39 protein-coding genes and 1 pseudogene are annotated in these 42,477 nt (G+C 65.8%); 22 read left to right on the top strand and 18 right to left on the bottom strand.

Features of this window, described 5'->3' with window-relative positions; translation table 11 throughout:
* Positions 1–433: 433 nt before the first annotated feature.
* Entirely contained in the window at positions 434–757 is a 324-nt protein-coding gene (locus tag ABB25_RS12015) for a hypothetical protein (protein WP_057667144.1), read from the top strand.
* Between the two features lie 82 nt (positions 758–839).
* Here ABB25_RS12015 and ABB25_RS12010 read toward each other — a convergent pair whose 3' ends face one another.
* The 7 genes from ABB25_RS12010 to ABB25_RS11980 all read right to left on the bottom strand — a co-directional run bounded on the left by ABB25_RS12010 (position 840) and on the right by ABB25_RS11980 (position 11,089).
* On the bottom strand, positions 840–2,402 hold the full coding sequence (locus tag ABB25_RS12010; protein WP_057667142.1) for an FAD-binding oxidoreductase: 1,563 nt from the start codon (positions 2,400–2,402) through the stop codon (positions 840–842).
* A gap of 38 nt (positions 2,403–2,440) precedes the next feature.
* A complete protein-coding gene (locus tag ABB25_RS12005; RefSeq protein WP_057667140.1) occupies positions 2,441–4,021 on the bottom strand; it encodes an alpha/beta hydrolase in 1,581 nt (526 codons plus the stop codon).
* Positions 4,022–4,035: 14 nt separating this feature from the next.
* Positions 4,036–5,028, bottom strand: coding sequence for an NADP-dependent oxidoreductase (locus tag ABB25_RS12000; RefSeq protein WP_275452796.1), 993 nt, complete (start codon positions 5,026–5,028; stop codon positions 4,036–4,038).
* A gap of 23 nt (positions 5,029–5,051) precedes the next feature.
* Positions 5,052–6,215, bottom strand: coding sequence for an acyl-CoA dehydrogenase family protein (locus ABB25_RS11995; RefSeq protein ID WP_057667135.1), 1,164 nt, complete (start codon positions 6,213–6,215; stop codon positions 5,052–5,054).
* Positions 6,216–6,262: 47 nt separating this feature from the next.
* Positions 6,263–7,669 carry a flavin monoamine oxidase family protein gene (locus ABB25_RS11990; RefSeq protein WP_083488312.1) on the bottom strand — a complete coding sequence of 469 codons (1,407 nt, stop codon included), beginning with the start codon at positions 7,667–7,669 and terminating at the stop codon, positions 6,263–6,265.
* Between the two features lie 50 nt (positions 7,670–7,719).
* Positions 7,720–10,128 carry a TonB-dependent receptor gene (locus ABB25_RS11985; RefSeq protein ID WP_057667131.1) on the bottom strand — a complete coding sequence of 803 codons (2,409 nt, stop codon included), beginning with the start codon at positions 10,126–10,128 and terminating at the stop codon, positions 7,720–7,722.
* A gap of 106 nt (positions 10,129–10,234) precedes the next feature.
* On the bottom strand, positions 10,235–11,089 hold the full coding sequence (locus ABB25_RS11980) for a DUF1838 family protein (protein WP_083488310.1): 855 nt from the start codon (positions 11,087–11,089) through the stop codon (positions 10,235–10,237).
* A 345-nt stretch (positions 11,090–11,434) separates the two neighbouring features.
* Here ABB25_RS11980 and ABB25_RS11975 point away from each other — a divergent pair, with 345 nt between their 5' ends.
* From ABB25_RS11975 to ABB25_RS11955, 5 genes are all read left to right on the top strand, one after another.
* Positions 11,435–12,622 carry a class I SAM-dependent methyltransferase gene (locus tag ABB25_RS11975; protein WP_057667128.1) on the top strand — a complete coding sequence of 396 codons (1,188 nt, stop codon included), beginning with the start codon at positions 11,435–11,437 and terminating at the stop codon, positions 12,620–12,622.
* Entirely contained in the window at positions 12,619–12,984 is a 366-nt protein-coding gene (locus ABB25_RS11970; RefSeq protein ID WP_057667126.1) for a hypothetical protein, read from the top strand. The genes ABB25_RS11975 and ABB25_RS11970 overlap by 4 nt, the downstream gene beginning before the upstream one ends.
* Before the next feature lie 57 nt (positions 12,985–13,041).
* Positions 13,042–13,548 carry a hypothetical protein gene (locus tag ABB25_RS11965; protein ID WP_057667124.1) on the top strand — a complete coding sequence of 169 codons (507 nt, stop codon included), beginning with the start codon at positions 13,042–13,044 and terminating at the stop codon, positions 13,546–13,548.
* A gap of 91 nt (positions 13,549–13,639) precedes the next feature.
* Positions 13,640–14,782, top strand: coding sequence for a nitrilase-related carbon-nitrogen hydrolase (locus ABB25_RS11960; RefSeq protein ID WP_057667122.1), 1,143 nt, complete (start codon positions 13,640–13,642; stop codon positions 14,780–14,782).
* A gap of 205 nt (positions 14,783–14,987) precedes the next feature.
* Positions 14,988–15,206 (top strand): hypothetical protein, encoded by a 219-nt coding sequence (locus tag ABB25_RS11955; RefSeq protein ID WP_057667119.1) that lies wholly within the window; start codon positions 14,988–14,990, stop codon positions 15,204–15,206.
* 137 nt (positions 15,207–15,343) lie between these two features.
* On the opposite strand, the gene ABB25_RS11950 is transcribed toward ABB25_RS11955, so the two are convergent.
* The 10 genes from ABB25_RS11950 to ABB25_RS11905 all read right to left on the bottom strand — a co-directional run bounded on the left by ABB25_RS11950 (position 15,344) and on the right by ABB25_RS11905 (position 23,466).
* Positions 15,344–15,793 carry a hypothetical protein gene (locus ABB25_RS11950; protein ID WP_152981207.1) on the bottom strand — a complete coding sequence of 150 codons (450 nt, stop codon included), beginning with the start codon at positions 15,791–15,793 and terminating at the stop codon, positions 15,344–15,346.
* A complete protein-coding gene (locus tag ABB25_RS11945; protein WP_057667149.1) occupies positions 15,790–16,119 on the bottom strand; it encodes a PadR family transcriptional regulator in 330 nt (109 codons plus the stop codon). The genes ABB25_RS11950 and ABB25_RS11945 overlap by 4 nt, the downstream gene beginning before the upstream one ends.
* 248 nt (positions 16,120–16,367) lie before the next feature.
* Positions 16,368–17,486 carry a CaiB/BaiF CoA transferase family protein gene (locus ABB25_RS11940; protein WP_057667116.1) on the bottom strand — a complete coding sequence of 373 codons (1,119 nt, stop codon included), beginning with the start codon at positions 17,484–17,486 and terminating at the stop codon, positions 16,368–16,370.
* Entirely contained in the window at positions 17,483–18,667 is a 1,185-nt protein-coding gene (locus ABB25_RS11935) for a CaiB/BaiF CoA transferase family protein (RefSeq protein ID WP_057667114.1), read from the bottom strand. Before ABB25_RS11935 ends, ABB25_RS11940 begins: the two co-directional genes overlap by 4 nt.
* An 83-nt stretch (positions 18,668–18,750) precedes the next feature.
* A complete protein-coding gene (locus ABB25_RS11930) occupies positions 18,751–19,920 on the bottom strand; it encodes an acyl-CoA dehydrogenase family protein (RefSeq protein WP_211259325.1) in 1,170 nt (389 codons plus the stop codon).
* Positions 19,921–19,930: 10 nt separating this feature from the next.
* Entirely contained in the window at positions 19,931–20,449 is a 519-nt protein-coding gene (locus ABB25_RS11925; RefSeq protein ID WP_057667112.1) for a MaoC family dehydratase, read from the bottom strand.
* A gap of 94 nt (positions 20,450–20,543) precedes the next feature.
* Positions 20,544–21,398, bottom strand: a complete 855-nt coding sequence (locus tag ABB25_RS11920) for an HpcH/HpaI aldolase/citrate lyase family protein (protein ID WP_057667110.1) — start codon at positions 21,396–21,398, stop codon at positions 20,544–20,546.
* Complete coding sequence (locus ABB25_RS11915) at positions 21,395–22,261, bottom strand: polysaccharide deacetylase family protein (protein ID WP_057667109.1); 867 nt, start codon at positions 22,259–22,261, stop codon at positions 21,395–21,397. The genes ABB25_RS11920 and ABB25_RS11915 overlap by 4 nt, the downstream gene beginning before the upstream one ends.
* A 30-nt stretch (positions 22,262–22,291) precedes the next feature.
* Entirely contained in the window at positions 22,292–23,134 is an 843-nt protein-coding gene (locus ABB25_RS11910) for an SDR family NAD(P)-dependent oxidoreductase (protein WP_057667106.1), read from the bottom strand.
* 23 nt (positions 23,135–23,157) lie between these two features.
* Positions 23,158–23,466: an REDY-like protein HapK gene (locus ABB25_RS11905; RefSeq protein ID WP_057667104.1), complete on the bottom strand. Its 309-nt coding sequence runs from the start codon at positions 23,464–23,466 to the stop codon at positions 23,158–23,160.
* Positions 23,467–23,606: 140 nt separating this feature from the next.
* Here ABB25_RS11905 and ABB25_RS11900 point away from each other — a divergent pair, with 140 nt between their 5' ends.
* From ABB25_RS11900 to ABB25_RS11830, 15 genes are all read left to right on the top strand, one after another.
* Positions 23,607–24,851: an MFS transporter gene (locus ABB25_RS11900; protein WP_057667101.1), complete on the top strand. Its 1,245-nt coding sequence runs from the start codon at positions 23,607–23,609 to the stop codon at positions 24,849–24,851.
* Positions 24,852–24,876: 25 nt separating this feature from the next.
* Positions 24,877–25,551, top strand: a complete 675-nt coding sequence (locus ABB25_RS11895) for an isochorismatase family protein (RefSeq protein ID WP_211259324.1) — start codon at positions 24,877–24,879, stop codon at positions 25,549–25,551.
* Complete coding sequence (locus ABB25_RS11890; RefSeq protein ID WP_057667097.1) at positions 25,548–26,486, top strand: polysaccharide deacetylase family protein; 939 nt, start codon at positions 25,548–25,550, stop codon at positions 26,484–26,486. Before ABB25_RS11895 ends, ABB25_RS11890 begins: the two co-directional genes overlap by 4 nt.
* Positions 26,483–27,403 carry a polysaccharide deacetylase family protein gene (locus ABB25_RS11885; protein WP_057667096.1) on the top strand — a complete coding sequence of 307 codons (921 nt, stop codon included), beginning with the start codon at positions 26,483–26,485 and terminating at the stop codon, positions 27,401–27,403. The genes ABB25_RS11890 and ABB25_RS11885 overlap by 4 nt, the downstream gene beginning before the upstream one ends.
* A 61-nt stretch (positions 27,404–27,464) precedes the next feature.
* Positions 27,465–29,144: an electron transfer flavoprotein-ubiquinone oxidoreductase gene (locus tag ABB25_RS11880; protein WP_057667094.1), complete on the top strand. Its 1,680-nt coding sequence runs from the start codon at positions 27,465–27,467 to the stop codon at positions 29,142–29,144.
* A gap of 42 nt (positions 29,145–29,186) precedes the next feature.
* Entirely contained in the window at positions 29,187–30,074 is an 888-nt protein-coding gene (prpB, locus tag ABB25_RS11875; protein WP_057667093.1) for a methylisocitrate lyase, read from the top strand.
* Between the two features lie 100 nt (positions 30,075–30,174).
* A complete protein-coding gene (locus ABB25_RS11870) occupies positions 30,175–30,588 on the top strand; it encodes a c-type cytochrome (protein WP_057667090.1) in 414 nt (137 codons plus the stop codon).
* 700 nt (positions 30,589–31,288) lie between these two features.
* Positions 31,289–31,795: a VOC family protein gene (locus ABB25_RS11865; RefSeq protein WP_057667088.1), complete on the top strand. Its 507-nt coding sequence runs from the start codon at positions 31,289–31,291 to the stop codon at positions 31,793–31,795.
* A complete protein-coding gene (locus ABB25_RS11860; protein ID WP_057667086.1) occupies positions 31,792–32,520 on the top strand; it encodes a DUF3108 domain-containing protein in 729 nt (242 codons plus the stop codon). The genes ABB25_RS11865 and ABB25_RS11860 overlap by 4 nt, the downstream gene beginning before the upstream one ends.
* Positions 32,514–33,176, top strand: coding sequence for a hypothetical protein (locus ABB25_RS14780; protein WP_057667083.1), 663 nt, complete (start codon positions 32,514–32,516; stop codon positions 33,174–33,176). The genes ABB25_RS11860 and ABB25_RS14780 overlap by 7 nt, the downstream gene beginning before the upstream one ends.
* Positions 33,173–34,750, top strand: a complete 1,578-nt coding sequence (locus tag ABB25_RS11850) for an FAD-binding oxidoreductase (protein ID WP_057667081.1) — start codon at positions 33,173–33,175, stop codon at positions 34,748–34,750. The genes ABB25_RS14780 and ABB25_RS11850 overlap by 4 nt, the downstream gene beginning before the upstream one ends.
* A 434-nt stretch (positions 34,751–35,184) precedes the next feature.
* Positions 35,185–35,742, top strand: a complete 558-nt coding sequence (locus tag ABB25_RS11845; RefSeq protein ID WP_057667078.1) for a DUF2946 family protein — start codon at positions 35,185–35,187, stop codon at positions 35,740–35,742.
* 78 nt (positions 35,743–35,820) lie between these two features.
* On the top strand, positions 35,821–37,884 hold the full coding sequence (locus ABB25_RS11840; RefSeq protein WP_057667076.1) for a TonB-dependent copper receptor: 2,064 nt from the start codon (positions 35,821–35,823) through the stop codon (positions 37,882–37,884).
* Between the two features lie 86 nt (positions 37,885–37,970).
* Entirely contained in the window at positions 37,971–38,534 is a 564-nt protein-coding gene (locus ABB25_RS11835) for a DUF7010 family protein (RefSeq protein WP_211259323.1), read from the top strand.
* Between the two features lie 87 nt (positions 38,535–38,621).
* Positions 38,622–39,470: a hypothetical protein gene (locus ABB25_RS11830; protein ID WP_152981206.1), complete on the top strand. Its 849-nt coding sequence runs from the start codon at positions 38,622–38,624 to the stop codon at positions 39,468–39,470.
* A gap of 587 nt (positions 39,471–40,057) precedes the next feature.
* On the opposite strand, the gene yecR is transcribed toward ABB25_RS11830, so the two are convergent.
* The gene (gene yecR / locus ABB25_RS14595) at positions 40,058–40,396 is read right to left on the bottom strand and encodes a YecR family lipoprotein (RefSeq protein ID WP_160319438.1); all 339 of its coding nucleotides are present in this window, start codon (positions 40,394–40,396) and stop codon (positions 40,058–40,060) included.
* A 161-nt stretch (positions 40,397–40,557) separates the two neighbouring features.
* Here yecR and ABB25_RS11820 point away from each other — a divergent pair.
* A pseudogene (locus ABB25_RS11820) lies at positions 40,558–41,650 on the top strand (IS110 family RNA-guided transposase).
* The last annotated feature ends 827 nt before the right edge of the window (positions 41,651–42,477 follow it).

Here is a 42,477-nt window from a genome sequence, read left to right as displayed (position 1 = left end):
TGGCCCGCGGCTGGTTCGATTCCGACGGACAGCCGCTGGTGCAGCACAGCCTGCACTGCATGCAGGCGCAGCCGGACACACCGCTGCAGCACTGCCTGCGTCAGGCCAGCCTGCCCGCCCCGCTGCCAACCACCGCGGGCGACGCTACGGGCAGGTGATCCCGGTACGCAGGACAACAGGACGGCTTGTTCCGTCATCCGTTGCCAGCTGTCCGCCTTGCAGCGGAAGCCGGCAGTGCGACACGGCAAGACCCAGCTACGTCTGCCATGATCGCAAGCCAACCCATACGCCCTTTCCTTTCATGCCTGCCCAGCGACTATTGCCGGTTCCCGTTGTCATTGCCCTGCTGGTTGCAGCTCCGCTGCTTGGCTTTGCCCTGCACCACTTTTTTCCCAAAGACAGAGACGGGGACAGAGACAGGGTCTTTGCCACCTTGATCTCCAATGCCCCGTTGCTGGTGCTGCCGGCCAGCGATGATCCACGGCTGGCCGAGGCGGTGCGCGAGCTGCGCTACTCCAAGGGGATCGAGTTGCTGCGCCTGCACCGCACGGCCGATACGCCTACGCGGTCACAGATCCGGGAACACCTGCGCCAGGCAGTGGAGAAGGGCTGGTTCAGCGCTGCCGACAAACCGTTGTTCGAACACGGTCGGATCTGCCTGCAGGCGGAGCCCGATGGCTCGCTCGAGCACTGTCTGCACCGTGCCGGCGTGGCGGTGCCTGAGCGGCTGCGGGACACCGGCAACACCCCTTCCTGATGCCATCCACCTGCCGCATCAACGATAACGGCCAGGCAATGCCTGGCCGTTGTGTTCAACCCGTAAAACGACAGACCGCGCTTCAGCGGCTGAGCACGCCGGGGTTCATCAGGCCCTGCGGGTCAAGCTGGGCCTTGATCGCATCGAGCACCGCCAGCGCGGCCGGGTCACGCCCGGCGCGGTAGTCGTAGAACTTGCCCAGCTGCAGGTTGGCTGCGCCATGGGCGCGCATCACATCGGCGATCTGGCGCTTGAGGCGGTCGGCCGCCGCGCGTGCTTCCAGGTGTTCACCGGGGCAGCCGATGCGCTCGCGGTGGTCGGCATCGACGGTGCGCACATGGAACGGGTTGTGGCTGTCGGGCCAGTAGATGCACGGCTCGATCACCGCGGCCTGCTCACCAACGCTGGACATCAGGGTGCCGATGAACAGCCCGTGCTGCTCCATCGTGTCGGCCTCGCGTGCAAACAGCGCCTGCAGCGCGTTGAACATGGCCACCGCCTGCGAGTGCGGCACCAGCGCGTGCACCGGGGCCCAGCGCTCGCCCTGCGGGCCGAGCATCGAGTTCCAGGCCGCGAACGGGTTGGCCGCCATCATCTTCGGGATCGACGGCTCCACCGATTCGCCCAGGTTGCCGACCAGCTTCTTCGCCCGCGCCACGCGGTCGGCCACTTCGGCCGCGCTGTCGCCTTCCAGGGTGATGTGCAGCGAGAACTGCTGCGCATCGACGATGTCACGGCCCTTCACGGCCAGCTTCAGGCCGGAGATCAGGCCGCCCTTCTTGATCACGTTGGTCAGCGACTTGACGTCACTGGCAAGGCTGGCGCGGCGCATGCGGATGGCGGTCAGCGACGGGTCGAACGCCGCCGTCTCGCTGGCCAGACCGTGGCGGGCCAGCACGCTCAGCGCGCCGAACAGGCCCTCCGGACTGGTGAACTGCCAGGACAGGTAATCGATGTGGCTGTGCAGCGGGATCAGCTTGAGCACAATGCGGGTCTTGATGCCCAGCAGGCCGCAATCGCCCAGGAACAGACCGGTCAGGTCCGGGCCGTACCAGCGGAAGAACGGGCTGGTGTTGGCGGCCGCCGCCGACCCGGTGGTCAGGATCTGCCCGGTGGCGGTGACCACCTGCAGGCCCAGCACCGCATCGGCCGAGCAGCCATAACGGGCCGAGCCGTTGAAGATGGCGCCCTGGGACATGCCGCCGCCCACGGTCGCGTGCGAACCGGACATCGGGCCGAAGTACGGGGTACGCACGCCCTTCTCGTCCAGCGCCGCTTTGAGGTCACGCCAGGTCACGCCGGCCTCGACGATGACGTAGGCGTCCTCGACGTTGATCTCCAGCACCTTGTTCAGGCCGCTGGTATCGACCAGTACCGAGGGCGATTGGGCGGCGATGTAGCCGCCGGTGTAGCTCATGCCGCCGCCACGCGGGATCACCGCGATGCCGGCCGCGGTGAGCGCCTTGACCGCATCGGCCAGCTCGTCGGCGCTGGTCGGGCGCAACACGGCCAGCAGCGGCTGGCCGGCGGAATAGACATCGGTACCGAAATAGGCCAGCTCGGCCTCGTCGGTGATGACCGCAGCACCCAGACGGGCCTGCAGCTGGGCCACGACGGCCTGGGCGGAATCGACAGCAGCGTTCATGGGGGACATCCTTGGTTCGGGTCGTTCAGCGATACGTTTCAGGACAACAGGGCCGCGGCGCGCCCCTGGAAATCATTGGCCGGTTCGGCCGAGACGCTCAGTGGGGTGCCGAGCTGACGCAGTTGGTCGGACAGGTCTGGCGGAGTGGCGGCGGCCAGCAGCGGCGCCAGACGCGTGCCCAGGCGCACCAGCTCGACGGTATTGGCATGCACACGCGCCGGATCCGGCGCATCGACGAGGCGACGGGCGGCGGCCGATGGTGTCATCCACGGCCAGATCAGGTGACGCTCGCGCTCCCAGTGCCAGGCATCGCCCAGATGACCGCCGGCGCGGTCGATCGTGGTGACCGGCAGGCCGGCCAGCAGGCAGGCCTGCTCGTCGGCAGTGAGCAGCCAGGGCGTGTCGAGATGGGCGTGGGCCAGGCGGGCGCCGTAGCGGGCGGCCAGACCGGGCAGATAGGCCGCCGCCGCACCGTGCAGGCGCAACTGCAGCCCGGCCTGCGGCACACAGGCATCGATCAGGGCGCCGATGCCGGCCACCATCGTGGCCACATCCAGCGTGGCATTGGTCTCGCAGGAGGCGCCATGGCCGGGCAGGTCCACCAGCAGCACGGCCCCGTCCACGGATACATCTCCCGGCACGAAGGGCGCACTGCCGGGTGCATGCAGCCATACGGCCACCGGCCCTGCACCGCGGCGCCACCAGCCGGCCACATCGCCAGCCGGCGATGCCACCAGCACGCGCTGCCAGTGCGCGGCCGGCGTCACGGACGGCACCGGCGGTGCCACCGGCTCGGCAGCCAGTGTGGCCGGCAGCCAGGCATCGAGCCGTTCCAGCATGGCCGGAATGCTGCCCGGCTCCTCCACCACCGACACGTTGGCCGGCAGGTCGACCAGGCGCGGCATGTGGGCCAGCAGCGGGTCGCCATGGCGGTAGACGATCAGGCTGGGCATCCGCAGTTCGCGCACCCAGTGGTGGTCATTGTGGGCAAAGGCAGCCGCATAACCGGTGCGGTAGTGGTCGCCCACGTCCAGCACATCCATCACGGCATCGTGCGTGGCCTGCACGCTGGCCGGCGGGATCGCCATGGCGGCCTCGGCGCGACCGTCATACCAAGGGAAGAAATACTTCTGCTCGCGGATGCGGCACCACAGCCAGCGCAGGTGGGACCCGTCCCATTGCGGCACGAAGGGCGGCAGGTAGGCGGCGCCGTACAGTGCACTCTCCTCCGGGGTGAAGGCGGCATAGCCGTCCACCACCAGGGCACTGACGGTTTGCGGATGCGCCCAGGCCAACCAGGTGGCGACCAGGCCGCCGGTATGCATGCCGAACACCGCCACCCGTTCCAGCCCCAGCGCCTGCACCAGCTCCCAGGTGGCGTGGCCGAAGGCGGCCATGTCGCGCGGGCCATCGGCCGGCAGCGGATCGGAATAGCCAAAGCCCGGGGTGTCGGGCGCGATCACGGTGAAGTGCGGTGCATAGCGGGCCATCATGTCGGCCCACATGCGCGAATTCTGCGGCGACTGGTGGATCAGCAGCAGGGCCGGGCCCTGGCCGGCACGCCGGTAATGCACCTGGCGGCCGTTGATGTCGATGAAGTGGCGGGTGATGGCAGTCATCGGTGGCGTATCACTCAATCATGTGCCACGGCCACCAGGGCCTTGCCGGTGTTCTCGCCGCGCAACAGGCCGATGAAGCCGGCCGCGGCGTTTTCCAGCCCGTGGTGGATGTGTTCGCGGTAGTGCAGGCGGCCATCGGCGATCAGCCCGGCCAGTTCGCTGCGGCAGGTGTCAAAGGCATCGAGATGGTCGTAGACCACCAGACCTTCCAGGCGCGCACGGGCACCGATCACCGGGCCCAGATTGGGACCGGGCGGCCGTTCGGCGCGGTTGTACTGATCGCTCAGCCCACACAGCACCACGCGGGCGCGCAGGCCCAGCTGGCCGAGCACGGTTTCCAGCACCGCCCCGCCGACATTGTCGAAATAGCCATCGATGCGCGCCGGGCAAGCCGCACGCAGGGCCTCGGCAAAATCGGATGCGCGATAGTTCACTGCCGCATCGAAGCCGTAGGTTTCGGTGAGCAGGGTGCATTTTTCGGTGGTACTGGTCAGTCCCACCACGCGGGCACCGGCAGCCTTGCACAGCTGGCCGGCAATCGAGCCGACCGCACCGGCAGCGGTGGAGATCACGACGGTCTGGCCGGCCTTCGGCTCCAGGATGTGGCGCACGCCGGCCCAGGCCGTCAGGCCCGGCACACCCAGCACGCCCACCGCGGTGGACGGTGGCGCCAGCGTGGCATCAACGGGCTGCAGCGCGCCGGCATCGGCCATGGCGTACTGCGCCCAGCCCAGCAGGCCGGTGACCCACTGCCCGGCAGCGAAGCGGCCGGTGGCATCTTCCACGACAGTGCCCACGGCATAGCCGGGCACCACCGCACCCAGCGGCGGACAGGGCGCGACATAGCGCCCGCCCAGCTGGGCACGCAGGAACGGGTCCAACGAGAGCCAGTGCAGGCGCACCAGCACCTGCCCGGTTCCCGGCCGGGGTACCGGCAACGTCTGCAGCACAAAATCCGACGGCTGCGGCATCCCTTCCGGAATGGCCCGCAGACACACGGCCTGCATCGTTACCGGCACGCGCTCCATGATCAGAACGCGTTGATGCCGGTCAGTTCGCGGCCGACCACCAGCTGGTGCACGGTCTCGGTGCCTTCATAGGTGATGACCGATTCCAGGTTCAGCGCATGACGGATGGCCGCATGCTCGGTGGTGATGCCGGCGCCGCCCAGCAGGTCACGGCATTCACGGGCGATGTCGATGGCCATGCGGCAGTTGTTCCACTTGGCCAGCGAGACTTGGGTCGGCTCCATCTTGCCGGCTTCCTTCAGGCGGCCCAGCTGCAGCGACAGCAGCTGCGAAGCGGTGATGCGGCGGGCCATGTCGGCCATCTTGATCTGGGCGCTCTGGGTGGCAGCGACCGGACGACCGAACAGGATGCGCTCCTTGGTGTAGGCCAGCACTTCTTCCAGACAGGCCTGGGCCGCGCCGATCGGGCCCCAGGTGATGCCGTAGCGGGCCTGGGTCAGACAGCCCAGCGGGCCCTTCAGACCCTTCACGTTCGGCAGGCGGTTGGCATCGGGCACGCGCACGTTGTCGAAGAACAGGGCGCCGGTGGCCGAGGCACGCAGGCTCATCTTCTTCTTGATTTCCTGCACGGTGAAACCCGGGGTGCCCTTCTCGATGACAAAGCCCTGGATGCCGTCTTCGGTATGCGCCCAGACGATGGCGATGTCGGCCATCGGCGCATTGGTGATCCACATCTTCGAGCCGTTGATCACCCACGCATCGCCGTCCTTGGTGGCACGGGTCTTCATGCTGGCCGGGTCCGAACCGCCGTGCGATTCGGTCAGACCGAAGCAGCCGATCACCTTGCCGGCGGCCATGTCCGGCAGCCAGCGCATGCGCTGCTCTTCGCTGCCGTAGGCATAGATCGGGTACATGCACAGCGAGCTCTGCACCGACACGAAGCTGCGCAGGCCCGAGTCACCGCGCTCCAGCTCCTGGCAGATCAGGCCGTAGCTGACATAGCCCAGGTTCGAGCCACCGTACTGTTCGGGCAGGGTCGCGCCCAGCAGGCCCATTTCGGCCACTTCGGAAATCAGTTCCTTCGGGAACTGGCCCTGGTCGAAGCAGTCGCCGATGATCGGCAGCACGCGCTCGTTGGTGAAACGGGCAACCGATTCCTGGACAGCACGCTCTTCTTCGGTGAGCAGGGAGGCAACGTCGTAAAGGTCAAACGGATTCAGGCTCATGCAATTCTCACTGGCGCACGGTGTGCGATGGCGGTGGGGGTGTTGGATCAGGCGGAAAGGATGGCGGCAGCGGCGCGCAGGCCGGACTTGACCGCTGCCTCCATGCCGGGGACGTCCAGTTCGGTCTGTTCGCCGGCAAAGTGCAGGCGTCCGAACGGGGTGTTGTTCCACTGCAGGGTCTGCGCAAAGCGGCCCGGCATGATTTCGGCAAACGCACCGCCGGCCAGCGGATCACCGCCCCAGCTGCGCGTTTCCAGCGGCACCAGGGCGCCGCGGCTGGCCGGTCGCAGGCGTTCGAATGCGTTGATGGCCCAGGCAAAGCGGGCCTCGCGGTCCAACTTGTCGGCCGCTTGTGCGGCAGCGCCGTTGAGCCAGACGATCAGACGGTTGATCCGGCCATCGTCACCGGGCACGGCAAACACCCGCTGCAGGATCCCGGTGCCCCACAGCCACAGCGGCAGGCCATCGTCTTCCCAGAACGGGCGGGTCGGCTGCAGGTGGATGGTGGTCACCGCATTGCCACCGCGGCCGGCCCAGATCGCCTGCTGCGCGGCCGGCGGTGCCGGGTCTATGACGATGCGCGACAGCGGCAGGCTGGGAATGGCCAGCACCACATGGCCGGCCTGGAAACGGCGGCCATCGGCGCAGCGTACCTGTACGCCACGGGCACTGCTTTCCACCGCGGCCACCTGGGCGTTGTGCACCACCTCACTGGCCAGCGAGGCGGCCATCGCCTCGGGCAGTGCCTGGCTGCCACCTTCGATCCAGCTGGTGCCCGGTGCGCCGTGGCGACGCAGGGCATCGCGACGCAGCACGTCCAGCGCGCTGATGGTGTGCACCGACGAATAGGCATTGCCGATATCCATCAGGGCGATGGCATCGGCCGACCAGCCGCGCGAGGACAGCAACTGGGCCAGCGGGACATCCATCCCGAGCAGGGCCGCGTCGGTCCAGCTGTCGATGGCCGGCAGGGCCAGCTCGTTCAAGGCCGTGGACAGCAGCATCGGCGGTGCGATGTCGCGCTCGCGACCGGCAAGCGTGTTGTGCGGGCTGGTGGCCCACTGGGCAGCCGGGAACAGTCCGGTCCCGAAATCAAAGCCCATCCCACTGGCCGGCGGACGGGCCACGCTGGGCGCCACCATGCCCACGCCCACGCGTTCGGCTTCGGCGCGCAGCCGGGCATAGCCGGTACCCACTTCCACGCCACCGATCTCGAACCGCAGACCGTTGCGCGTCACCGTATGCAGGCGTCCACCGATACGGTCCGATGCTTCCAGCACCGTGACCCGTGCGCCGCCGGCTTCCAGCGCATGCGCCGCCGCCAGTCCGGCCAGACCCGCACCGACCACGATCACGTCACGGGGTGAGCCAGCGCCACGTGGACGGGCCAGTACCGGAAACGACGACAGCGCCATCAAGGCGCCGGCTCCTGCGATGAAATGACGACGTTGCATCTGTTGGCTCCTGCCAGGGCCGGCCCGGTTGCCCGGGCCGGCGGGTTGGATCAGAACTTGTAGCTCACTTCCACACCGTACATGCGCGGCAGCGACGGGGTCACGCCGAAGTCACGCACGTTGACCAGGGTCAGACCGGTCAGCGGCGGCACGTTCGGCACGGCGATGTACTTGTCCGGGTTCACGGTGCGCTGTGCATCTTCCGGGGTACGGTCGTTGAACGCGTTGTTGACGTAGGCGCTGATCTGCCACTGGTCGTTCGGACGCAGGGTGAAGCGGAAGTTGGTGCGCACCGACGCGCCCAAGTAGGCCAGATTGTGCACCTGCACGTAGCGCTTGCTCTCGTAGGTGCTGTCCATGTTGGCGGTGTAGCTCCAACCGTTGGCGAACTCACCATCACGCATCAGGCCCAGGGTGGCCTTGTGCTTGGGCACGCGCGGCAGGTAGTTGCCGGCAGCGTCAGCGGCCGGGTCATCCAGCGTCGGCGCAGCAGCGTCGGAGAACAGGTCAGCATGGTCCTGGCTGATGAACGACAGGATCTTGGCGTTGGTCAGCGAGTAATTGAAGCTGGCCTGCCAGCCCGGAGCGAACCCCCACTGCGATTCCAGCTCGAAGCCCTTGACCTCGGACTCACCCACGTTGGTGGTGTAGCTGGTGGAGAACAGGGTGCCGTTCTTGCGCAGCACCGGGCCGGTCTGGGTCAGCTGCTGGTTGGTCCAGTCGATGTAGAACACGTTGGCGTTGACGCGCATGCGGCCGTCCAGCCAATCGCTCTTGACGCCGAACTCGTAGTTCCAGGTCTTTTCTTCCTCGAACTTGTCCAGGCCCTGGCTCAGCAGCTGGGCCAGCGCGTCATCGGCCAGGTCAGCGCGGAACACGGTGGTGTTGAAGCCACCCGGCTTGTTGCCCTTGGACACCAGGCCGTAGATGTTGACGTTGTCAGCGGCCTGATAGCTCAGGGTGAAGCGCGGAGTAAAACTCTTGAACGACTCGCTCAGCGAATACGGCAGGGTGTAGGTGCTGGTACCCAGGATGCGGGTATCGATACCGCCCTTGCTAATTTCATCGGTGGCGTAACGGCCTTCGGCCGAGGCGGTCCACTGGTCGTTGATGCGCCAGTTGATCATGCCGTAGATGGCCTTGTTGACGGTCTTGTCGTCCGGGTTGGTGGCAATGGCCACGCGGCTGGCCAGATCACCACCCCAGCCCGGCTTGGCCGACTGGCTGTAGTAGTACAGGCCGAACATACCCGACACGTCGAGGTTCTGGTCGGTGCTCAGGCGCAGGTCCTGCGACCAGTCCTTGAGCGAGTCCAGGGTGAAGGTTTCGAACGCACCGGCAAAGCCACGGGTCGGGCTGTAGTCCTGGTCAAAACCGTTGTACTTGTCCGCTTCGTTGTAAGCGGTGGTGGAGGTGAACTGCCAGCCGTTGTCGAACATGTAGTCGACCACCAGGCTGGAGCGGTTCAGCGTCTGCTTGCGGCCGGCGTAGAAGCCCGCAGCTTCATAGGCGTCAGTGTTGATGCCGATATCCGACGGCATCTTGATTTCGCCGCAGTAGTAGCCGCGGGTGCGGGTCTCAGCGACCGGGTACAGGCCCAGGTAGCTGGCGCCGGTCAGCGTCGGCAGGTAGCAGTTGTTGAGCTCATCGCCCTGGCGCTGGATCGCGATGTGGCTGTCGCGGTTCTTCTGCTGACTGACACGCGCGATGATTTCCAGATTCTCGTTCGGAAGCCAAGAAATGGCGCCCATCACGCTCTGCGAATCGTTTCCTCCCAAGTCCTTACGACCTGTGACAGTGTTGTAGTACATATCATCGTTGCCACGCTTGCTGGCACTGATGTCGTAACCGAAGGTTCCATCTTCGTTACCGCCAGAGTAGAACACGCTCAGCTTTTCCTGACCGTAGTTGCCAGCGCCCAAGGTGACCTTGCCACCCGGAACACTGCCCGGGCGGCGAGTAATGAAGTTGACCGCGCCGGAGAACGTACGACGGCCAAATGCCGCTGACTGGGGACCTCGAATTACTTCAACTCGCTGGATGTTGTCCAGTCCGTAACCGGAGATGTCGCCTTCCACGTAGATGCCGTCGATGAAGAACGAGGCGTTGGCTTCACCCTGGATGTTGGACATGCCGCGGATGACCGGACGGTCGGTACCACGACCGTAGCCTGAGCGGAAAGAGAAGCTCGGCGACATGTTGGCAATGTCACGGATGTCCACCAAGCCTTTCTTTTCGATGACCTGCTCGGAAATAGCCGAGATAGGCAACGGCATCTGCTGCAGCGGCTCGGCCACGCCACGGGCAGTGACTTCGATCGATTCCAGGCTGGTGACCGGGCCTGCGGCGTCATCGGCCGGTTCGGCAGCGGGGGTTTCAGCGGCAATGGCATGGCCGGCACTGAGCATCAGTGCAAGGGCAATGGAGGAGCACAGCAGGTCGGGCTTGACGGTTTTCATGCGGTTCCGGGGGGAAGTGGGCCGGGGGATGCGGTGTGGGTGACATCAACGGGGGGAGGAGGCACTGCACGGCATCGCTTGCGTCTTGCGGGTCTTGCGGTCTTGCTCAGTCAGCAGCCTTGCCGGCCTGCTTCAGATCACGGTAGTAGTTCCAGCTGGTGACATTGGGCTGGACCCACTGCGCCGGGGCGGTGGCGTATTCGGGGTAGTGCCGGGCGATGCGCGCACGGATGTCCTCGGGCAGTTCATCCACCGAGGCGCGCTTGTTGCCCTGGGCCACATACAGCAGGCCACCGGCACGGGTACCCAGCTTCATCCACGGCAGCCACGGGCCAACCCGGGTCCAGCCGTAGGTCACCGGCACCTGGCTCAGGGCCGGGTCTTCCAGCGCGGCGCGCGGGGTGAAGAACATGAAGTGCTCCGAGCCGATGTACATCGGCCCGGAGGACTCGGCCGGGAATTGCGCCGGCTGCAGCGGATTGGGATAGGCCAGCGGGATGTTCAGGGTCAGCATCACGGTGTCACCGGCTTCCACCCAGGGCATGGCCACTTCGCGGCCCGGCGCATTGAGCACGGTGTTGACCGGGTCATTGGCCACATGCACCACCTCCACGCGTTCGCCGCTGAACGGGTTGTCCCACGCATCGATGATCTGGCCGGTGGCCAGGTCGCGGTAGAAGGTCAGCTCGCGGGTGACCAGGCGCCAGGTGCCATCGGCCAGCTTTTCGGCGCGGCAGATGTTGTAGCCCTCAAACCCCATCAGCGGTGCGGCCTTCTTTTCCGGCTCCTGCGCAAACAGGGTGCCTTCCCACCACAGCAGCACCTCCTCCTGCGGATCCAGCGAACAGCGCATCTTGACCAGTGCTTCGGTACTGCCCTGGGCAGAAGCCAGATCCAACGCACGGGCCTGTGCCGAAAGTGCGATTGCAGTGGCTGCCAACAAGGTGAAAAGTGTCTTCATTGCTTATCCAGATGCTGTGGGCGTCCGCGAAGGCCACGCCGGTGGTGTCAATCAGGTGGCAGCAGGATGACCACCTAGAGACATATAGCTATAACATTAGAACATGTTTGTCCAATCATTTCGGCATGCCAGAAGGCATACCTGCAATGACCGGACATTCACCTTGTAGGCATTGCCGCACAACGGTTTGCATTGCTGCAAAGCAGCATTCGAAGGGGCCGCAGAATTGATCCAGATCAAAGAACCACGCAGGTACTTAGCGCAGTCTTGACCGCAGCGGTTTTTTTGACTTATAGCTATATCATTAGAACCAAACAGCCACCCGCCGCGTCCCGGAGCAATGCCATGAGTGAGCAAGTCCTGCCCCCCAGCTGGCAACACGTCGGCCGTCACGACCTGTTCCCGGTCAGCCGCCATGACGACACCGCACGGTTTGATTTCCTGGCCAATCTCAACGGCTACCTCGCCGGCCAGCTCAGCCCGAAGGTCAAGCAGGCCTACGAGCAGCGGGTGAAGCCGGCCTTCGAGAAGGCCGCTGGCCGGCCGCCGCAAAACCGCCATGAAGTGCGCAAGGCGATGGCCGGCGATCCGACCTACCAGACCTGGAGTGCGCTGCGCCGCAGCTCGATGGAGATGCGCCAGCAGGCCGGCCGTGCACTGGTGTTGCGCCAGGCCGATGCACTGATCGACAAGGCCCGACAGTACAACACCGGTGATGACGGCCTGAAGCTGGACCCGAGCGTGCAGGTGCCGCGCTATGCCAGCGCGGTGGACATCCACTGCATGCCCGGCGGCTACCACACCGAACTCACTGCCGATGACGTCACCGCTGCAGCCAACTATGACTGCGGCATCTTCGCCACCACCGGTGGCATGCTTGGCCGCTACAACGATGGCGGTGGCCAGGCACTGGCACAGTGGCTCAAGGAGCAGCACCCGGAGTTCAAGCCCAGGCGCATCCTCGATATCGGCTGCACCGTCGGCCACAACATCGTGCCGCTGGCCCAGGCCTTCCCCGAGGCCGAAGTGATTGCCATCGACGTGGCCGCACCGATGCTGCGCTACGCCCATGCGCGGGCACGGGCACTGGGGGTGAACAACATCACCTTCGTGCAGGCCAATGGCGAGGCGCTGGATTACCCCGACGGCCACTTCGACATCGTGATGACCTCGATGTTCTGGCACGAAACCAGCGCCAGGGCGATGCCGAAGATGCTGGCTGAAATCCAGCGCGTGCTCGCTTCCGGCGGCCTGACCGCGCACCTGGAACAGCCGCAGTACCACGGCATGGACCCGTACGAGCAGTTCATCCGCGACTGGGATGCCTACAACAACAACGAGCCGTTCTGGAGCGTCATGCACGAGTACGACCTGCAGCAGATGATGACCGAGGCCGGGTTTGATCCGCAGCGTTACTTCGAGACGAAGATCCGCGGCGTGGTTGACCGCGACATCTTCCCGGTGGCCAGCGAAAAGGGCGAGGACCACGGCCGTGCCGCCCTGTGGACGATGTTTGGAGCGTGGAAAGCATGAGCAGCACGATTGATCCGATCAGCCAGGCCGGCACCCGCGCCAAGGGCAAGCGTCCCTACTTCTTCAAGGACGCCGATGTCGAGCGCCTGCTTGGCATCGTGATGGCCGTAGCAATGGAAAACGCAGTAACCCGCCAGCGTCTGGATGCGCTGGAACGGCTGGTCGAGCAGAAGGGACTGCTGACCCGCGCCGAACTGGAACAGTTCGCCCCCGACCGTGACGCCGAAGCCGAGCGCACGTTGTGGATGAAGGAATACATCGCCCGGGTGCTGCGCATCGTGCAGCAGGAAACCGAAGCGATTCAAGGCGGTGCTATGGACGTGCCGATGGAAGAAGTGATGGATGCACTTCGCAATGACTGAGCGCCAAGCCCAGGCGTGGCCTCAAAACTGACATCAACACGACATAGAGGAACCGAAATGCCGAACATGCAACTGCACATGCCGATCCTGGCCCGCCACGAAGGTATCTGGGACGGCGTCTACCGCTACTACGACGCCAACGGCAACAAGATCGACGAGCACAAGTCGCGCCTGATCTGCCGCTTCACCGACGACGAGGCCGTGCCGTACCACCAGACCAACCACTACAGCTGGGATGACGGCAAGGTCGAAGTGCGCGACTTCCCGACCCGCTACGAGTTCGGCCGGGTGATCTTCGACAACGAGCTGATCTACGGCTGGGCCGCCGAAGTGCCGCTGGACGACTACCACCGCAGCGTGATGCTGTACTGGAAGCGCAAGGGCGAAGAAGGCATGGAGCTGTATGAGATGATCCAGATCTCCGACTGCGGCCAGATGCGCAACCGCGTGTGGCACTGGTACAAGAACGGCGTGCTGGTGCAGCGCACCCTGATTGACGAAAAGTTCGTCAGCAAGGACTGGCAGAAGGTGACCGGCCACAGCTTCAACGGCGAAGCCATCTGATGACGGCACCACGCCGCCATTGATCTTCGCAACACCGCGCAACCCCGGACGGTAACGCCCGGGGTTGTGTCTTTCCATTACGAGGTAACAGATGAGCAACTCCAGGAGACAGTTCCTTTCCGGTGCCGCAGGCCTGGCCGCCCTTGGCGTGGCCGGCCCTTCCCTGCTCGGTGCCAGCGCACCGGCGCAGGCGGCCATGGGCAAGGGCCCGGACACGCCCAACCAGCGTGACGACGGCACCTACGACGTGGTTGAACTGGCAAAGCCGGCCTGGATGCTCGGCCTGGTGCAGTCGCGCGTGCACAGCTTCGATGCCAGCCAATGGAAGGCCGGCACCCGCCGCAACCTGGCCCACATGCTGGACCTGATCGACAAGGCCCACTACCACGCCAAGCCGGACCTGCTGCAGTTCCACGAGTTCCCGCTGACCGGCTGGCGCAAGTGGACCCGCAACGAAATCCTGAAGTTCGCCATCACCATCCCCGGTGAGGAGACCGAGGCCATTGCCGCCAAGGCACGCCAGTACGGCACCTGGATCGTGTTCGGCGCCTACGCCACCGATCCGGACTGGCCGGGCCACGTGCTCTCGATCACCACGATCATCAACGACAAGGGCGAGATCGTCGACAAGCACTGGAAGGCACGCAACCTCAAAGGCGCCTTCCCGGATTTCGAGCTGTTCACCACCACCACCTACGACGTGCTGGACCGCTACGTGGAAATGTACGGCCGCGATGCCGTGGTGCCGGTCACCCGCACCCCGCTGGGCAACATCTGCACCTCCTCCACCCAGCGTGAGCCGGAGCTGTTCCGGGCGATGGCAGTGAAGGGCGCGGAAGTGTTCCTGCGCACCGCATCGGGCGGTTTTTCCCCGCTCGATGTGCAGGCCTGCGCCATGTACAACGGGGTGTACTCGTCGATCGTCAACAACTCGATCTCGCCGGACAACGGCCCCTATTTCGATGACCCGGGTTCGGGCGGTACCGCCGTCTACGGCCCGCAGGGCACCGCGATTGCCGAGGCCACCAGCGCCCACGAGACCCTGGTACTGGCCAACATCCCGATCGCCAGCCTACGCGCGCGCAAGCGCCAGCCGGTGATGCACGCCGACCTGTACAACGACGTCTACGCCAACTACCGCAGCGCCTACGCCCCGAACCTGTGGACCGAACACCTGCCCGAGTCACTGGAGGACGCCGCCCAGTACATCCGCGGCAAGTCGCGCTGGAAGTAAGCCTTCAGCGGATCTTGATGTTTCAAACAACAACGGCGCCGAAAGGCGCCGTTGCTGGTTTGCCTGCGCATGTCCCGATCCGGCAGCACCACAGGCGGCGCGCCGGCAACTTGCTGCCGGCCTATACCAACTGACCACGCAGCGCTCACCCGCCCACAACGCCCACCCGGCTAAGACAGGGGCACCATTCCAACGGAGAGCAAGCATGCCCGTACACTCTGGCAAGACTGGCAACGCGGCCGACCCTCGCAGCCACGCCAAGACCGCTGTTGCCAAGGCCGACCGCAACGCCAGCGACAGCACTGCCGCCGCCACCCAGGGCCAGCAGGATGACAAGGCACAGCAGGAAGCGGCCGCGCGCGATGACAGCAAGACCGTCGCGCGCGAAAAGGACACCAGCCGGACGGCCGCCCTGCGCAAATGAGTGCTTTGGGTGGTGGGCACCAAGCCCGGACAGCTCAACGGCGCCCTGCGGCGCCGTTGTCATGTCTCTTGGCCATGTGAAAGTCCGCTCTGCGAAAATGCACTCTGGTCGGTCCGGCTGGGCAAGCCCCTACACGCTCAATGCGCATCCCTGACTATCCGGGTTCTGCGCTGAACGACATAACCAAGCCCCGCAAACACCAGTGTAATCACGGTAAAAACGATCGGCAGGATACGAAGGACTTCACCAAGCAAAAGAGCGAGGTTGTTGAGCCACGGTTCTACGTGCAGACCACGCGGAATGATCAGGCTTGCATGGATCAAGAGTGTGGCTGCAATGGAAACCGCCAGAACGACGGCGTAGGCAGGCGCCAGCATTCCTGGAATCACGTGTGGATAGTCAGCATAACGGGCTGCCACCACGACCGGGCGGCCGAACCTGGCCAGTCGCTCCCTGCGATCTGCGTCATCGCGGGCATCATGAAGCAGTTCACCCAGATCCTCCCTGATACGGCCCAGTTGCTGATTGCGTCTGAACCAGGGCAGCCAACGTGCAACTTCGCGCAGATATCTGTCCAGCATATTCATTGGTTGCCTCCATTGAGATGGACAAGGCTTTCGGTAAACGAACGCCATTGCTCGAACATGGCGGTATGGGCAGCAGCACCGGCCTCGGACAATTGATACATGCGTTTGAGTCGTGAGCCTTCCGGGCGCCGTTCACTTACCAGAAGTGACTGGCTTTCCAGACGCCGCAGCATTGGATACAAGGCTCCTTCCTCAATGGGAAGGCAGGCCTGGGCAAGGCGTACGCGCACATCCGCCCCACAAGCCTCCCCCTGCTTCAAGACACTGAGGACAGCCAGCACCAGGGTTCCACGACGGAGTTCCTGCATCAACGCGGGGTCGATCATCAACTGGGTCCTGATCAGAGCACACATAGCGTCACACACTGTGCGACACACAGGCAATGGGAGATGCATTGCTGTGAACACGACGTCCCCTCAAACGCCAAACGGCGCTTGCCCCCCTCGAACATTCGGTGCAATCCATCCCGCACAGCATCAATCGGCAATTTCACGCCCAACCAGCCGGGCACAAAAAAGCACCGGTGCCCTCCAGCACCGGTGTTGTTCATCGCCTATGACTGGACGCTGGACGCTCAGCGCAGGCCCAGTTCCTTGAGCACCGCCTCGGTGGAAGCACCGATGGCATCCAGCGCGGGATTGATCCGGCCCGGCTCGTTGGCGAACTTGATCGGAATCCCCAGGTGCTTGCCACCATCCGGGTCGGTCCAGACCATCTCGCGGGCGGCAGTGTGCGGGTCGTTGAAGGCTTCGGTCAGGGTCTTGACCGGGGCCCAGCAGACGTCGATGTCATGCAGGAACAGGGTCCACTCCACCAGCGAGCGGCGCGAAAAGGTCTCCGCCAGGAATTCCTTGACCGGGTTCTGCACCGGGCCGGGCGGCTGGTGGCACAGGTGGATCAGGTCCGGGCGGCCGAGGGCACCGAGCAGGTTCTCGGCGAACTTGTGCTCCGAGCCACCAATGGCCAGCCAGCGGCCATCGCTGCACTGGTACAGGCGGTACATGGCATTGCCGCCCCAGCTGCGCTCGTGCTGGATCACCGGGTCACGGCCATTGGCAAACGGCGGGCCCACCACATTGGGCAACCAGCTCATCAGCGCGTCCTGCATCGAGATGTCGATGTAGTCGCCCTGGCCGGTTTTCTCCCGGCGCAGCAGGGCCATCAGGATGCCGCTCATGGCCATCAACGAACCGCACATGTCTGCCACCGGCATGTGCGGCATGGCCGGGGTGCCATCCGGGGCGCGGTTGAGGCTGACCACACCGGTGTCGGCCTGCATGGCCAGGTCGTGTGCGGGGCGGTTGACCTTGGGCCCGGTCTGGCCGAAGGCGCTGATCGCGCAGTACACCACGCGCGGATTGATGGCCTGACAGCTGGCGTAATCAATGCCCAGACGTTTGGCCACGCCGGGGCGGAAGGCTTCCACCACCACATCGGCCCATTCCACCAGCTTGGCGAACGCGGCCTTGCCGGCCTCGCTCTTCAAATCCAGCACGATGCAGCGTTTGCCACGGTGGGTATTGCGGAACCAGGTGGTGACGCCGGCCTGCTTCAGGCCTACCTCGCGCACCGGCTCGCCGCTGGGCGGCTCGATCTTGATCACATCGGCGCCGTGGTCGGCCATCACCATGGTCAGGTGCGGGCCGGGCAAAAACAGCGACAGGTCCAGCACGCGGACGCCTTCCAGCTTCATGCCAGCTCTCCCAGCAGGCGCACGATGGCCGCATCGTCATAGCCCAGCTCGGCCAGCAGCTCCTGGGCATCGGCATTGAGCGGCGGGCAGGCGGCGCCAGTGAGGCGCTGGCCATCCAGCTTGACCGGGTTGCACAGCACGCGCTGCGGGCCCTGCGGGTGATCAATGGTCTGCACCATGCCCACGCGCTCCACGTACGGGTTGTCCAGCGCGGCAGCCACATCCAGGATCGGCGCGACCGGGATCTTGCCGGCAAATACCTCCATCCACTGCGCGGTGGTGCGGGTGGACAGCACTTTGTCCACCAGTGGGGTCAGCTCCAGGCGCGATTCGCGGCGGGCGGCAAAGTTGGCAAAGCGTGCCTCGCCCGCCCACTCCGGCGAACCGATGCCGGCAACGAAGGTCTGCCAGAACTTCTCCAGCATGCACATCACCATAATCCAGCCATCGGCGGTGCGGTAGACCTGGCACGGCACGGTGGACGGATGCGCGCTGCGCTCCAGGCGCTCGGTGCGGTGGCCGTTGTTGAGGTACCAGGTGGCCGGGTAGCTGAGCTGGTGCAGGGCCACGTCGAACAGGCTCACGTCCACATCGCGGCCGATGCCGGTGCGCATCGCACCGACCACGCCGGCCAGCAGGGCCATGGACATGGTGGTGCCGGTCATGAAATCGACCATGGACAGGCCGAAGCGTGCCGGCGGTGCATCCGGCTCGCCGGTCAGGGCCATGAAACCGGCCTCGGCCTGCATCAGGTAGTCATAGCCCGGCCAGGCGGCACGCTCGTTGTCACGGCCATAGGCGGACAGGTGCGCACAGACGATCTTCGGGTTGATCCTGGACAGGCTGGCGTAATCCAGGCCGAGCTTTTCCGGCTGGTCACCACGCAGGTTGTTGAGCACCGCATCGGCGGTGCCGATCAGCTTTTCAAACACCTCACGGCCTTCGGCGGCCTTCAGGTCCAGGCGCAGCGAGCGCTTGTTGAGGTTGAAGGTCTGGAAGAACAGGCTGTCGCCCTGGCCCAGGAAATACGGGCCGGTGGAGCGCGACACATCGCCGCCCGGCGGCGATTCAATCTTGATCACCTCCGCGCCGAGGTCAGCCAGGTGCATCGAGCCATAGGGGCCGGCGCCGTATTGTTCCACGGCAACGATGCGCAGGCCCTTGAGCGGAAGGTCTTTCATGATTTATCCCAATACTGAAAATAAAAACGCTGCGGCAACCCGCAAGGGCCACCGCAGCGAGAGACACGCGACGGTGGCGCGGATCAGATCTTGTTGCGGGCAACCAGCTGCTTGGCAATGATGATGCGCTGCATCTCGTTGGTGCCTTCGCCGATGCACATCAGCATCGCATCGCGGTAGAAGCGCTCGATGTCATATTCCACCGAGTAGCTGTAGCCGCCGAAGATACGCATGCCTTCCTGGGCGCAGAACACGCCGGTCTCGGTGGCAAAGTACTTGGCCATGCCCGCTTCCATGTCGCAACGCTCGCCCTTGTCATAGGCATTGGCGGCGCTTTCGATCAGCAGCTTGGAGGCCTCGACCTTGGCCGCCATTTCACCCAGCTTGAGCTGGATGGCCTGGTGCTCGGCAATCGGCTTGCCGAAGGTCATGCGCTCCTGGGCGTAGCGCACCGCCAGGCGCAGCGCGCCTTCGGCGATGCCACAACCACGGGCGGCGACGTTGATGCGGCCCAGTTCCAGGCCACCGACGGCATGCAGGAAGCCTTTGCCCTCTTCGCCACCGAGCACGCAATCGGCCGGCACCTTGTAGTTTTCGAACACCAGCTCGCAGGTGTCGATGGCGCGGTAACCGGCCTTCTTCATCTTCTTGGCGACGATGAAGCCTTCGCTCTTTTCGGCGATGAACATGGTCATGCCCTTGTGGCGCGGTTGCGCTTCCGGGTCGGTCTTGGCCAGCAACAGGATCATGTCGCCATACAGCGAGTTGGTGATCCAGGTCTTGGCTCCGTTGATGACGTAATGGTCACCCTCGCGCTTGGCCACGGTGCGGATCGCCTGCAGGTCGGTGCCGGCATTGGGCTCGGTCAGGCCCAGGCCACCACGCAGCTCACCGGTGGCCATGCGCGGCAGGTACTTGCGCTTCTGCTCTTCGGTGCCGCAACGCTCGATGGCCGCAGCCATGATCAGGTGCGAGTTGAAGATGCCCGACGGCGCCATCCACACCGAAGCGACCTTGATCACGATCTTGGCGTAGATGCGCGCCGGCAGGCCGAGGCCCCCGTATTCGGGCGAGATGGTGGCACCGAACAGGCCCAGGTCCTTCATCTCCTCGACCAGCTGATGCGGGTACTTGTCTTCCTGGTCGTACTCCTGGGCAATCGGGGCAACCGACTTTTCCACCCAGTTGTCGATCGCATCGAGCAGGGTCTGCTCTTCTTCCGGGCCCCACATCAGATCCATATCGGTGCTCATCACATAGACCTCAGTAGTTGACCTTGTCTTCGACCGAGTGGCCGATCTTGGCAATCAGCATGGTGCGGGTGAAGGTGCACACCAGCTTGCCGTCCTGGTTGTAGCCATCGGTCTGCACGGTGACGATGCCGGCGCCCGGACGCGAGGCCGATTCACGCTTGGCCAGCACCTTGGATTCGCACACCAGGGTGTCGCCGACAAACAGCGGGAAGGTCATCTTGATGTCGCCCCAGCCCAGGTTGGCAATGGCCTTCTGCGACACGTCGGTCACGCTCATGCCCACCATCAGGGCCACGGTGAACGGCGAGCAGACGATGCACTTGCCGAATTCCGATTCCTTTGCGTACTCCTTGTCGAAGTGCATCGGATGGGTGTTCATGGTCAGCAGGGTGAACCAGGTGTTGTCGGTCTCGGTGATCGAACGGCCCGGGCGGTGCTCGTAGATGTCACCGACATTGAACTCTTCGTAGTGGCGACCAAAGGTCTCACGGAAACGGTTTTCAGCGATCTGCTTGACGTTCTGAACCATGGGAATTGTCCTTTTTCGTGCGGTAAGTGCTGGCTTGCAGGCGCAGCTTGGTCAAAGAGGGGCAGTGCCCCATGTTCAATGCGGGGTAAAACAGTCAGTCCTGACGCAGGCCGTGTGCCCCGAGGGCAAGCGCACGTTCGGCGGCAATTTCAATCGGGCGGTCCACCAGCTTGCCGTCCACCGCCACCGCGCCACCGCCGTTGTCGGCCATGGCCGCCACCACGCGGCGGGCATGGTCAAGCTCATTGGCGTCAGGCAGGTAACGGCTCTGGATGGTGTCCACCTGGGCCGGATGGATGGCCGCCTTGGCGGTGAAGCCCAGGGCGATCACGCGGTCGGTTTCCTCGCGCAGGCCGGCCGCGTCCTTGATGTCCAGGTACGGCACATCCATGCAGCCGACATTGGCTTCGGCAGCGATGGTGGCCAGCTGCACGCGCGGATGGAAGAAGCTCTCCCAGCCGGCGCGGCCACGCAGGGCGACGATGTAGTCGAAACCACCGAACATCAGCGCCTGCACGCGGGAACTGGCAGCGACGATGTCGCGGGCATCGAGCAGGCCTTTCGGGGTCTCGATCTGCACGATGAACTGCGTATCCATGCCTGACAGCAGGGCATCGGCGGCAGCCAGTTCAGCGGCCGATTCGACCTTGGGCAGCATCACGAACGCCGGGCGTGCCGACGAGGCCGCCAGCGCAGCCAGATCCGCACGACCCAGGTCGGTGCTGACCGGGTTCACGCGCATACCGATCTGGGTATAACCGGCCGGTACATTGGCCAGGAATTCCAACACGGCAGCGCGCGCGGTTTCCTTGTCCGCAGGTGCCACGGCATCTTCCAGGTCGATACAGACCTGGTCGGCGCCGGTGGCCACGGCCTTGGCAAAGCGCTCCGGGCGCGAGCCGGGCACGAACAGCAGGCAGCGGCGCGGGTTGCTCAGGGGCGTGCTCACGGGGCGGGCACCTGCGCGGCGAAGTGTTCGGCGATCTGGCGGCGGGTCGCATACCAGGTGCCCGGCTTGGTCGCCACGTACTGCAGGAACTTCTCGAACGCACCGATGCGGCCCGGACGGCCGATGATGCGCAGATGCAGGCCCAGCGACATCACCTTCGGGCTGTGCTCGCCTTCGGCATACAGGGTGTCGAACGAGTCGATGGCGTAGTCCAGCCAGTCCTTGGGCAGGTAGGACGGGGCCACCCACATCTTCATGTCGTTGGTGTCCAGCTGGTAGGGCACCACGATCATCGGCTGCTCGCTGCCATCCACGTCGCCCCAGAACGGGGCATCGGCCGAGTAGTCGTCCATGTGGTACAGGTAGCCCTCTTCCTGCAGCAGCCGGCGGGTGTCGGCGGTATGCAGGTAGCGCGAGAGCCAGCCGACCGGACGCTGGCCGGTGGTGCGCTCGATGCTGTCGGCCGCGTCGCGGATGAACTGGCGCTCCTGCTCCTGGTTGAAGCGGAACTGGTGGATCCAGCGGTGGCCGTGCGAGCAGACCTCGTGGCGGTTGCCACGCAGGTAGCCGGCAATCTCCGGCGCACGCTCCAGCGACACCGCCGCGGCGGTGTAGGTGCTGGTGACGTTGTACCTGTCCAGCAGCGCGGCAATCCGGGCATGGCCCTCGTTGATGCCGTAGCGGTAGTTGGACTCGTTGCCGTAGTTGCGCACCGGCTTGGACAGGGTGACGTGCAGCTCATCGACCGGCTCGGTGATCTTGTCACCCTGGCCGACGTTGTACTCGGACAGCTCCTCGACATTGACCACCACCGACAGGGCGAGGCGGGCATTGTTGGGCCAGGAATAGACGGGCTTGCTCATGGTGCGATCTCGATGGGGGGACGGGCGATGTCAGTGGTTTTCCTCACCGCCGGAGACGTTGATCGCCTCGCCGGTGATGTAGACCGCATCGTCGGAACACAAAAAGGCGGTGGCCGCAGCGGTGTCGCTGGCCAGGCCCGGACGGCCAAGCGGGATGCGTGCGGCCATGTCGGCCAGGTACTGCTCCACGCTCTTGCCCTGCTTGGCGGCGAAGTATTCGTTCTGCCACGCACCCAGGCCGGTGGTGACGTGATTGGGGCAGACCGCATTGACGTTGATGCCGTGCGCGCCCAGTTCCAGCGCGGCCACGCGGGTCAGCCCGACCAGGCCGTGCTTGGAGGAGCAGTAGGCCGCGGCATGCGGGAAGGCCGACTTGGCCGCCTGCGAGGCGATGTTGACGATGCGCCCCGAGCCCTGGGCAATCATCTGGCGGCCGGCATGCTTGATGGTCAGGAAGGCGCCGCGCAGGTTCACCCCGAGCACCGCATCCCATTCGCTGGCCTCGATATCCACCAGCGACTTCATCAGGTAACCGATGCCGGCGTTGTTGACCAGGATGTCCAGCGCACCGAAGCGGGCGACAGTGGCGGCCATCACCGCCTGCACCTGGGCCTCGTCGAGCACATCCAGCGCCATCGCCACGCACTCGCCACCGGTGGCGGCGGCCAGTTCGGCGGCGACCTGGGCCATTTCCTCGTCGGTACCGACGGCGGTGACCGGCATCTCGGCCCCACGGGCCTGGCCGATATCGGTCAGCACCACCTTGCAGCCTTCTTCCAGCAGGCGGCGGGCGATGCCCTCGCCCAGGCCACCACGGCGCCCGGCGCCGGTGATCAGCGCGACCTTGCCATTGAGTTCGGGAAAACGTGCCATTGGACGAAAGTTTCCTTGTGGCCTTAGATGGCGCTGGTGAGGATGAACAACGGGTTGTCGGCAAACTGCTGGAACTGTGCCGCGCCGGCCTGGGCGGCCGGATCGGAGAGGTCGGCGCCGAAGGCGGCCATGTCCGGCACGCGGATGATCTCGATGTACTGGTACGGCGAGGCACCCTCGCCGATCAGCAGGCCTGAAGCCTTGAGCACTTCGAACTTCTCCACCGACGGCAGGCCATTGACCACCGGCAGGTCGCTGTCACGGGCCCAGGCCTCGTACTGGGCGACGTCAACGCCAGGCTTGAGATTGAACAGCACGATGACGGTCTGCATGACTTCCTCCGGGGTTGAATACTGTGGCAAACTTTGTCCGGACAAAGTGTAGGCATGCCTTCCGGCTGCGGTCAACGTCGCAAACGGAAAATCCCCCACGGGCATGGCGCGCTTCCGTTATTCCTTGCGAGGTAAGAAAGATGAAGCGTTACTACCCGTGGTTGATGGCGTTGATGGGGATGCTGGTGCTGTTGGTCTCCAACGGCCTGACCGTGACCGGCCTGACTGCCTTTGACGAATCCCTGCTGGCCGAGTTCGGCTGGAGCCGCAGCGAGCTGAAACTGCGCGACCTGCTCACCCTGGTGCTGGCCGGCTGGATGGCCCCGTTCATCGGCGCCCTGATCGACCGGGTCGGCCCGCGCCGGCTGGTGCTGGCCGGCATTGCCCTGCTGGCGGCGCTGTATGCCGCCTATGCCCATGTGCACTCGCTGCTGCACCTGTATCTGATCCACATCGGTTTTGCCGCGGTGCTGGTCGCCGCCGGCCTGAACGTGGCGGTGATCTTTGTCTCGCAGTGGTTCCATACCAAGCGCGGCACCGCGATCGGCATTGCCCTGGTCGGCACCTCGCTGGGCGGGATGATCTTCCCCAAGCTCGGGGTCAAGCTGATGGAAACCATGGACTGGCGCGCCGCGCTGCTGTGGGAAACCGCCATTCCGGTCGCCTTCCTGCTGCTGGCACTGGTGTTCATGCGCAGCCCGAAGGCCGGCGGCATTGCGCCCTGGGGCAGCGACCGCGCCGCTGACAGCGCGGCCAGCGACCCCCAGGCGCTGCCTGCTGCCCCCACCCTGCCCGACCTGAGCTACGCCCAGGCCATGCGCACGCGCACCTTCTGGGCGCTGGCGGTGGTGGCCATGTGCACCTTCTTCTCGATCATCGCCGCCTCCTCCAACCTGTTCCTGCACATGCGCGACCTCGGCTTTGAACCGGCCCAGGCCGGCAACGGGCTGGGCGTGATGTTCGGCCTGGCGATGGTGGGCAAGTTCGGCTTTGGCCTGCTCGCCGACCTGTTCCCGCCCAAGCGCGTGTTCCTGCTCAACATCGCGCTGATGGCCGGCGGCGGCTTCCTGATGGCGACCATGGACGTGGCACTGGTCTGGTATGCGCTGATCCTGTTCGGCCTGGGCTGGGGCGGCCTGTACACGATGATCCAGCTGCTGGCGGTCAATGCCTTCGGCCTGACCTCGGCCGGCAAGATCCTCGGCACCATCACCCTGCTTGATGCCACCACCGCCGGGCTGGGGGTCTGGCTGGCAGCCAAGATCTCGGACGTGACCGGCAGCTACGCCCCGGCCTTCCAGCTGATCTGCGGCCTGCTCGTACTCGCCCTGCTGGTGGCCACCCTGGTGCGCAACGAACGCGCCAGCTCCGTCCAATCCGCCTGACCCCTGCTGCACAAGGAGAATCCCGATGCCTGTGATGGAAACCTCCAGCCTGACCGCCCGCCAATACTGGGAGCAGGTCAAGGCCAACCCCAACCGCGCCAAGTTCGGCTTCGGCAAGCGCCCGGCCATCGTCAACATCGACGTGCAGCGCGCCTACACCGACCTGGACGCGTTCAAGACCGCCTACGAGACCGACCCGCGCCAGATCGAGCACATCAATGCGCTCTCGGCGCTGGTGCGTGAGCTGGGGGGCCCGGTGGTGTGGACCTATGTGGCCTACCTGGAATCGGGCATCGATGCCGGCACCTGGGGCACCCGCACCAATACCCCGGACTCGCTGCAGAACATCAAGCACGGCTCCGAGCGCGCCCAGTTCGACCCGCGTGCCGACATCCACGCCAGCGACATCGTCATGCACAAGCGCATGGCCAGCCCGTTCTTCGAGACCAACCTGTGGTCGCTGCTGACCTTCGCCCAGGTGGACACGCTGATCATCACCGGCGGCTCGACCTCCGGCTGCGTGCGCGCCTGCGTGATCGACAGCCTGTCGCGCGGCTACCGCTCCATCGTTCCGGAAGAGTGTGTGGCCGACAAGCACGAGATCCCGCACTTCGCCAACCTGGCCGACATCATGCTCAAGTACGGCGATGTCGAACCGGTGGATTACGTGGCCGCCCAGCTCAAGGCCCTGCGCGCATGAGCACCTCTGCCCCCAAGGCCGACCCGGGCCTGTACGGCTACCTGCCCTGGGACAGCCGGCCGAAGATCACCTGGCCGGGCAATGCCCGGGTGGCGCTGTGGATCGCCCCCAACATCGAGTTCTACGAATACGCCCCGCCGGCCAACCCGCACCGCAAGGCTTGGCCGCGGCCGCTGCCGGACATCCTCGGCTACGGCACGCGTGACTACGGCAACCGCGTCGGCCACCAGCGCATGATGCGGGTGCTGGACCAGTACGGCCTGCGTGGCTCGGTCTCGCTGTCCACCGCGCTGCTGCAGCACCATCCGGAGGTGATCGCGATGGCCGCCGAGCGCAACTGGGAATTCTTCAGCCACGGCATCTACAACACCCGCTACACCTACGGCCTGGACGAGGCGCAGGAGCGGGAAATGATCCAGATGTCGATGGAGCTGATCAAAACCCACACCGGCCAGCACTGCGATGGCTACCTGGCCCCGGCGCTGTCGCATTCGCCGGCCACCATCGACCTGTTCGCCGAATGCGGTGGCAACTACACCTGCGACCTGTTCCATGACGACCAGCCGACCCCGGTGATCACCCGCTCGGGCAAGAAGTTCGTCTCGGTGCCGTATTCGCTGGAGCTCAACGACACCATCGTCTACGTCACCAACAAGATCGAGCCGCGCCGCTACGGGCAGATGATCAAGGACGCCTTCGACCGCCTGTATGCCGAAGGCGAGCATTCCGGCACCGTGCTGTGCGTGCCGCTGCACGCCTACCAGGTCAGCCATCCGCACCGGCTGGCCGCCTTCCAGGACGCGATGGACTACATCTGCAGCCATGACGGGGTGTGGAAGGCCACCGGCCGCGAGATCGCCCAGCACTATCTGGACAACCACTACGACCAGGCCATCGCCGCCATGGCCGCGGTCAACCAGGAGGAAGGCGCATGAGCCTGGACCCGAGCTTCCTTGCCTACCCGAAGATGCGCCACGGCATGGACCACGAGCGCTATGCCTGGTCGATGCTGGCCCAGCGCGCGCCGGTGCAGTGGCCCGGCGGCAAACCACTGGCGCTGTGGATCAACCTGTCGCTGGAGCACTTCCCGCTCAACCCGAAGGGCGAAGGCTTCAAGCCGCACGGCTCGATGGTGATGCCGTATCCGGACCTGCGCCACTACACCCTGCGCGACTACGGCAACCGGGTCGGCGTGTTCCGCGTGCTTGATGCGCTGAAGGCCAACGGCCTGCAGGCCAGCCTGGCCATCAACGGCGAACTGGCCCAGCGTTACCCGGCGCTGCTGCGCCGCCTGGGCGCCACCGGCTTCGAGTTCCTGGCCCATGGCTGGAACATGGACAGCGTCCACTACGGCGGGCTGGACCCGGCCCGTGAGGCCGGCTTTATTGCCGACACCCTCGCCGCGCTGGCTCCCTACGCGCCGGCGCCGATCACCGGCTGGCTCTCGCCGGCGCGCTCGCAGTCGGAAAACACCCCCGAGCTGCTGGCCGCCGCCGGGCTGGAATGGTTCGGCGACTGGGTCAACGACGAGCTGCCCTACCCGTTTGCCACCGCCAACGGCCCGCTGACCAGCCTGCCGCTGTCGCTGGAGCTGGAAGATCGCTTCATCGTCGGCGAAAATCTGCACGCTGAGAGCGAATATGCCGACCAGATCATCGATGCCTGTGATTTCCTGCTGGAAGAAGCCCAGCGCACCGGTGCCGGCCGCCTGCTCGCCCTCAGCATCCACCCCTGGGTGATGGGCCAGCCGCACCGGATCAAGCACCTGGAACGGGTGCTGGCATACTTGTCAGCACGCGCCGGGCTGATCTGGAACGCAGCCCCCTCGCAGATCATCGCCGCCGCGCGCTGATCCGCCCCCAAGGCAACCGCCGCACCGCTGGTGCGGCACCACCCAACGAGCACCGCACCGCATGAACACTGAAGCCAGCAATGCCCTGCCGCCGCGCGAAGCGATGGAATTTGATGTCGTGATTGTCGGTGGCGGCCCCGCCGGCCTGGCCACCGCCATCCGCCTGCGCCAGCTGGCCGTGGAAAAGGGCAGCGAACTCAGTGTCTGCGTACTGGAAAAGGGCTCCGAGCCGGGCGCCCACATCCTGTCCGGCGCGATCATGGACCCGAAGGCGCTGACCGAGCTGTTCCCGGACTGGCAGGCCATGGGCGCCCCGCTGAAGCAGGCGGTCACCCAGGATGAATTCCTGTTCCTGAGCGAAACCGCTGCCAAGGCCACCCCGCAGGCGCTGCTGCCGGAGTGTTTCCACAACCACGGCAACTACATCGTTTCCCTGGGCGAAGTCACCCGCTGGCTGGCCCAGCAGGCCGAAGCGCTGGAAGTGGCGATCTTCCCGGGCTTTGCCGCCGCCGAAGTGCTGTATGACGAGGCTGGCGCGGTGATGGGCGTGGCCACCGGCGACATGGGCATCCAGAAAGACGGCACCCCGGGCCCGAACTTCGAGCGCGGCATGGAGCTGCACGCCAGGTACACCGTGTTTGCCGAAGGCTCGCGCGGCCACCTCGGCCGCCAGCTGATTGCACGCTTCAAGCTCGACGAAGGCAAGGATCCGCAGTCCTACGGCATCGGCATCAAGGAGCTGTGGCAGGCCGACCCGGCCACCCACCAGCCGGGCCTGGTGGTGCACGCGGCCGGCTGGCCGCTGGACAGCGATACCTACGGCGGCTCGTTCCTGTACCACGCCGAGGGCGGCAAGATCGCCGTCGGCTTCGTGGTCGGCCTGGACTACAAGAACCCGTGGCTGAGCCCGTTCGAGGAGTTCCAGCGCTTCAAGACCCACCCGGCGATTGCCAAGCATCTGCAGGGCGGCAAGCGCATCGCCTACGGTGCGCGTGCGATCACCGCCGGTGGCATCCTGTCCCTGCCCAGGACCGTGTTCCCGGGCGGTGCGCTGGTCGGCTGCGAGGCCGGCTACCTCAATGCCAGCCGGATCAAGGGCAGCCATGCGGCGATCAAGACCGGCATGCTCGCCGCCGAGGCTGCCTTCGAGGCACTGGCCGCCGGCCGTTCGCGCGATGAACTCAGCGCCTACCCGGAAGCCTTCGAGAAGAGCTGGCTGCACGCCGAGCTGCTGCAGGCCAAGAACTTCAAGCAGTGGTTCAAGAAGGGCCGCACCATCGCCACCGTGATGACCGGGATCGAGCAGTGGCTGCTGCCCAAGCTGGGCATCCGCAACGCACCGTGGACCATCCACCGCACCCAGCCTGACCATGCCTGCCTGGAGCCGGCGGCCCAGCATCAGAGGATCACCTATCCCAAGCCGGACGGTGTGCTCACCTTCGACCGCCTGAGCTCGGTGTTCCTGTCCTCGACCAACCACGACGAGCACCAACCTTCGCACTTGACCCTGAAGGACGCCTCGATCCCGGTGTCGGTCAACCTGGCCACCTATGGTGGCCCGGAAGCGCGTTACTGCCCGGCCGGGGTGTATGAATTCGTCGGCGAAGGCAGCGATACCCGGCTGCAGATCAACGCCCAGAACTGCGTGCACTGCAAAACCTGCGACATCAAGGACCCGACCCAGAACATCGTCTGGGTTACCCCGCAGGGCGGTGGTGGTCCAAACTATCCGGCGATGTAACCCGGCCATTATTTTTCGCTGTACGAATCCGTAGGAGTCACGATGAGCATTGCCAGCCCCGGTGCGCGCTTTCGCGTAGCGCTCAAGGAAGAAAGCCCGCTGCAGATCCCGGGCACGATCAACGCCAACCATGCGCTGTTGGCCAAGCGTGCCGGTTTCCGCGCCATCTACCTGTCCGGTGGCGGTGTCGCCGCCGGTTCCCTGGGCCTGCCGGACCTGGGTATCCTGACCATGGATGACGTGCTCACCGACATCCGCCGCATCACCGATGTCTGCGACCTGCCGCTGATCTCGGACATCGACACCGGCTTTGGCCCATCGGCGTTCAACATCGGCCGCACCATCAAGTCGCTGATCAAGGCCGGCGCCGCCGGCTGCCACATCGAAGACCAGGTCGGTGCCAAGCGTTGCGGCCACCGCCCGAACAAGGAAGTGGTCTCGGTCGGTGAAATGGCCGACCGCGTCAAGGCCGCTGCCGATGCCAAGACCGACCCGGACTTCTTCCTGATTGCCCGTACCGACGCCATCGCCGTGCACGGCGTGGACGCGGCCATCGAACGTGCCATCGCCTGCGTCGAGGCCGGTGCCGATGCGATCTTCGCCGAGGCCTCCTACGACCTGGAGACCTACCAGCGCTTCCGTGACGCAATCCAGGTGCCGCTGCTGGCCAACCTGACCGAGTTCGGCCAGACCCCGCTGTTCTCCACCGAGGAACTGGCGTCGGTCGGCGTGGACATGTGCATCTACCCGCTGTCGGCGTTCCGCGCGATGAACAAGGCCGCCGAGGCGGTGTTCACCGCGATCCGCCGCGACGGCCACCAGCGCAACGTGGTGGACATCATGCAGACCCGGATGGAGCTGTATGACCGTATCGGCTACCACGACTACGAAGCCCGTCTGGACAGCGTGTTCGCCGCGGCCAAGAAGTAAGCCGCTGCGACACCCTGCCGCATTGGCCTGCCCGGGCCAGCGCGGGACAATGACGGCGGCCGCACCAGCGGTCGCCGTTTTCCTTTGCGACCTGCCTGCCATGACCCGCACCCGACCTGCCCGCTCCCTCGCCTGTGCCCTGCTGCTAGCCACCACGCTGGGCGCATGCAACCGCAGCCACGAACCGGAGGATCCGGAACAGCGCGCCCAGCGCCTGGCCTTCGAGGTCTGTGCCTACTGCCACACCAGCAGCCCGGGGGGCATCCACAAGGTCGGGCCCAACCTGTACGGCGCGTTCGGCCGCCAGGCTGCCAGTGCACCCGGCTATGACTATTCCACCGCACTGCGCGAATCGGATCTGGTCTGGGACGAAGCCACGCTGGATGCCTTCCTGCGCAGCCCACAGACCGTGGTGCCCGACAGCAAGATGGTCAACGCCACCGTGGACCCGGCCCGGCGCGCCGCCGTGATCGCCTACCTCAAGCAGCACGCGCCAGATAGCAGCGCACGCTGAGCATCCACGCGTCGCTGCCGCCTGCATGCACAGGCCCGCAGACGGATGCGCAAGGGACCACCGGCGGTCATCCGCGGATCCATGCTGTGGGCGGCCTTGAGTGTGCCCCGGCGCTCGTCCTCGGCAATGAGCTGGAAGCCGGATCTCACCGTCGGCGGCAGCCGGCGCTCCCTGTCATTGACCGGCACGCCAGTTCCCACCGGGTCATACAGCGCCACCGCCTGGGCAATGCTGCCCGGTGCCTGCAATGGCGACAGGATGCAGGTCGCAGCAATGACCGGGTGGTTGCCATCACGCTGGCAACCCGTGCCATCGGGGGCATGGATATCCCGCGCATGCCCCAGCCGGGTGAAACCGGCCCGTCTGTTCGGCCCCGTGGCTGAAGCCATCGCCAGGCCGCCCGGCACCGCATGGATGCTGCAGTGCACTGATACCTTGCAGCTTTAGTTGCCCCGGTCTTCCTGCTATTGATTGTCCGTACAAATCACGGCACCCGGCCGTGAGCTGGCGGAGACTCGGCGATGCAGGCAGTGCGTTGGACGATGTTGGCAAGCCCCGGCCCGGACTGCGGCCAACGCCGCAGCACCGCGGCGGCGGATTGCCTGTCGCCCACGCAGCGGCAGCGCTGCCCGGAGCACGGGAACCGCCCTTGTCCTGTCCTGGCGCGGCAGGTCTGCCGCGGTGGCCTGCGGAGTGATCGATGAGCCTGCAGTTTTCCCGTTACACCCTCTTCTGCCGTGACCTGGAAGCCTCATTGCGCTTCTACCGCGACACCTTGGGCCTGGTCATCGTCGAGCAGAAAACCCTGTCCGGGCCGATGGCCGGCGGCCTGCTGCAGTTGCCGGCCTGCACGATGCGCATCGCCCTGCTCGCCGCCGACCACGATGGCCCGGTCATCGTCGGCCTGTTCGAGATCAGCGACACGCCGCTGCAGCAGCTGCAGCCGCCACTCGGGCAGCCGGCACACGGGCAGAGCGCGCTGGTGCTGGCCACCGACAACTTCGATGCGCTGCATGGCGCCCTGGTACAGGGCGGCTACCGCTTCCTGACCCCGCCGCTGGCCTATCCAAAGATGCAGGCCAGCGAGCGCTCACCGGCCGGGCTGTACCGCGAAATGATCGTCTACGACCCGGACAACATCCCGGTCAGCCTGATGCAGATCGACCCCTTGCCCAACCCTGTTGCACAGCCCGGAGCCAGCGTATGAGTGGTGTTGCCCGTTCGATCACCGGCACGATTGCCTACACCTCCAACCAGGCCCATCGCCTGGGTGCAGAGCGCGGCCGCGAGAGTTTCCGCCTGGACATCCACCGCGATGGCTCGCGCGTGCTGGCCGCGCATTGCGAGATCGACGATGCACCGGCGGTGGTGCGCGATGTCAACCTGCGCGTGGATGTGGACAACCTGCCGCGCGAGTGTTTCGTACGCATCGCCGTCGGTGGCCAGTTCCGTGGCTCGGGCTGGTTCGCCTTCACCCCGGGCGAGGCGACATGCGAGGCCAGCACCAGCATCGAGGGCCGGGTCAGCCAGCGCTATGCACTGGACACGCCGCTGCGCGCGTTCGGCAACCACGCCATCATCAACGACGGCTATGCGATGTCGCTGTATGACCTGAGCCAGGGCCCGGGCAAGCAGACCTTCTTCATGCTGCTGTCCTCACCCGACCACCGTGGCGCCACCGGGCCGATGCTGTTCCCGGTACAGCTGGCCATCGAGTATGTCGGCGAGCAGGACATCACGGTGCAGGCCGGCACTTTCCGCGCGCGCCATTTCCGCATCCTTGATGTCGGCATGCCCGAGGAACACCCCGATTACGACCTCTGGGTCACCGCCGATGAGCATTACATCCTGCTGCGCGCCACGGTTACCGGCTACATGCAGACTGCCTACGAGCTGAGCAGCTACCAGGTGGTGGAGCACGCGCCATGCTGATCAGCGTGCTGCTGGTGGCCCACATCGCCGTGCTCGGTTACTGGCTCGGCTCGGAGCTGGTGATCAACAGCACCTACCGCTATGTGGCCTATGGCCGACACATCCCGTTTGCCGAGCGCAACCGGCTGATGGAACACGTGATGCACGTGGACCAGCACGTGCGCTATGCGCTGGTGCTGCAGGCCGGGCTGGGCTTCGGCCTGGCCACGCTGTACGGGATGATCCCCGGTGGCGAGCCGCTGGCCTGGGCCATCGGCGGCGTGTGCGTGCTGTGGCTGGGCTTTGTCGAGGCGGTGCACCGCCTGCGCCACAGCGCCGTGGGCAGGACTCTGGGCACGATCGACCGCGGTTCGCGCTATGTGCTGATGGCCGCGCTGCTGGCGCTGGCCTTCGGCATGTTCGGTGGTGCATGGGAGCTGCCGCTGTGGCTGCGGCTGAAGATCGGCCTGTTCGCCGGGGTGATGGCGTCCGGGGTCGGCATCCGCCTGGCCCTGATCAGCCACTTCCGCACCTGGGCGGTGATGGCCACCGAAGGCCCGAACGACACCACCAACGCGATCATCGAACGCACCTATGTGCGCGCCACCGCGGTGCTGGTGGGGCTGTGGCTGTTCATCGCCGCGATCGTGGTGGTCAGCGTGGTCAAGCCGGCATGAGTCCGCAATCAACCCTGCTGCAGGCGCTGGCGGCACGGCTTGGACCGACGGCAGTGCTTACCGATGTGCCGACCCTGCAGCGCGCCGCCAGCGACCTGTACGCCAGCGGCCCGCTGCCGCTGGCAGTGGTGCGCCCGGCCGACCCGGCGCAGGTGCAGCAGCTGGTGGCCGAGGCCAGCGGCCATGACGTGGCGCTGGTGCCGCGTGGTGGTGGGCTGAGCTACACCGGCGGCTACACCGGCAGCCAGCAACCGTTCCTGCTGGTGGACCTGTCCGCGCTGGACCGGATCGAACACATCGATGCCGATGACATGTACGTCATCGTCCAGGCCGGGGTGAGCTGGAAGCAGCTGTACGACGCGCTGGCCCCGCTGGGCCTGCGCACGCCGTATTTCGGCACCTTTTCCGGCGCCGGGGCGAGCATCGGCGGTGGCCTGAGCCACGGCGCGCTGTTCTTTGGCAGCGCCCGTTACGGCAGCGCCGCCGACAACGTGCTGGCGCTGGAACTGGTCACTGCCGACGGCCAGTGGCTGCGCACCGGGCAGTGGGCCTGGCGCGAGCCGGCGCTGCCGGTATTCCGCGGCTACGGCCCGGACCCGACCGACCTGTTCCTGCACGATGGCGGCGCGTTCGGGATCAAGACCCGCGCGGCGCTGCGACTGATCCGCACCCCGGCGCACAGCGCCGGTGCCAGCTTCGCCTTTGCCGGCTTCGAAGCGGCCGGCAAGGCCTTGTCGGCGATCGCCCGCGAGGGCCTGGCCGAGGAGACCTATGTGCTCGACCCGGGCGCGATGGCGATGAACCTGGAACGCGAGCGCACGCTGCGTGCGGCCTGGACGGCGCTGCGCCAGGTCACCCGGGCCAGCCCGGGGCTGGCCGGCAAGGCGCGGGCGCTGGCCTCGCTGGCGGCCGGTGGCCGTACCCCGGTGCCGGCCAATGCCTTCAGCCTGCACCTGGTCGCCGCCGGCAACAGCACGGCCGCGGTAGAGCACGACCTGGGCCGGGCGCGGGCACTGGCCCGCCAGCACGGCGGGGTGGCGATCGCCCCGAGCGTGCCGCGGATCGCTCGGGCCAACCCGTTCCCCGGGCTGGACGCGGTGCTCGGTGCCAGTGGCGCACGCTGGGCGGCGCTGAACTGCAAGCTGGCCCACTCCCAGGCCGCGGCCCTGATCACCGCCCACCAGGCACTGGTGGCCCGGCATGCCCAGGCCCTGCACGAACACGGCGTGCGCGTGACCTGGCTGTGCTCGGCGCTGTTCAACCACAGCTTCAGTTTCGAGGCGGTGTTCCACTGGCATGACCAGTGGCAGCCGACCCACGCCCCCCACCTGTCACCGCAGGCGCGTGCCCGGCTGCAGGAACCGGCCGCCAACCCGCAGGCACGGGCGCTGGTGGCCACCCTGCGTGAGGAAACCTGTGCGCTGTTCGTGCAGATGGGCGCGGCCTCCAACCAGATCGGCCGCACCTACCCCTACCTGGACAACCTGGCACCGCCGGCGCGCCAGCTGCTGCAGACCCTGAAACAGCAGCTGGATCCGGCGCGGCGGATGAACCCGGGGGTGCTCGGCCTGTAATACCGGGCGTAGTCGCGTTGCTGTCCCGCCGCCACGCAAGGGGGATCGGATGAACAAGCCGCTGATCGCCGCCTGGGTGAGCGCCGTGATCGGCCTGGGCGTGATGCCGCTGCTGATGTACTGCAGCCAGACACTGATGGATGGATGAGCCATGCCCTGATCACCTTGGGCGCGACCCTGTTGCTTGCCAGCGTCGTGCTGTCGGAGCGTGGCGCAAATCGCCCAACATCGTGCGCAGGATCAGCGCCTGGGTGATGTGCGCCTTCCTGTTGCTGACCAGCGTGTTTTTCGCCGGCTTCCTGATCCTGCGCCTGCTCGGCTGATCCTCCCGGCCGGACACCACGCAGGTCACGGCGGGTCTGCGACAACCGGTCACTGGTCAGCAGGCGCGCAGAACCTGCACCCTGCACCCTGAAATCCTGTCGTTGTTGCCTGTGTTCACCGCCTCCCGCCCACGCTGCCTGTACCCACCCCTGCCCGCCTTCTGGCTGTGGCTGGCGATGGCCGCTGGGCTGCTGATGGCCATTGCCCCGGTGGTGAGCTACGGCCTGCAGGCGCTGGCACAGGGCCATGCCGATCACTCAGCGCACACTGGGACGCATCCGCTATCCGGCGCTCACGAAACCGGGCAGGTGCACACGCCAACAACACAGGCATCGGCCCACGCCAGCCACGCTGTCGACCACGGTCATCACCCGGTCGCGTCACCCGCAACCGCCCACACTGACGGCCATCCGGCCGGGCACGGCCTGGCCACCATCGCTGCCGACCCCACTGCCGACGCGGCGGCCAGCAACCCGCATGCCGAGCATGGTGCGGCCTGTGATTACTGCCTGATCGCCGCCCGCGCCCTGGGAGTGCTGCTGGCCCTGCTCTGGCTGCTGCCCGCCCCGCGCGGCAGCGGCACGGCCCCTTCCTCACCGCCCGCGGTCATTGCCGGCCGCCTGGCCTGGCCGGCGCATGCTGCACGCGGCCCGCCGTTGATCGCCTGAATCCACCTGCCTGCAACGCCGCTGAACGTGCCCCTGCACGCCGGCGTTGCCCTGCCCTGATCAACGGAAACTTTTCGCATGACCCTGACCTTCCGGGCGCTGCCGCTGCGCGCGCCGCTGTGCCTTGCCCTGTCCGCCATCCTCAGCCCGGCGTTTGCCCAGCACGCCGGCCATCCGGCCACCAGCGCCGATACCTTCGACCGCATCACCGTCACCGCCCGTGCGCCGAGCTCGGCGCTGACCTGGCAGACCGATCCGCGCCTGCCGCGGCAGCCGGTGCCGGCCAGCGACGGTGCCGATTACCTGAAAACCGTTCCCGGCTTTGCCGCCGTGCGCAATGGCGGCACCAATGGCGACCCGGTGCTGCGCGGCATGTTCGGCTCGCGTCTGGGCATCCTGAGCAATGACGGGGTGATGGTCGGCGCCTGCCCCTCGCGCATGGACAACCCGCTGTCCTACATCAGCCCGGAAAACTACGATGCGCTGACCGTGATCAAGGGCCCGCAGAGCGTGCAGTGGGGCCCGGGCAACAGTGCCGGCACCGTGCGCTTCGAGCGCGATGTGCCGCGCTTCGAAACCCCCGGCCGCCAGCTCAGCGCCAGCGCCCTGGGCGGCAGCCACAACCGCAACGACCAGGTGCTCGATGCCACCGTCGGCAGCCGCACCGGCTATGTGCGGCTGGGCGGCAACCGCTCCGAGGCCGGCGACTACCGCGACGGCAATGGCCGCCGCGTGCCCAGCGCCTGGTTGAAGTGGAATGCCGAGGCCGCCATCGGCTGGACCCCGGATGCGGACACCGTGCTCGAGCTCAATGCCGGCCGTGGTGATGCCCGTGCCCGCTATGCCGGCCGCGGCATGGACGGCAGCGCGTTCGAGCGTGACAGCCTCGGCCTCCGCTTCGAGCGCAGCAACCTGCCCGGGGCGTGGGACACGCTCCAGGCCAGCGCCTACCTCAACCGCGCCGACCACGTGATGGACAACTACACCCTGCGCGAGCCCAACCCGGCCAGCAGCATGCCGATGCCGATGGGTTCCAACCCCGACCGCCGCACTGCCGGTGGCCGCCTGGCCGCCAGCTGGCAGTGGAACGCGGTGGAGCTGGTGGCCGGTGTCGACCACCAGGACAGCAAGCACCGCCGGCGCAGCGCGATGGGGCGTGACGCCTGGCGTGCCCAGCCGCGCGTGGCCGATGCCCTGCTGCGCAACAGCGGCGTGTTCGCCGAGCTCACCACCGGCCACAACACCGCCAGCCGTTGGGTCAGCGGCCTGCGCATCGACCAGGCCAGCGCACGTGACCTGCGCAGCGCGATCAACGGCCACGGCGGCATGTCGCGGCCCAACCCCACTGCCGACCTCAAGCGCGAGGAAACCCTGGGCAGCGGCTTCATCCGCCACGAGCGCGACCTGACCAATGGCCTGAGCGCCTATGCCGGCCTGGGCCATGCCAGCCGCATGCCCGATTACTGGGAGCTGTTCTCGGCCAACATGGGCCCGATGGGCACGCCCAATGCGTTTGCTGCGATCAGCCCCGAGCGCACCACCCAGCTGGATGCCGGCCTGCACTGGCGCGGGCAGCGGCTGCAGGGCTGGGTCTCGGCCTATGCCGGGCAGGTGAACGACTACATCCGCTTTGAGTACCTGCCCGGCGGGATGACCCGCGCCAGCAACATCGATGCGCGCATTGCCGGGGCCGAGGCCGGGCTGGAATGGCAGCCGCGCACCGACCTGCGCCTGGGCAGCAGCCTGGCCTATGCCTGGGGCGAACAGCGCGCCGACGACCGCCCGCTGGCACAGATGCCGCCGCTGGAGGCACGCCTGAGTGCCGACTGGCAGGGCCAGCGCGTCAACGCCGGCGCGCTGCTGCGTGTGGTCGGTGCGCAGAACCGGGTCAACCCCGGGCTGGGCAACGTGACCAGCCGCGACATCGGCCCCAGCGCCGGTTTTGCGGTGTTCTCGCTCAATGCCGGCTACCGCATCAACGACCACCTGCAGCTGAGCGCCGGTATCGACAACCTGTTCGACCGCGCCTACAGCGAGCACCTGAACCTGGCCGGCAGCGCCGATTTCGGCTACCCGGCCGACCCGGTGCGGATCAACGAACCTGGCCGCAATGCCTGGCTCAAGCTGAGCTTCCAGCACTGAGCCACGTCCCCGGCCCTGCCCGCGCAGGGCCGGGGATTTCGTGGCATCGTCAGGCCCTGTCCACGGCACAGGGTTACCCGATGGAAATGACGTTGTCCCACGCCCAGGCCCAGATGCGCGCCGGCTATGGCAGTGGCTGGACCGGCATCGCCGCCTCGGCGCTGGCCTGGGCCGTGGCTGCCGCGGTGGCCTGGTACGGCAGCGCGCTGCAGGCGATCTGGGCGCTGCTGGTTGGCGGCATGCTGATTTTCCCGGTCAGCCTGCTGCTGTGCCGGCTGCTGCGCCTGCCCGGCACCCACCCCAAGGGCAACCCACTGGGCCAACTGGCCGGCGCCAGCACGTTCTGGTTGATCTTCAACCTGCCCGTGGCCTGGCTGCTGGGGCAGCAACAGCCCGCCTGGTTCTTTGCCGCGATGCTGCTGGTGATCGGCGGCCGCTACCTGGTGTTTGCCACCCTGTATGGCCTGCGCCTGTACTGGGTGCTGGGCCTGGCCCTGGCCGCGGCAGGTTTCGGGCTGGCCGCAGCGGCCGCATCGGCCGGTGTGATTGCCGCCGCCGGCGCGGTGATCGAGGCCGGGTTTGCCGTGGCCTGCGCCATCGGCCATCGGCGCCGGGCACGGATACCGGCGGCCACACCCGGCAATCAATGAACACAGGTGCGGCCCACCCTTTATCGGCGGGGCCACAACTGGCAAGCTACCGCCCCGCCTCAATGCGTGAGGCTGATCGAGTGCACCATGTCCGACGCTGTCCCGTTTGAGCTTGGCCCCCTGTCCATCGCTGCCGGCCCGACCCGTCGTGGCCGTACGGAGCTGCGGGTGTCGGCCTTCGGCCAGGAGCTGGGCCACATCATCACCACCCAGGCCCCCGAGCTGGACGCCCTGCTGGCCTCGGAAAGCGACGCGCAGGCGCTGTTTGCGCTGTTCCGCGACCACTGCGCACCGCTGCTGCGCCAGCGCGCCCAGCACTGCCCGGGCAGCACCGAGGCCCTGTGCATCCGCCTGACCCATCCCTGCGACAACCCGCAGTGCGATGCCGTGCATGAGCTGCTGTGCATGAACACGGCCCTCGGCCTGCTCGCCCAGGCCGCCCCGGCAACCGCCAGCGACGGCATCCCGTTCACCCTGGTCGACGAGCACGGCCAGCCACAGGCCGCCGCGCAGCACTTGGGCCAGGCCGATACCGAGCGCCTGCTGCTGGAACACACCGCCCCGGCACTGGTGGAAATGGCCAGCTTCTTCAGCCCGGCCAGCCTGCATACCGATCTCGCACGCTGGGAACCGCCAACCCCGGCCGACCAGGACATCATCAGCTACTTCGGCTTCTTCAGCGGCCTGCCCGATGCGCTGTACGGCATCTACCAGTACATCAACCCGCTGCTGCTGGGCATCTGGATGGACCGCATCGATGCCGGCATCCACAGCCACGAACACGCCGCCCGCGCCGCCGCGCAGCAGGCCTGGTTCCAGCTGCTGGCCCGGCTGCACATCCTGCCCGAAGGCCACCTGGCCAGCGCCACGGCTGCCGACAGCCCGGCACTGGGCCTGCTCACCCCGGCCACCGGCGGCAGCCGCCGGCTGCACTAAAAGCCCGGGCCGGCCACGTCCGGCCGGCCTCAGCAGCAGGCAATCACAGGCTGCGGCTTGGCCTGCCACCGGCTGAGCGGCACCGCGGCTGGCAACAGGCTGCAAGGGCGCGATCACGTTGCACCGCCTCAACTAATGCAGCGTGTAGGTTCCCGAAGCAGCCAAGCCGAGAACAAAAAACCGCGCGAGGCGGTTTTTGACATTGCGCAACGATGGCCTGAAGGGTGGCTGCCAAGGATGGCAGACCACCATTGTGATCCTGCGTCATCGCTTGAACGTCTGGCCTTGCCTCGTGGGTGAGAAATGGTTTCGAGCAGCATGCTGCGAGCTTGCGAGCGCCAGCCCGCATAAGACTGGCTGGCCGGAATGATAGCTCGTAAAAATTACCACAAAGCCGAATACACGAATGCAGCCGCTACCATTTGTAGGGTTGAAGAAAAAGCGTCAGCAGGATTGAAAATGAAGAGCCACGTGCCGTGAAGCTATCGCTTCACAATGTCCTCCTGCCAGGAGTTGATGGGCGAATCCATACAAAAATTGTTGCAGCATGATTAGCCCGTTTCCAAGGCAAGATGTGGCCGCGGAATCTAATTTGTGGGAGAACTTCCGCCGGTGCATTGGAGAGGAATGGTGAACTCCCATCTCTTGCACTTTCCGAAGCGGCTACGACCGTCGCAAAACCTTTGTATCTCTCCGTTTAGCTCGGCACCCGTGAAGCCCCATGCAGAGCACTGCTGAGTGGCGGCAGACTGGGCAGCTTGATGATCGGTTGGAAGTAGTTCTTGCTCTTTGCTCACAAAACTCAATGTGACCATTGCTTCTGAGCGAATGGCTCCTTTGAGTGTCCAGTTATTCTTGGACTTGGCGGAAGCTATGCAGACAAAAATGCTTGTGAGTAGGAATGCAATAAGGATCGTCTTCTTCATGATGCCTCTTGGTTGTGACGTAACACTTTGGGTTAAGCCGCGCCGCGAAGCGACGTCGGATTGGATGAGTAAAAAGGAGACTTCCCGCTCTGGCGGCCAGGCCGCCGGCATCAAGTGCCATGATTGAGTTGGACCACAATCAGATTGAGGGGAAGTCTCCAATGGCTGATTCAACCACAAAAACGGTCGGCGTGGATCTGGCAAAGCAGGTCTTTGCCATCTGCGAAACCAACCACAGCGGGCAGGTCATCCGGCGGCAGGAACTGCGCCGTGATGCCTTCTCCCATTACCTCTCCCAACGGCCGCCGGCCAGCGTCGTGGCCATGGAAGCCTGCAGTGGTGCCCATCACTGGGCACGGTTGTGCCAGCGTCACGGGCTGATACCAAAGCTCATCGCCGCGCAGTTCGTCACCCCATTCCGCAAGAGCGCGCGCAACAAAAACGACCGCAACGATGCCGAAGCGATTGCTACCGCCGCACGCCAGGGCAACATGCGCTTTGTTGCGGTCAAGGATGTCGACCAGCAGGCACGCCTGTGTTCGCATCGCGTGCGCGAGGGCTACAAGGTGGAAAGCCTGGCCATCGCCAATCGACTGCGCGGGTTGCTTGCCGAATTTGGCCTGGCCATTGCCCGAAGCGATAGCGCGCTGCAGCGGGCAGTGGCCGATGACCAGCTCCGCACCCAGCTGCCGGACACGTTGCTGCCCTTGCTCGATGACCTGTACGCACACTGGCAGCAGGTGAAACAGCGGATTTCTGCGATCGATCGCCGGGTTGTCGCACATGCCAAGGCGGATGAGCGCAGCGTACGCGCCCAGCAACTGGTTGGCGTAGGCCCACTAACGGCCGATGCGCTGGTGGCCAGTATCGGCAACGGGCATGAGTTCGCAAACGGCCGTCAGCTGGCGGCATGGCTTGGTTTGACGCCCACGCAGCACTCCAGTGGTGGCAAGGCCGCGTCTGGGCGGCATCAGCTGCCGGGGCGACAACTATCTACGCACGCTGCTGATACAGGGCGCACGAAGTTGTCTGCAGCAAGCCAAGCTGGCCAATCCGCAAACCGCCACTGCCGAGCAGATATGGATCACGTCGCTGGCAAGCCGATTGCCCTTTGGCAAAGTACTGGTCGCCATCGCCAACAAACATGCCCGCCAGCTGTGGGCGATGCTGCGACGAGGCGAGGACTACGACAGTGAGGCCTGGCTGCATCATCCGATGGTGCAGCGGTCACCCCAAAAGGCCATCTCAGCCTGAGTTTTATCCGTACCACCCGTTCCACCCGTTCCACCCGTTCCACCGCAGTGGATTCAATGCCGACAGCGACACAGGTAACAAGCGGTCAGACCGCCCCGAAGAGAGCCTGACTAACAAGTTGGCGCCATTGCATGCGAAGGCTGATCCCCTTGCATGGGCGAAACCGTTGGATGAGCGAGGCCTGGGCGTGCGTTTTTACCCTGGTCCGGTTTGGATTAATCAAACCCACAAGACCGTTTATGACCAACGGAAATCCCCGTGGGACGGAAATGCAGTCTGGCAATGCTTTGAACCTGTCGCGTCGATTGAATCAACTGCAGCAAAAACCCGGCAGACGCAAAGCCTGACAGCGAAAGGCAAAGTCAGCGTGCTGCCGGAGTTGACGGGAAGCTCCTTACGGAGTTGTTAGGGGGCGCCACGGCTAATCGAAGCACATTCCAGCCACAACCACCCCCGCCTTGACCTCGTTGTAGCAACCGTAAATATCGTGCGTGTCGGCCTGGCAAGTGCCGCTGGCCTTGGACCCAATGGTGGCGTCCGGCGCGGCCTTACACATCCCCTGACACTCTGCCCCGTCTTTGCACTCCCTGCCACCGTCCGCGTACGGAACGACGCAGGCAGGTGTAGCGAACATACCAATACCCTGAACCTTGCCGCCGCGGTCTTTGCACTGCGACGCATCAACGTTGGGATGCGAAGCGCACGAAGTGCATGCTACGACGATTGAAAGAAGGGTCAGATGGTAGCGCCCCAACATAGCCCCCTAACACCTGAGTTAAGCCGCGCCGCGAAGCGGCGTCGGCTTGGATGATCGAATGGACTCCCCG

It is taken from the genome of Stenotrophomonas koreensis (assembly GCF_001431525.1).
GTDB classification, from domain to species: domain Bacteria; phylum Pseudomonadota; class Gammaproteobacteria; order Xanthomonadales; family Xanthomonadaceae; genus Stenotrophomonas; species Stenotrophomonas koreensis.
This window is presented reverse-complemented; position numbering and strand designations above follow the sequence as displayed.

Excerpts from the sequence above, each read along its gene's own strand:
- ABB25_RS12010 (WP_057667142.1), bottom strand. The coding sequence starts at position 2,402 with ATGAACGCTGCTGTCGATTCCGCCCAGGCCGTCGTGGCCCAGCTGCAG.
- ABB25_RS12005 (WP_057667140.1), bottom strand. The coding sequence starts at position 4,021 with ATGACTGCCATCACCCGCCACTTCATCGACATCAACGGCCGCCAGGTG.
- ABB25_RS12000 (WP_275452796.1), bottom strand. The coding sequence starts at position 5,028 with ATGCAGGCCGTGTGTCTGCGGGCCATTCCGGAAGGGATGCCGCAGCCG.
- ABB25_RS11995 (WP_057667135.1), bottom strand. The coding sequence starts at position 6,215 with ATGAGCCTGAATCCGTTTGACCTTTACGACGTTGCCTCCCTGCTCACC.
- ABB25_RS11990 (WP_083488312.1), bottom strand. The coding sequence starts at position 7,669 with ATGCAACGTCGTCATTTCATCGCAGGAGCCGGCGCCTTGATGGCGCTG.
- ABB25_RS11985 (WP_057667131.1), bottom strand. The coding sequence starts at position 10,128 with ATGAAAACCGTCAAGCCCGACCTGCTGTGCTCCTCCATTGCCCTTGCA.
- ABB25_RS11980 (WP_083488310.1), bottom strand. The coding sequence starts at position 11,089 with ATGAAGACACTTTTCACCTTGTTGGCAGCCACTGCAATCGCACTTTCG.
- ABB25_RS11975 (WP_057667128.1), top strand. The coding sequence starts at position 11,435 with ATGAGTGAGCAAGTCCTGCCCCCCAGCTGGCAACACGTCGGCCGTCAC.
- ABB25_RS11970 (WP_057667126.1), top strand. The coding sequence starts at position 12,619 with ATGAGCAGCACGATTGATCCGATCAGCCAGGCCGGCACCCGCGCCAAG.
- ABB25_RS11965 (WP_057667124.1), top strand. The coding sequence starts at position 13,042 with ATGCCGAACATGCAACTGCACATGCCGATCCTGGCCCGCCACGAAGGT.
- ABB25_RS11960 (WP_057667122.1), top strand. The coding sequence starts at position 13,640 with ATGAGCAACTCCAGGAGACAGTTCCTTTCCGGTGCCGCAGGCCTGGCC.
- ABB25_RS11955 (WP_057667119.1), top strand. The coding sequence starts at position 14,988 with ATGCCCGTACACTCTGGCAAGACTGGCAACGCGGCCGACCCTCGCAGC.
- ABB25_RS11950 (WP_152981207.1), bottom strand. The coding sequence starts at position 15,793 with ATGAATATGCTGGACAGATATCTGCGCGAAGTTGCACGTTGGCTGCCC.
- ABB25_RS11945 (WP_057667149.1), bottom strand. The coding sequence starts at position 16,119 with ATGATCGACCCCGCGTTGATGCAGGAACTCCGTCGTGGAACCCTGGTG.
- ABB25_RS11940 (WP_057667116.1), bottom strand. The coding sequence starts at position 17,486 with ATGAAGCTGGAAGGCGTCCGCGTGCTGGACCTGTCGCTGTTTTTGCCC.
- ABB25_RS11935 (WP_057667114.1), bottom strand. The coding sequence starts at position 18,667 with ATGAAAGACCTTCCGCTCAAGGGCCTGCGCATCGTTGCCGTGGAACAA.
- ABB25_RS11930 (WP_211259325.1), bottom strand. The coding sequence starts at position 19,920 with ATGAGCACCGATATGGATCTGATGTGGGGCCCGGAAGAAGAGCAGACC.
- ABB25_RS11925 (WP_057667112.1), bottom strand. The coding sequence starts at position 20,449 with ATGGTTCAGAACGTCAAGCAGATCGCTGAAAACCGTTTCCGTGAGACC.
- ABB25_RS11915 (WP_057667109.1), bottom strand. The coding sequence starts at position 22,261 with ATGAGCAAGCCCGTCTATTCCTGGCCCAACAATGCCCGCCTCGCCCTG.
- ABB25_RS11910 (WP_057667106.1), bottom strand. The coding sequence starts at position 23,134 with ATGGCACGTTTTCCCGAACTCAATGGCAAGGTCGCGCTGATCACCGGC.
- ABB25_RS11905 (WP_057667104.1), bottom strand. The coding sequence starts at position 23,466 with ATGCAGACCGTCATCGTGCTGTTCAATCTCAAGCCTGGCGTTGACGTC.
- ABB25_RS11900 (WP_057667101.1), top strand. The coding sequence starts at position 23,607 with ATGAAGCGTTACTACCCGTGGTTGATGGCGTTGATGGGGATGCTGGTG.
- ABB25_RS11895 (WP_211259324.1), top strand. The coding sequence starts at position 24,877 with ATGCCTGTGATGGAAACCTCCAGCCTGACCGCCCGCCAATACTGGGAG.
- ABB25_RS11890 (WP_057667097.1), top strand. The coding sequence starts at position 25,548 with ATGAGCACCTCTGCCCCCAAGGCCGACCCGGGCCTGTACGGCTACCTG.
- ABB25_RS11885 (WP_057667096.1), top strand. The coding sequence starts at position 26,483 with ATGAGCCTGGACCCGAGCTTCCTTGCCTACCCGAAGATGCGCCACGGC.
- ABB25_RS11880 (WP_057667094.1), top strand. The coding sequence starts at position 27,465 with ATGAACACTGAAGCCAGCAATGCCCTGCCGCCGCGCGAAGCGATGGAA.
- prpB (WP_057667093.1), top strand. The coding sequence starts at position 29,187 with ATGAGCATTGCCAGCCCCGGTGCGCGCTTTCGCGTAGCGCTCAAGGAA.
- ABB25_RS11870 (WP_057667090.1), top strand. The coding sequence starts at position 30,175 with ATGACCCGCACCCGACCTGCCCGCTCCCTCGCCTGTGCCCTGCTGCTA.
- ABB25_RS11865 (WP_057667088.1), top strand. The coding sequence starts at position 31,289 with ATGAGCCTGCAGTTTTCCCGTTACACCCTCTTCTGCCGTGACCTGGAA.
- ABB25_RS11860 (WP_057667086.1), top strand. The coding sequence starts at position 31,792 with ATGAGTGGTGTTGCCCGTTCGATCACCGGCACGATTGCCTACACCTCC.
- ABB25_RS14780 (WP_057667083.1), top strand. The coding sequence starts at position 32,514 with ATGCTGATCAGCGTGCTGCTGGTGGCCCACATCGCCGTGCTCGGTTAC.
- ABB25_RS11850 (WP_057667081.1), top strand. The coding sequence starts at position 33,173 with ATGAGTCCGCAATCAACCCTGCTGCAGGCGCTGGCGGCACGGCTTGGA.
- ABB25_RS11840 (WP_057667076.1), top strand. The coding sequence starts at position 35,821 with ATGACCCTGACCTTCCGGGCGCTGCCGCTGCGCGCGCCGCTGTGCCTT.
- ABB25_RS11835 (WP_211259323.1), top strand. The coding sequence starts at position 37,971 with ATGACGTTGTCCCACGCCCAGGCCCAGATGCGCGCCGGCTATGGCAGT.
- ABB25_RS11830 (WP_152981206.1), top strand. The coding sequence starts at position 38,622 with ATGTCCGACGCTGTCCCGTTTGAGCTTGGCCCCCTGTCCATCGCTGCC.
- yecR (WP_160319438.1), bottom strand. The coding sequence starts at position 40,396 with ATGAAGAAGACGATCCTTATTGCATTCCTACTCACAAGCATTTTTGTC.